39 protein-coding genes (2 of these 39 only partly in view) are annotated in these 57,671 nt (G+C 63.7%); 21 read left to right on the forward strand and 18 right to left on the reverse strand.

The window, feature by feature from the left end; all coding sequences use genetic code 11:
• A protein-coding gene (locus tag B0G80_RS39350) for an iron-containing alcohol dehydrogenase (RefSeq protein WP_116123905.1) crosses the window boundary here: on the reverse strand, positions 1-609 show its 5' portion. 552 nt of this gene lie to the left of the window's left edge; 609 of the gene's 1,161 nt are visible here — the first part of the coding sequence; it begins with the start codon at positions 607-609; the stop codon falls past the left edge of the window.
• Positions 609-917, reverse strand: coding sequence for a putative quinol monooxygenase (locus B0G80_RS39355; protein WP_116122988.1), 309 nt, complete (start codon positions 915-917; stop codon positions 609-611). Before B0G80_RS39355 ends, B0G80_RS39350 begins: the two co-directional genes overlap by 1 nt.
• 500 nt (positions 918-1,417) lie before the next feature.
• Between B0G80_RS39355 and B0G80_RS39365 the strand changes: the two genes are divergently transcribed.
• From B0G80_RS39365 to B0G80_RS39395, 7 genes are all read left to right on the forward strand, one after another.
• Positions 1,418-2,089 (forward strand): RNA polymerase factor sigma-70, encoded by a 672-nt coding sequence (locus B0G80_RS39365; RefSeq protein ID WP_116122989.1) that lies wholly within the window; start codon positions 1,418-1,420, stop codon positions 2,087-2,089.
• 128 nt (positions 2,090-2,217) lie between these two features.
• Positions 2,218-2,457, forward strand: coding sequence for an MbtH family NRPS accessory protein (locus B0G80_RS39370; protein ID WP_106278652.1), 240 nt, complete (start codon positions 2,218-2,220; stop codon positions 2,455-2,457).
• 87 nt (positions 2,458-2,544) lie between these two features.
• Complete coding sequence (locus B0G80_RS39375; RefSeq protein ID WP_116122990.1) at positions 2,545-3,567, forward strand: TauD/TfdA family dioxygenase; 1,023 nt, start codon at positions 2,545-2,547, stop codon at positions 3,565-3,567.
• Positions 3,564-4,430, forward strand: a complete 867-nt coding sequence (locus B0G80_RS39380; RefSeq protein ID WP_116122991.1) for an ABC transporter ATP-binding protein — start codon at positions 3,564-3,566, stop codon at positions 4,428-4,430. The genes B0G80_RS39375 and B0G80_RS39380 overlap by 4 nt, the downstream gene beginning before the upstream one ends.
• Complete coding sequence (fhuB, locus tag B0G80_RS39385) at positions 4,427-6,535, forward strand: Fe(3+)-hydroxamate ABC transporter permease FhuB (RefSeq protein ID WP_116122992.1); 2,109 nt, start codon at positions 4,427-4,429, stop codon at positions 6,533-6,535. Before B0G80_RS39380 ends, fhuB begins: the two co-directional genes overlap by 4 nt.
• The gene (fhuF, locus tag B0G80_RS39390) at positions 6,535-7,350 is read left to right on the forward strand and encodes a siderophore-iron reductase FhuF (protein ID WP_116122993.1); all 816 of its coding nucleotides are present in this window, start codon (positions 6,535-6,537) and stop codon (positions 7,348-7,350) included. The genes fhuB and fhuF overlap by 1 nt, the downstream gene beginning before the upstream one ends.
• A 26-nt stretch (positions 7,351-7,376) precedes the next feature.
• Complete coding sequence (locus tag B0G80_RS39395) at positions 7,377-8,474, forward strand: ABC transporter substrate-binding protein (RefSeq protein ID WP_116122994.1); 1,098 nt, start codon at positions 7,377-7,379, stop codon at positions 8,472-8,474.
• Between the two features lie 118 nt (positions 8,475-8,592).
• Here B0G80_RS39395 and B0G80_RS39400 read toward each other — a convergent pair whose 3' ends face one another.
• Both B0G80_RS39400 and B0G80_RS39405 read right to left on the reverse strand, forming a co-directional pair.
• Entirely contained in the window at positions 8,593-9,033 is a 441-nt protein-coding gene (locus B0G80_RS39400; RefSeq protein ID WP_116122995.1) for a YciI family protein, read from the reverse strand.
• A gap of 235 nt (positions 9,034-9,268) precedes the next feature.
• Positions 9,269-11,035: a cyclic peptide export ABC transporter gene (locus tag B0G80_RS39405; protein ID WP_116122996.1), complete on the reverse strand. Its 1,767-nt coding sequence runs from the start codon at positions 11,033-11,035 to the stop codon at positions 9,269-9,271.
• Between the two features lie 280 nt (positions 11,036-11,315).
• Between B0G80_RS39405 and B0G80_RS39410 the strand changes: the two genes are divergently transcribed.
• The 4 genes from B0G80_RS39410 (at position 11,316) to B0G80_RS39425 (ending at position 28,464) form a co-directional block, all read left to right on the forward strand.
• Entirely contained in the window at positions 11,316-21,005 is a 9,690-nt protein-coding gene (locus B0G80_RS39410) for a non-ribosomal peptide synthetase (RefSeq protein WP_116122997.1), read from the forward strand.
• Between the two features lie 34 nt (positions 21,006-21,039).
• Positions 21,040-26,064, forward strand: coding sequence for a non-ribosomal peptide synthetase (locus B0G80_RS39415; RefSeq protein WP_116122998.1), 5,025 nt, complete (start codon positions 21,040-21,042; stop codon positions 26,062-26,064).
• A 115-nt stretch (positions 26,065-26,179) separates the two neighbouring features.
• The gene (locus tag B0G80_RS39420) at positions 26,180-27,550 is read left to right on the forward strand and encodes a lysine N(6)-hydroxylase/L-ornithine N(5)-oxygenase family protein (protein ID WP_116122999.1); all 1,371 of its coding nucleotides are present in this window, start codon (positions 26,180-26,182) and stop codon (positions 27,548-27,550) included.
• 71 nt (positions 27,551-27,621) lie between these two features.
• Positions 27,622-28,464, forward strand: coding sequence for a N(5)-hydroxyornithine transformylase PvdF (locus tag B0G80_RS39425; RefSeq protein WP_116123000.1), 843 nt, complete (start codon positions 27,622-27,624; stop codon positions 28,462-28,464).
• 71 nt (positions 28,465-28,535) lie between these two features.
• Here B0G80_RS39425 and B0G80_RS39430 read toward each other — a convergent pair whose 3' ends face one another.
• Complete coding sequence (locus tag B0G80_RS39430; RefSeq protein ID WP_408969494.1) at positions 28,536-30,059, reverse strand: MFS transporter; 1,524 nt, start codon at positions 30,057-30,059, stop codon at positions 28,536-28,538.
• A 322-nt stretch (positions 30,060-30,381) separates the two neighbouring features.
• Here B0G80_RS39430 and B0G80_RS39435 point away from each other — a divergent pair, with 322 nt between their 5' ends.
• On the forward strand, positions 30,382-31,320 hold the full coding sequence (locus B0G80_RS39435; protein ID WP_116123002.1) for a LysR family transcriptional regulator: 939 nt from the start codon (positions 30,382-30,384) through the stop codon (positions 31,318-31,320).
• Here the strand turns inward: B0G80_RS39435 and B0G80_RS39440 are convergent.
• Positions 31,317-33,500, reverse strand: coding sequence for a TonB-dependent siderophore receptor (locus tag B0G80_RS39440; RefSeq protein WP_116123003.1), 2,184 nt, complete (start codon positions 33,498-33,500; stop codon positions 31,317-31,319). The two genes, B0G80_RS39435 and B0G80_RS39440, sit on opposite strands and share 4 nt — an antisense overlap.
• 414 nt (positions 33,501-33,914) lie before the next feature.
• Here B0G80_RS39440 and B0G80_RS39445 point away from each other — a divergent pair, with 414 nt between their 5' ends.
• On the forward strand, positions 33,915-36,143 hold the full coding sequence (locus B0G80_RS39445; protein WP_116123004.1) for an NADP-dependent isocitrate dehydrogenase: 2,229 nt from the start codon (positions 33,915-33,917) through the stop codon (positions 36,141-36,143).
• Positions 36,144-36,250: 107 nt separating this feature from the next.
• On the opposite strand, the gene B0G80_RS39450 is transcribed toward B0G80_RS39445, so the two are convergent.
• The 5 genes from B0G80_RS39450 to B0G80_RS39470 form a co-directional block, all read right to left on the reverse strand.
• Positions 36,251-36,481, reverse strand: coding sequence for a hypothetical protein (locus B0G80_RS39450; protein ID WP_106278622.1), 231 nt, complete (start codon positions 36,479-36,481; stop codon positions 36,251-36,253).
• A 392-nt stretch (positions 36,482-36,873) separates the two neighbouring features.
• Positions 36,874-37,692 (reverse strand): alpha/beta fold hydrolase, encoded by an 819-nt coding sequence (locus B0G80_RS39455; protein WP_116123005.1) that lies wholly within the window; start codon positions 37,690-37,692, stop codon positions 36,874-36,876.
• 181 nt (positions 37,693-37,873) lie between these two features.
• Positions 37,874-39,262, reverse strand: a complete 1,389-nt coding sequence (locus tag B0G80_RS39460) for an MFS transporter (RefSeq protein ID WP_116123906.1) — start codon at positions 39,260-39,262, stop codon at positions 37,874-37,876.
• 141 nt (positions 39,263-39,403) lie between these two features.
• On the reverse strand, positions 39,404-41,656 hold the full coding sequence (locus tag B0G80_RS39465; RefSeq protein WP_116123006.1) for an acetate--CoA ligase family protein: 2,253 nt from the start codon (positions 41,654-41,656) through the stop codon (positions 39,404-39,406).
• Between the two features lie 8 nt (positions 41,657-41,664).
• Positions 41,665-42,861, reverse strand: coding sequence for an acyl-CoA dehydrogenase family protein (locus B0G80_RS39470; protein ID WP_116123007.1), 1,197 nt, complete (start codon positions 42,859-42,861; stop codon positions 41,665-41,667).
• Between the two features lie 164 nt (positions 42,862-43,025).
• On the opposite strand from B0G80_RS39470, the gene B0G80_RS39475 reads away from it, so the two are divergent.
• Complete coding sequence (locus B0G80_RS39475) at positions 43,026-43,877, forward strand: IclR family transcriptional regulator (protein ID WP_181920162.1); 852 nt, start codon at positions 43,026-43,028, stop codon at positions 43,875-43,877.
• A 102-nt stretch (positions 43,878-43,979) separates the two neighbouring features.
• Here B0G80_RS39475 and B0G80_RS39480 read toward each other — a convergent pair whose 3' ends face one another.
• The 3 genes from B0G80_RS39480 to B0G80_RS39490 all read right to left on the reverse strand — a co-directional run bounded on the left by B0G80_RS39480 (position 43,980) and on the right by B0G80_RS39490 (position 46,915).
• Positions 43,980-45,305, reverse strand: coding sequence for a DUF3443 domain-containing protein (locus tag B0G80_RS39480; protein ID WP_116123008.1), 1,326 nt, complete (start codon positions 45,303-45,305; stop codon positions 43,980-43,982).
• A gap of 30 nt (positions 45,306-45,335) precedes the next feature.
• Positions 45,336-45,845 (reverse strand): DUF2844 domain-containing protein, encoded by a 510-nt coding sequence (locus tag B0G80_RS39485; protein ID WP_181920163.1) that lies wholly within the window; start codon positions 45,843-45,845, stop codon positions 45,336-45,338.
• 176 nt (positions 45,846-46,021) lie between these two features.
• The gene (locus B0G80_RS39490) at positions 46,022-46,915 is read right to left on the reverse strand and encodes a LysR family transcriptional regulator (protein ID WP_116123009.1); all 894 of its coding nucleotides are present in this window, start codon (positions 46,913-46,915) and stop codon (positions 46,022-46,024) included.
• 100 nt (positions 46,916-47,015) lie between these two features.
• On the opposite strand from B0G80_RS39490, the gene B0G80_RS39495 reads away from it, so the two are divergent.
• From B0G80_RS39495 to B0G80_RS39515, 5 genes are all read left to right on the forward strand, one after another.
• Entirely contained in the window at positions 47,016-48,320 is a 1,305-nt protein-coding gene (locus B0G80_RS39495; protein ID WP_116123010.1) for a CitMHS family transporter, read from the forward strand.
• Positions 48,321-48,349: 29 nt separating this feature from the next.
• Entirely contained in the window at positions 48,350-49,708 is a 1,359-nt protein-coding gene (locus B0G80_RS39500; protein ID WP_116123011.1) for an acyclic terpene utilization AtuA family protein, read from the forward strand.
• 1 nt (position 49,709) lies between these two features.
• Positions 49,710-50,024 (forward strand): hypothetical protein, encoded by a 315-nt coding sequence (locus tag B0G80_RS39505; RefSeq protein ID WP_116123012.1) that lies wholly within the window; start codon positions 49,710-49,712, stop codon positions 50,022-50,024.
• The gene (locus B0G80_RS39510) at positions 50,002-50,256 is read left to right on the forward strand and encodes a hypothetical protein (protein WP_220377515.1); all 255 of its coding nucleotides are present in this window, start codon (positions 50,002-50,004) and stop codon (positions 50,254-50,256) included. The genes B0G80_RS39505 and B0G80_RS39510 overlap by 23 nt, the downstream gene beginning before the upstream one ends.
• A 217-nt stretch (positions 50,257-50,473) precedes the next feature.
• Positions 50,474-51,583, forward strand: coding sequence for an alkene reductase (locus B0G80_RS39515; protein WP_116123013.1), 1,110 nt, complete (start codon positions 50,474-50,476; stop codon positions 51,581-51,583).
• A gap of 132 nt (positions 51,584-51,715) precedes the next feature.
• Here the strand turns inward: B0G80_RS39515 and B0G80_RS39520 are convergent, their stop codons facing one another.
• The 4 genes from B0G80_RS39520 to B0G80_RS39535 form a co-directional block, all read right to left on the reverse strand.
• Positions 51,716-52,738, reverse strand: coding sequence for a LysR family transcriptional regulator (locus tag B0G80_RS39520; protein ID WP_408969134.1), 1,023 nt, complete (start codon positions 52,736-52,738; stop codon positions 51,716-51,718).
• A gap of 68 nt (positions 52,739-52,806) precedes the next feature.
• Positions 52,807-54,348 carry an IS3 family transposase gene (locus B0G80_RS39525; protein ID WP_116116775.1) on the reverse strand — a complete coding sequence of 514 codons (1,542 nt, stop codon included), beginning with the start codon at positions 54,346-54,348 and terminating at the stop codon, positions 52,807-52,809.
• On the reverse strand, positions 54,303-54,515 hold the full coding sequence (locus B0G80_RS48340) for a hypothetical protein (RefSeq protein WP_408969136.1): 213 nt from the start codon (positions 54,513-54,515) through the stop codon (positions 54,303-54,305). The genes B0G80_RS39525 and B0G80_RS48340 overlap by 46 nt, the downstream gene beginning before the upstream one ends.
• An 87-nt stretch (positions 54,516-54,602) precedes the next feature.
• Positions 54,603-55,313 (reverse strand): FadR/GntR family transcriptional regulator, encoded by a 711-nt coding sequence (locus B0G80_RS39535; protein ID WP_116123910.1) that lies wholly within the window; start codon positions 55,311-55,313, stop codon positions 54,603-54,605.
• A 421-nt stretch (positions 55,314-55,734) separates the two neighbouring features.
• Between B0G80_RS39535 and B0G80_RS39540 the strand changes: the two genes are divergently transcribed.
• The gene (locus B0G80_RS39540) at positions 55,735-57,066 is read left to right on the forward strand and encodes an MFS transporter (protein ID WP_116123014.1); all 1,332 of its coding nucleotides are present in this window, start codon (positions 55,735-55,737) and stop codon (positions 57,064-57,066) included.
• A gap of 132 nt (positions 57,067-57,198) precedes the next feature.
• Positions 57,199-57,671: the 5' end (the start) of a glucarate dehydratase gene (gene gudD / locus B0G80_RS39545; RefSeq protein WP_106278608.1), read on the forward strand. Its footprint extends 877 nt past the window's final position; the window shows 473 of its 1,350 coding nt (coding positions 1-473); the start codon lies at positions 57,199-57,201; its stop codon lies beyond the right edge, outside the window.

A 57,671-nucleotide genomic window follows, 5' to 3' on the forward strand; every position in this document is an offset into this window, starting at 1 on the left:
CTCGATGGCATGCACCATCGCATCGACGCCGGTCGCCGCGGTCGCCGCAACAGGCAGGCCAAGCGTGAGCTCGGCGTCGAGAATCGCCAGATCCGCGATCAGCTGCGGCGCGACCACGCCCATCTTCTTCGCTTCGCCCACCGTCACGATCGACACGGCCGTGACTTCGGAACCGGTGCCCGCGGTGGTCGGCATCTGCACGAGCGGCAGACGCGCGCCCCTGATCTTGTTGACGCCGTACATCTCGCTGAGCGCCTGCTGTTGCTGCGGCGCGAGCACAGCGATCAGCTTGGCCACATCCATCGACGAACCGCCGCCGAGCCCCAGCACGATTTCCGCGCCGGCGGTTCGGGCCCGCGATGTCGCTTCGAGCACGATGTGTTCGGGCGGATCGGCGATCACGTCGTCGATCACGGTGGCGTTCCAGCCATGCGCCGCGAGATCGGCGAGCGCCGGGTTCAACAACCCGCTTCTGTGCAGAAAACCATCGGTGACGACGCACACACGCGACAGCGCCGGAAATTGCGCGCGCAACAAAGCGCCGAGGCGGCGCGCGGCACCGAACTCGACGACGAGCGTCGGCACCGTTTGAAACCGGAACGGGTTCATCATGGCGCGTCTCCGGACACTAAATGGCTCTCGACTTCGCGCCGGTCGAGCAGCGGAATGATGGTGCCGAAGCCGAGTCGCTGGAAATGCTCGGTTTCGCGATGATCGGCGAGCCCGTCGGCGTCGCTGTACTTCTCGAGAATCACGAAGTGGTCCGGCTCCAGCGGCGAGCGGAAGAATTCGTAGTAAACGTTCTTCGGCTCTTTCCGGGTTGCGGCGGCGAGTTCCGTAAGGGGCTTCACGATCGCGTCGCCATTGCCGGGCTTGGCGAAAAAATGCGCGATCACCTGCAGGTCAGCATGGGCCATCAGTCACTCCAACAGGGTGAGTACATCGACGTTGCAACGTTCAGGATGCGGATTTCACGACTTGCTGTCGCGGGGTCGAGGCCACGACGGCGCCGTCCTTCATGGGCGCAGACATCAGTTGTACCAGATTCGGATCGCCTTGCTCCAGTGCGTCGACGCTGCGGGGAAATGTGTAGCGTTCCGTCGCGAAGACTTCGATGCATGCGGAGCGTGCCAGGCGTGGGAGCGCAAGAGAGCCCGACGCGATGGCTGGGGACCAGGGCACGTGTTTCCGCTGTCGCGCGGGTGTCTCGATCCGCGCGCTTCGTCGCCAATGATACGGATGCCTACATAATTTCACGCCCGCTAGCCGAGCCGTCAAACGGCCGATGACCGTTATGCATCTGGAATGCATCAGACAAAGCTATTGGAAATTGTAAGGTTATTCTAAATCTTGATTGAGAATGATTCGCGTTTACGTTAGATTGGCGCTCCATCCTTTGAGACAGCGGAGCGAATCTATGGCTGAGGTGCTCGTCCGGCGAGAGCCTTCAACAGCGATGCCGATATCGGTTCTCAACGCCGCAGGCGCCTGTCCACCGGTTTCGCGGCGCCCGCGCAATCACGCGCGTGCGGTCGATTGGAAGAAGGGCACGCTGCTCGACGTGCTGATCGACAACCGGCCGATGCTCGTCAATCTGGCGCGCGGCTTCGTGGGTTGCGCGAGTCTCGCGGAAGATGTGGTGCACGACGTCTTCATCAAACTGGTCGACTTTCCCGATCAGGACGCCGTGCGTCAGCCGGTCGCCTACGTCACGCGCATGGTGCGCAATGCGTCGATCGACGCCTTCCGCCGCCAGAGCCTCGAAAACACCTATCACGCCGACGAAGACGACGGCCTGCACGTGCCATCGCCGGAACCTTCGCCGGAGGCGGCGCTGCTCGTGCGCGACACGCTGCGGCACGTCTACAACGCGCTGGAGCAATTGCCGCCGCGCAGCCGCGCCGCCTTCGAAATGGTGCGCCTGCGCGAGGAAACGCTGCAAAACACCGCGCGCGCCCTCGACGTCTCGCAGACGCTGGTGCATTTCATGGTGCGCGACGCCGAGAAGCATTGCGCCGATTGCCTCGACGCCTGCAATCGCGGCGTGGCCGGCCCCGCGTTCTGCAGCGGCCGCGCGCGCCGGCGGTAAAAAAGCGCGCGCATCAAACGTCAACTGATTAGAAGCGGCGCGTGAGCGAATGCCCGCGTCGCAATGCCGGGACATGCCAGTGGGCGGTCCGGGCGTTTCCTGACCTTTCATCGACTGAGCCTTTCATCATGACGCAAGCACAGCAGACTTCCAGCGCCGCAGCCGGCGAGGCGGACGACCTCGTCTACACCGTCGTCATCAACGACGAAGAGCAGTACTCGATCTGGCCGACCTTCCGCGACGTGCCGGCCGGCTGGCGCGAAGTGGGCGTGCGCGGCCAGAAGGCCGAATGCCTCGCGCACATCGAGGCCGTGTGGACCGACATGCGTCCAGCCAGCTTGCGCAGACACATGGACGCAACGGCCTGAAGAACGCGACGGCCTAAAGCACGCGCAGTGCCATTGAGCGGATCGGCTGTGTCCCAACCGCGCCGCTTCAGCAAAAGGATTCAGAGTATGACCATGCTTTCCATGCCGCTGCCCACGCTCGCCGATTTATCGATCGAGCCGGGCTTGCCGACTGTCGTCTCGCCGCGCGCGGGCGCCGAGATGTCTTTGGAGGAAGCGGCGCCGCTTCTACGTTCGATCGTAGACGACACGCTCGAGCGCGCGGGCGGCGTGCTGTTCACGGGTTTTCGCGTGGCCTCGATCGACGCGTTTCAAAGTTTCGCGGGTTCGTTCGGGCATCCGCTGATCGGTTATGAGTTCGCTTCGACGCCGCGCAGCCAGGTGAAAGGCGCGGTCTATACCTCGACGGAATATCCGCCGCATCGCTCGATTCCTTTGCATAACGAGCAGTCGTACACGCGCGAATGGCCGCTGCGTATCTGGTTCCAGTGCGCGCTCGCCGCGCGCAGCGGTGGCGCAACGCCGATCGCCGATAGCCGTGCGGTCTATCGCGCGCTCGATCCGGCGCTGGTCGAGCGCTTTGCGAAGCGTGAACTGCTCTACGTACGCAACTTCGGGCAAGGGCTCGATCTGCCGTGGGAGCAGGCGTTCGGTTCGGACGACCCGCGCACCGTCGAGCAGATTTGCCGCGCACGCGGCATCGAATGTGAATGGCGCGACAGCGAAGACGGCGAACTGCTGCTGCGAACGCGCGAGCGCTGCCAGGCGGTGGCGCGCCATCCGCGCACCGGCGAGCGTGTCTGGTTCAATCAGGCGAATCTGTTCCATCTTTCGTCGCTCGACGAAGACATGCAGGAGGCGTTGATCGATTCGGTCGGCCTCGACAACGTACCGCGCAACGTCTATTACGGCGACGGCGAACCGCTCGAAGCCGACGCGCTCGCGGAAATTCGCGGCGTGCTCGATCAGCAACGGATCGTGTTCCCGTGGCTAACCGGCGACGTGCTGATGCTCGACAACATGCTGACCGCACACGCACGCGATCCGTTCGAAGGCCCGCGCAAAGTCGTGGTCGCGATGGCGCGAAGCTACAGCGAAGCCGAAGGCGAAAAGCGGACGGCCGCGCAATGACGAAATCGCAGGGCGCGGCGCTTGCGGCGCATTCGCTGACGGTCGGCTACCGCGATCACGTCGTGCTCCACGGTCTGAATCTGAACATCGCGGCCGGCCGCGTCACGGCGTTGTGCGGACCGAACGGCTGCGGCAAAAGCACGCTGCTGCGCACGCTTGCCGGCTTGCAACCGGCACTGTCCGGCAGCGTCGATGTGAACGGTGTGCCGCTCGCTTCGCATCGGCGCCGCGTGTTGGCGCGCACGCTCACCATGCTCGCGCAGTTCAATCAGATCCCCTTCGGCCTCACCGTGCGCGAGTTGGTCGCGTATGGCCGCTACGCGCACGGCGGCTGGCTGCGCGGACTCTCGCGCGCCGACCACGCGGCGATCGACGAAGCGCTCGTGACCAGCGGTCTCGCCGACGACGCCGCACGCGACGTTTCCGCACTCTCGGGCGGCGAACGGCAACGCGCGTGGGTCGCAATGGCGCTCGCGCAACAGGCGCCGATCGTGCTGCTCGACGAACCGACCACGTATCTCGACATCCATCATCAACTGGATATTCTGCGTGAATTGCGGCGCCTGAATCGCGAGCGCGGCTTGACGATCGTGTGGGTGCTTCACGACCTGAATCAGGCGGCGGCCTATAGCGACGAAATCGTGTTGATGCGCGCCGGCCGTATCGTCGCACAAGGCTCACCTGATGCAATGCTCGACCCGCGTCACTTGAACGAGACCTTCGGCGTGCCGATGCTCAAGATCGCGCACCCGCAAACGGGCGCGCCGATGTGCGTACCGGCCTATGAAGGCGACTTCATGGACAACCACGCGGACGCCGCTTCCCTCCGTGAGGAAGCGATGAGCAAGGACGTCGCCGCATGACGACGCTTGCCGCACGCAAACGCCTGCGCCATAGCACGCCGGCGATGGACAGCTATCGCGCGCCTGTCAAAAGCCGCGTCACGACAATCGGCGCAGCACTCGTCGCGTTGATCGTCATCGTGGCGGTGATGCGGCTTGCGCCCGGTTTCCGCACATGGCTGGCCGCGCCCGCGGGCAGCGATGCCGCGCAACTTGCCGGCATTCTGCTGTTCGACCTGAACGTGCCGCGCATTCTGGCGGCCCTCGTGGCGGGCGGCTGCCTCGCGGTGGCCGGCACTTTGTTTCAATCGCTCACGCGCAATCCTTTGGCTTCGCCGGATCTGCTCGGCATCACCGGCGGTGCGCAACTCGGCTTGCTTGCCGCGATGCTGGTGCCGTCGCTCGCGGGCGTGGCGTCCGTGCCGCTGCTGTTCGTGTGTGGTCTCGGCGCGGCCGCGTGCGTGGCCGCGGCGGCAGGCGGCTGGCGCGCCACGCCGTTGCGGCTCGTGCTCGCCGGCAGCGTCTGCATGCTGCTGTTCTCCGCGTTGACCACGCTGATTCTCGCGTTCTTCGAGCAGAGCATCGTCGGCGTGTCGTTGTGGGCGAGCGGCAGTCTTTATCAACCCGGCGCGGCGGGGCTCAAGATCGCCGCGTCCTGGCTCGTGCTGCCGCTGATCGCGTTGCCCTTCGTGATTCGTCCACTCGACCCGCTCGCCTTGGGTGACGACGCCGCAGCGGCAGCCGGCGTTCGCGTGGATGCCACTCGTCTCGCGGCGATGATTGTCGCGGTGGGCTTCGCGAGCGTCGCGGTCAGCGTTGCGGGGCCGCTTTCGTATGTCGGCCTGATCGCGCCGAACCTGCTGCGTCAAATGCGTGGCGCGAAAGCGTCGCGGCTGGCGGCGCTCGTGCCCTTGTCCGCGCTGGTCGGCGGCGCACTGGTGCTCGTCACCGATAGCGCCGTCCAGGCGCTCGATCTCGACGCGACGCTTTCGACCGGTGTGGCGATTGCCTTCGTCGGCAGCCCGTTGATGCTCGCGATGATCCGCAGCGGCGCCGCGTGGTCGGGCGCGTTGCACGCTGGTCAGGAGCGCGCGGTCGCGCGAGCGGGCACACGCTTCGTGCGCGCGATCGATGCGTGGCCGTGGCCGCTGACAGCATGCGTATTGGTGCTGCTCGGCGTCGTGCTCGTCTGTGCGGGCGCATCGTTCGGTCCCACGACGATCGGTGTGCAGCGCTGGCTCGCCGCGTTCGATCACCGCGACGAACTCGCGCGGATGTTGCTCGACCTGCGCTTGCCGCGCCTCATCTGCGCATTGCTCGCGGGCGCGCTGCTCGCCGCGAGCGGGGTGTTGATGCAAAGCATCGTGCGCAATCCGCTTGCCGGACCGGAGGTTCTAGGCGTGACACAGGGTGCGGGCCTCGCGACGCTCGCCGCGCTCGTGATGTGGCCGCTTGCCGCCCATTCGACGCTGGCCGCCGCTTCGCTCGCGGGTGGCGGCATCACGCTGGCCCTGACGCTGCTGCTGAATCGCCGGCATCGCTATGCGCCGCTCGCGGTCGCGCTGACGGGCATCGTCATCGGCACGCTGTGGACGACGCTCTCGCAATGGCTCATCACGCAGCAAAGCGTGCAGCCCGCGCGCTTCGTCGTGTGGCTGGTGGGCGGCACGTACGGGCGCAGTTGGGGCGAAGTGACGACGTTGCTGCCGTGGTGCGTGCTGGCCGCGCCGGTGTTCGCACTGCTCGCGCGGCCGCTCGATCTGCTTGCCTTGGGCGACGACCAGGCCGCCTCGCTGGGCTTGCCGATCGGCGTGTTGCGTCCGCTGGTGCTGACCGTGGCGATGCTTGCCACGTGCGCCGCCGTGGCCGCGGTGGGACCGGTGGGCTTTATCGGCTTGATGGCGCCGCATCTGGCATCGATGCTCGGCGCGCGGGCTCATCGCACGCGCTTGTGGCTCGCGGCGGCGTGCGGGGCGCTGGTGCTGGTCGTAGCCGATATCGCGGCGCGTACGCTGCTGGCGCCGCGCGAAATTCCCGCCGGCGTGCTGACTGCGCTGATCGGCGCCCCTTATCTGCTTGCGCTGCTGATCGTGGAGGCTCGGCGCGAGAAGCGGGGCAAACGGTGATGCGGCAACGCGACGACGATCAGCGCGCGCAGTGCTTCGCGCAATTCGCGCCGGAGTCGATCGCGCATTATCTCGAGCACGTGTGGCTCGGCACGCCGAACGCGATCGAGGAAGCCGCACTCGCCGGCGACGCAACCGCGTCGCTGAGCGTGATTCGCGTCAGCGAGTTGGCCGGGCATCGCGCCGAATTGCTCGATGCAATGGTCACGCTCTACGGCGGCGAGCGCGAAACGCATGCACGTGCGTTGTTGTCGCAATGGACCAAGTACTACTTCGGTTTTGCGGCGACGGCCGGATTCGTTGCGGCAGCGTTGCTGCGCCGGCCGCTTGCGATGTCGCCGGATAAAACGCATGTCGTGTTGCGGGATGGCCTTCCCATCGCAGCGTATTTCGCGCCCGACGCATTGCAGCCGGTTGAGTGCGATCCGGCACGCCGTTTTGCGCCGCTGGTCGATCATCTGGATTCGGTGATCGAGACGCTGTGCGCAATGACAAAAATCGCGCCGCGCGTGTTGTGGAGCAACGCCGGCAATCTGCTGGACTACCTGTTCGAACAATGCGCGCCGCAATTCGATCTGACGGGCGACATCGCGTGGCTCTTCGGTCCGATCGCTGCCGATGGCGAGACCAATCCGCTGCGTCTGCCCGTGCGCCCGGCAAAACCGCGCGCCGCGAGTCTGCCGAATCCGTTCAGCGCACGACGCGTGTGCTGCGTACGTTATGAAATTCCTGGAGAGACGCAATTGTGTGGACGCTGCCCCCTGCTATTGATGATGAGCGATGCGGAAATCGCATTGCAGGCCGCTTCGCATTGACGGTGATTAAGCTAACGACGCCCTCGATGCCAAGGTCGCGCCGCGAGAAGAAAGCTCGGCGTTTCAGGCAGCTTTGCACGCATGCGGTAATGGCGGCCACGCTGTTTTCCAACGCGTATGCATTTGCACAAGGTAGTAGCGGCGCAGCGGCCACTGCAGGCACAAGCAGCCCGACTTACCCAAACACAGCACAAGCGCAGCAGCAAACCTGCAAGCCGCTCGCCGACAACCCGATCGTCTCGCAAGCCAGCCCTTCGTTGCCTGCACAGCCGAAGCGCATCGTCGTCCTCGAATTCATGTTCGCCGAAGACCTGGCAGCCGTCGGTATCACGCCGGTCGGCATGGCCGATCCCGAGTATTACCCGGTGTGGATCGGATACGACAATGCGCGTCTTGCGTCGGTGCCCGATATCGGCACGCGTCAGGAGCCGAGTCTCGAGGCGATTGCGGCGGTCAAGCCCGATCTGATCCTTGGCGTCGGATTGCGCCATGCGCCGATTTTTGCGGCGTTAGAACGCATTGCGCCGACCGTGCTGTTCAAATACGGTCCGAACTTCACCGAAGACGGCTCGCGCGTCACGCAACTCGATTGGGGCCGCAAGATTCTGCGCACCATCGGCTGTCTGACGGGACGCGAGGAGGCGGCGCGCGCCGTCGAAGCCAAGGTCGATGCAGGATTCGCCCGCGACGCGCAGCGCCTCGCCGAAGCGGGCCGTAGCGGCGAACAGGTAGCGTGGTTGCAGGAACTGGGCTTGCCCGATCGCTACTGGGCGTTCACCGGCAACAGCACGGCAGCGGGTGTCGCGCATGCGCTCGGGCTCAATTTGTGGCCCGCTGAGGCGACGCGCGAAGGCACCGCGTACGTGAGTTCGGAAGATCTGTTGAAGAAGCCGAAGCTGACCGTGCTGTTCGTCAGTGCGACTGAAACGGATGTCCCGCTCGCCACCAAACTCGATTCGCCGATCTGGCGTTTCGTGCCGGCTCGCAGCGCGGGACGCGTCGGGCTTGTCGAGCGGAATATCTGGGGTTTTGGTGGACCGATGTCGGCGCTGCGGCTCGCCGACACGATGACAGATACGTTGCTGTCGTTGCCGGCGCCGGCTGTCAGGAAGCAGGAGCACTAATTCGACGAAGAGCCGGTTCGTGCAGAGGCCAGGCGTAGGAATCCAGCTAGCCTCCAACACGGTCCTGCGACTCCATCCGGTAGTCGGTCCGCAATCCAATCTGCTCAGACACGAATCATCAACGGCGCTGTTTACCTTGGTTGGATTCGATCTGTTGTCGCAGCCGCGCCTCGCTTTCCTGAAGTTCGGGCGTGAACGCATCTCCGAAGTCAGCAGCCTCGTAGAAGGGACGAATTTCGATTTCCGAGTCGCTCGGCATCGGGTTCGGGCAGCGGCGCACCCATTCGATTGCTTCTTCCATGGACTGCACTTGCCAGATCCAGAAGCCGGCGACTAACTCCTTGGTTTCGGCGAACGGACCGTCGACAACGCTTCGGTCCTTGCCGGAAAACTTCACCCGCACGCCCTTCGAACTGGGCTTCAGACCGTCGCAATCGACGAGGATACCGGCCTTGACCAGTTCATCGTTGAATCGGCCCATCGCCGCGAAATCTTCCTTGCTGGGCAGTTGACCCGTTTCGGATTCGGGGGTTGCCTTGACCATGACCATCACGCGCATTTTGTTTCTCCTGTCAGAAAGGTCGGTCACCTGTTTCGTCGGAAGACATGCATTCGGTGACTTCAACACTACGACGATCGAATGCGCAAGGATTCGACAGGCCAATGCAATGAAGATATAAAAAATGCGTGGAGCAAGCCGCGAAGGCGGGCGATGCGTCCCTATTCGTTACGCGAGATGCGTAAGCCCGCTGGGCGCCAGACCACCAGCGCCCAACGAGCCATCCTTCAGATCATCACCCCATCGTACCGTTGGCCACCGCCGGGTTTTGCACCGCTTGTGCCGAACCATGCGTCTCGCTGACGATACTGCCGTTCTCCAGCTTCAACACACGGTCCGCGAGATGGAAGTAGCGGTCGTCGTGGCTGATCACCAGCACGGTCTTGCCGCGCGAACGCAACTCCGGCAGTAGTTGCTCGTAGAACACCGCTTTGAACTGCGGGTCCTGATCGGCGGCCCATTCGTCGAACAGATAGAACGGCCGGTCTTCCAGATACGCGACCACCAGCGCAAGGCGTTTGCGCTGACCGGTGGAGAGCGCCCGCGTGGAGAACGCGCCGTTCACGACCTGCACCTTGTGATCGAGCGCGAGCTTCGCGACCAGGGCGTTGGCGCGGGCATCCGCCTGCGCGCGTGAGGCATCGTTCGGATCGACGATGCCAAGCAGCGCGTCGAACAGATGGAAATCGTTGAACACAGCCGTAAAGCGCTGACGATACGCGGCGCGCTCAGCAAAGCCGACCCGCTTGCCGTCCAGTTCGATCGTGCCGTCTTCGGGTTCGTAGAGACCGGTCAGCACTTTCGCGAGCGTCGTCTTGCCGCTGCCGTTGCCACCGACGATGAACACCAACTCACCCGGCCTGAAGGTCAGATTGACCGGCCCGACCCGGAACATCCGCTCGTCGCGCTCATGAAAGTACGAGTGCGTGACGTTGCTGAGCGTGAGCGTGCGATACGGTGCGTGCGAAGCATTTTCGTCGGGCGGTGGCGAGGTGCGCAGCGCGCCGAATTCGCCCATCACTTTTTCGATGCGATCGAGCGAAACGCGCGCCGCATTCAAAGTCGGCACGTTGTTGAGCAGGCCGTCCAGCGGCAGCAGCATGAACAGGAACACCACCACGTAGCCCGATGCCGACGGTGCATCGGCGTGCACGCCAAGTGCCGGCCAGAATGCCGCGACGCCCAGGAACACATAAAACAGGAACACGATCCAGCCGACCCCGACCGCATACGCGCTGAATGCGCGACGCCGGTGATCTCGCACTTCGTCGATGGCCGAGCCGAGTTGGCCGTCCACGAATTGACGCGAACGCGCCTGATGCAGCTTGAGTTCCTTCGCGCCGGTGAAGAGCGCGCCGAGATAGCCGAACAGCTTGTCCTGCGAGCGGCCCGCGGCTTCGAGCGAGGCAATCGCGCGCTTGTCGCCGGCGTGATAGCCGAACGAGCCGACCAGGATCGCGGCGACCGCGAGCAGACAAACCGGCCACGACAGCCACGCCAGATAACCGAGGCAGCCGAACACGATCGAGCCGTGCATCACCAGATTCGGCAGCGCGAAGAACAGCATCGACACGTTGGTGGCGTCGTCGGTCAGCACGGATTGCACGGGCGCCGCGCCGATCCGTTCGACATCGCGCAACTCGGCCTCGGCGACGCGCCGCGCGACGTGCTCACGCAATTGCGCCATCGTGTCCTGCGAGAGGCGTGCGAACAGCACGCCCGTGATCACGCGCGTGACGAGCGCGACGACCGCGCACACCGCGAAACGCATGGCGAGCGACATATCGGCGGCGCCTGCTTGCGACAGTGCGCGGCTCAAGGTCGCCACGAGCAGCACGCTCGCGACGCCATTCAGCACGCAGGCGGTCAGCGCAATCGCGAAGGCACCGCGAGAGCGTTTGAGCAGCGCCACGATCAGGCGCATGGCGGGCTTGCCCGCGGAGTGGGAGGGGGGTGAAGCAGACGAGGGTGGCGCGTCGTAGCGCTCGTTGGCAGCGGTCATCGGCAATGTGTCGCAGTGGGTCGCAATGGATCGGTGAAGGGCGGCGCATGCGGGCGTGCGGCCATCCAGCGGGGCGCAAAGACACGCCCCTCGCCTGATAGACGAATGGGCGAAGCAAACATTTACCGCGCGCGTTCATCTGCCACATCAAAAAGATGCAGTCCAAATAAAAACAGCACAGGCGGTAAAGATTTGCGATTGCGGATCGTCACACCAATGAAGCGGCCCATTGCGGCCTGCGACTTGGCCTATACGGTCAGTTCTAACGGATTTCATGCCCATGACGAGCTTCCCGATTGCGTTGCACCACCAGATCCGCGCGCTGGCGCGCATCGATCCCGATGCGCCCGCGCTGGCGTCCTTTACGCCGCATACCGTGCGGCTGACGCGCGGCGAACTGGATAGTCGCGCGGCGCGCCTTGCCGCGCAACTGCGCGCGGCGGGTGTGACGACTGAAGTGCGCGTGGGCGTTTGCGTCGCGCGGTCGTGCGATCTGTTCGTCGCGTTGCTCGCTGTATTGAAGGCGGGCGGCGTATTCGTCGCGCTGGATCCGCGTCATCCGGCGGCACGCCTCGATTGGGTTGCGCGGGACGCGGGGCTGATGCACGGTATCGTCGACGGTTCCGCCGATGCGGCGATGCGCGCGCGCTTCGCGCAATGCTTCGACGTCGCAAGCGCTGCTGCGACAGATGCGGCGGCACCGCGTTTCGATGGCAATGAAGAAGAAGCGCCGGTGCATCCGCGCGCGGCGGCCTACATGATCTATACATCGGGTTCGACGGGCACGCCGAAAGCCGTGGCTGTCGAACACGGACCGCTCGCCGCGCACGGCGAAGCGCTGGCCGACTCGTTGCCGATCGGTGCAAATGACCGCGTGCTGCATTTCGCATCGGTCAATTTCGACGTTTCCATCGAGGCATGGTTAGTACCGCTAGTCGTCGGCGGCAGCGTGGTGATCAGCGATCCGCCGCCGTTCGCGCCGGAAACCACGCATGCGTTCATGCTGCGCGAAGGCATCACCAATACGACACTGCCGCCCGCTTATGTGCGCGAGTTCGCGAACGTTTGCGAGCGTCTCGGCGTGCCGCCTTCGTTGCGCACGCTGCTGTTCGGTGGCGAGGCAATGTCACAAGACAGTTTCGACGAGATTCGCCGCGTCTTCCCTGCGGTGCGTCTGGTCAACGGCTACGGGCCGACCGAAGCGGTGATTTCGCCGATGCTGTGGCCCGTCGATCCCGGCGTGACACCGGCACTCGAAGATGGCAATGGCTTTGCGTCGCTGCCGATCGGTTGGCCGATTGGGCGGCGCGTGGCGCGCATCGACGGCTCGGCGCAACGGGGTGAAAGCGGTGAGTTGTTGCTGGGCGGCGTGTGTCTCGCGCGTGGCTACCATGGTCGCGCGGCACTCACCGCTGAACGTTTTCTGCCGGACGCGAGCGGCGAACCGGGCGAGCGCATTTACCGCACCGGCGACCTCGCCCGTGAACGAATGGACGGCTCGTTCGATTATCTCGGCCGCATCGACGATCAGGTTCAGGTGCGCGGCGTGCGCGTCGAACCGGGGGAAATCGCGGCTTGTCTGCTGACGCATCCGGCAGTGGCCGATGCGGGTGTGCTCGCCGAGACGGCTGGCGGCCGAACGCAACTGATCGCCTGCGTCGTGCTGCAAGACGAACTCGACGATGCCGCGCTGCAAGCGCATCTCGCCGCGCATCTGCCGCAGGCGTGGATGCCGCATCGTTTGGTGCGCTTCGAGCGCCTGCCGTACACGTTGAACGGCAAGCTCGATCGCGCGGCATTGCGTGACTTCATTGCCACGATGCCGGCCGTTGTCGATGTGAATCACGTCGCGCCTCGAACCGCCACGGAAATGCGACTCGCCGCGCTTTGGCAAACCTTGCTGAGCGACCCGGCGCCGATCGGTTGCGGCGACCGCTTCTTCGCACGCGGCGGCGATTCCCTCGCGGCGATGCAATTGCAGGCGGCGATCCGTATCGAATGGCGCGTGAATCTGCGGCTCGACGCGTTGTTCGACGATCAACCGCTCGAAGCACTGGCGCGTTTGATAGACCACAGCGAGACTGAAACCTCGGTGGGTTCGCACGCCATCACCGTGGTGCCGACCAACGACGCGCCGTTCGTCGACCGTGCCGCATCGTTCGCGCAGCAGCGCTTCTGGGTGCTCGCACAAACGCAGGACGCCGGCGCGGCATATCACGTCGCCGTGCAATGGGACGTGCAGGGTGTGCTGGAGATCGGCACGCTGCAGCGCGCGCTCGATTGTCTGATCGCGCGTCATCAGGCGTGGCGAACCACGCTGGTGGAGTCCGACGACGGTATCGTCGTGCAGCGCATTCATGCACGCTTGCCGGTGCCGGTCGCGCAAATCGATTTGCGTGCCTGCGACGAGGCCGAGCGCACGTCGCGATTGGTGGCGTTGACCGAACAGCAAGTCGGCGCGGCTTTCGATCTGTCTGAAGGTCCACTCGTGCGAGCCGCGCTGGTCACGCTCACCGACAACACACAGCGCTTCCTGCTGACCACGCATCATTCGATCAGCGACGGCTGGAGTTCACGCTGCGCTTTCGACGAACTGCGAGCCGCCTACGCGGCGTTCGCAACGGGAAGCGAGCCGCAATTGCCCGCGTTGCCTGTCCAATACGCCGACTACGCGCAATGGCAACGCGACTGGCTCGCAGCCGGCGAAGGCGAACGGCAACTAGCGTACTGGCGCGACGCATTGCGCGATGCACCCGAAACGCTAGCCTTGCCGCTCGACCGGCCACGCTCGCCGGAACACGACTATCGCGGTGGCCGTGTCGCGCTGCGTTTGCCCGTCGCGCTTTCCGAGGCCGTGCGCGAAACGGCGCGACGCGCGCAGGCATCGCCATTCACTGTGCTGCTCGCCGCCTTCGACGCCTGGCTTTACCGATTGACCGGCACGAGCGATATAGTCGTGGCCGCGCCGATCGCGCATCGGCAACGCGCGGAGACCGCGCCGTTGGTGGGTCTTTTCCTCAACACGCTTGCGCTGCGCGCGCGTGTCGCGCCGGATCGATCGTTCGCCGCGCTGCTCGACAGCGTGCGCCGTTCCGCGTTCGACGCGTTCGCGCATCAGGATGTGCCGTTCGATCAGGTGCTCGACGCCGTCAAGCCGCCGGTGCGGCGCGGCGACGCGTGGCTCACGGTGAAGTTCGCGCAGCAGTTCGATCTGGAACTGTCGGCTGAATTGCCGGGCGCTTCCGTGCGCATGTCGCCGGGTCTGGATCTCGCCGCCCGCTTCGACTACGCACTCGATTTCACGGACGATCCGCGCGGCATCGAGCTGGTCGTCGCCTATGCGCTCGACGGCATCGAGGAAGCGACCGCCCGCGCGTGGCTGCACAGCTATGCCGCGCTCGTCGCCGACGCCGTGCGTGATCCGCAGCGCGCGATTGCCGAACTGGATTGCGCGGATGGCGCTGAATATCGCGCCACGCGGCGTGGCCGTGAATTCCAGCCGGCGGCTGACAACGTGATTGCGTTATTCGCGCGGCATGCACGTGAAACGCCGGATCGCGTGGCGCTTGTGGATGCCGAGACGCAACTCACGTACGCCGAAGTCGATGCGGCGTCCGACCGTATCGCATCTGCTTTGCGGCAACGTGGGGTCGGCGTGGAGCAGCCGGTGGCCGTCTGTATCGAGCGGTCGGTGCGCTTTGCGGTTGCGCTGATCGGCGTGATGAAGTCCGGTGCTTACGTCGTGCCGCTAGATCCTGCCGCGCCGCATGAGCGTCTGACCGCTTCCGTCGAGGCGTGCGGCGCGCAATGGATTCTCACAGCGGCTCAAACGCAAGCTGAGACGTCAGTAGGCGCAGCGACCGCGCTCGACTTCGATACGCTCACCCAAGCTTCATCGCCAGCAAGCGTGGACGACACGATCGCGCACACGTCACCGCTAACGAACCAGGCCGCCTACCTGATCTTCACCTCCGGCTCGACGGGCACGCCGAAAGGTGTCGTCATCTCACATGGCGCACTGGCCGACTATGTCGAAAGCATGCTCGACGAACTCGCATTCGCCGCCGACGCCTCCATGGCAATGGTCTCCACCGTCGCCGCCGACCTCGGCCATACGACGCTATTCGGCGCGCTCTGTTCGGGCCGCACGCTGCATCTATTGCCCGCGCAATGCGCATTCGATCCCGATCGATTCGCCCACGAAATGCGCACGCGCCATGTCGGCATTCTCAAGATCGTGCCGAGCCACCTGCATGCGCTGCTCGACGCGCAGCATCCGGCCGACGTGCTGCCCGCGCATGCGCTGGTGACGGGCGGCGAAACGCTGCCGTGGTCGCTGGTGGAGCGGATCGCGGCACTGAAGCCGGCCTGCCGCGTGATCAATCATTATGGCCCGACCGAAGCGACGGTAGGCGCATTGACGTACGACACGTCCGCGCCCGCGCAAACCGGGTTGCGTGCGCTGAGCGCGCGCAACGCACAAGCGGTGCCGCTTGGTCTGCCGCTGCCGAACGCTTACGCTTGCGTGTTCGACGGTCAGGGCGCGAACGTACCGCCGGGCGCGATCGGCGAGTTGTATCTCGGCGGACCGGGTTTGGCGCGCGGCTATCTGAATCGCGCCGCGGCGACCGCTGAGCGCTTCGTGCCGAATCCGTTCGCGCCGGGCGAGCGTCTCTATCGAACGGGTGATCGCGTAAGGTTGCGCGCCGATCGCCGGCTGGATTTTCTGGGCCGCCTCGACGATCAGGTCAAGATTCGCGGCTACCGCGTCGAGCCTGGCGAAGTCAGTGCGGCCCTACGCGCGCTCGACGGCATCGCTCAGGCTGAAACGCTTGCCGTGGAGCATGAAGGGCGTTTGCGTCTGGCATCATTCGTCGCCTTGACGAGTGGTGCCCGTTTCGACGAAGCCGCATTGCGCGCGGCGTTGAGCGCGCGCTTGCCGGACTACATGGTGCCGGCCGTGTTGCAGCATGTCGCCGCACTGCCAGTAACCGCGAACGGCAAGGTGGATCGTGCGGCATTGCGGGCCCTGGCGGCTGCACCGGCGCCGTCGGTGGCCGCGGGCGATGCGCCGCAAAACGCAACGGAAGAAGCGCTCGCCGCAGTGTGGAAGGATGTACTCAAAGCCCAGCGCGTGGGCCGCGACGACAACTTCTTCGAGTTGGGCGGCGATTCAATTCTGGTGTTGCAGGTGATCGCCCGTTCGCGCAAGCGCGGTGTGCGCTTCACACCGAAACAACTGTTCGACGCGCCAACATTAGCGCAACTCGCACGTGTCGCAACGACAGTGGATGTCACCGCGCAGGCTGCGCCGGCTGTGTCGACGTCAAAGGCCGCACCCGCCAAAGGCGAGCTCTCCGCTACGCTCACGCCCGCGCAACTGCGTTTCTTCGCGCTGGATATTCCGCGGCGTGGTCACTGGAACCAGTCCATCGAACTCGACACGCAAGCACCGTTCGACTTCGACGCTTTCGCGCGCGCGTTCGAAACGCTGCTGACGCATCATGAAATTTTCCGTCAGCGTTTCACGCCTGTCGGCACCCAAGGCGAATGGCGTCTCGAACTCGCCGAGCGCGCATTCGTAACACTGCCGCTTGCCGCGAGTTCCGCATGCGACGAAGCCGACGCGTTAGCCCAATTCGACGCCTTGCAAAGCACGCTCGATCTGACGCGTGGTCCGCTCGTCTGCGCGCTGGCCGCGCTGCTGCCAGACGGCACGACTAAGCTCTATCTGGCGATCCACCACATCATCGTGGACGGCGTAACGTGGCGTGTGTTGCTCGACGACCTGGATGCCGCCTATCGCGCCGCTTGCGAGCGTCGCAGCGTGCGTCTCGCGTCGACGGGGACGAGTGCGCAGGAATGGGCGGCACGGCTCGCACGTGCAGCGCTCGACATGACTCACTCGCCGTTTGCCGCCGAACTGCCGTATTGGGCCGCGCTCGCCGCGCCCTACGACGATCTGCCGCTCGACCGTCCGCAAGCGAGGGCGACCAACGCCGACGCGCAATCCGTGATCCAGACTATCGGCGCCGATCTGACACGCGCCGCATTGACGGAAGCGAATGCCGCATACCGCACGCAGATGATCGAGTTGCTGATCGCGGCGCTGGCGCAGTCGCTCGACATGCCCGTGTGCCGTATCGAACTTGAAGGCCACGGCCGCGAGGCTTTGTTCGACGATGTCGATGTGAGTCGCACACCGGGCTGGCTCACGAGTCACTATCCGGTGCAGTTCACGCTTGAAAGCACGCCTGCCGCCACGCTCTGCGCGGTCAAGGACACGCTGCGCGCGGTGCCGAACAAAGGTCTCGGTTTCGGCGTGCTGCGCCACTACGGCGACCCGGCCACGCGCGCGACGCTTGCCGCCGTGCCGCGTCCGCATGTGACCTTCAACTATCTCGGCCAGTTCGACGCGCCGCGCGAGGCGGCGCTCGTGCCGCGTTTCGGCGGCGCGGGCTGCGAACGCGATCCGGCGGGACCGATCGGCAACGCGTTGGCGATTCACGCCTATATCGACGGCGACGCCACGCGCACGCTCAAAATCCATTGGGTCTACGGTGCAACGCAATTCGAGCGCGCTACCGTGGAAGCCATCGCGCAGCGCTTTGAAAGCGCGCTCGCGGCATTGACAGCGGCATGCGCGGCGCGTCTCGCGCAACGCGGCGGCGGCGCGACGCCCGGCGACTATCCGCTCGCACGCGCGGGCGGCTTGACGCAGGCCGCGCTGGAGCGCGTGCCGCTCGACTTGCGCAGCGTCGACGATATCTATCCACTTTCGCCGATGCAGCACGGCATTCTGTTCCACTCGCTGTTCGCGCCCGAGCAATCCACCTATGTGAACCAACTGGTCGCGACCTTGATCGAGCCGGACGTGGTGCGTCTGCGCGCTGCATTCGAAGCCGCCGTGCCGCGCCACGACATTCTGCGCACCAGCTTCACGCCGGACGAAGCGACGCCGATGCAGATCGTCCATCGTCAGGCGCGTATGCCGGTGGGGATTCTTGATTGGCGCGAGCGCGGTGCGCAAGCGCATGATGCATTCGAAAGCTGGCTCAGCGCCGACCGTGCGCGCGGTTTCGATCTGACGTCGCCGCCGCTGATGCGTGTCGCGCTGGTCCGCATGACGGACGACGCCTGGCGCCTCGTCTGGACACGTCACCATTTGCTGCTCGACGGCTGGAGCACGGCGCGTTTCTTCGCCGACGTGCTGCGCGACTATATCGGACCGCCGCGTCCGCAACCGTTCGCGGCGCCCGCGAAAACGCGCTATCGCGACTTCATCGCGTGGCTGGCCGCACGCGACGCCGACAGCGAGCGCGCCTTCTGGCTGCAACGTCTCGCATTGCTCGACGAACCGACGCGGGTTGCCGAGCGCGAGTCTGCGGGCGGCCGCGAACCGCAGAATCTCACTCGGCGTGAAACGATCGACGCGGCGACCACGGCGCGTCTCACCGACACCGCGCGCCGTCTGAAGGTCACGGTCAACACGATGGTGCAAGGCGCGTGGGCACTCGCGCTGCAACGGATGACGCATCACACGGCCGTCGCGTTCGGCGCGACCGTCGCCGGTCGTCCAGACGCGTTGCCGGACGTCGATACCGTGCTGGGGCTTTTCATCACCACGCTGCCGGTGATTACGGCACCGTTGCCGCAACGCCGGGCATCGGCGTGGCTGCACGATTTGCAGCGCGACAACGCCGCAGCCGCGGAGCATGCGCATACGCCGCTTTACGAAATCCAGCAATGGGCGGGACAGGGTGGCGGCGCGCTGTTCGACACACTGGTCGTGTTCGAAAACTATCCCGTGGATGAAGCATGGCAAGGACGCGACGAGCGCGCGCTCAAACTGCGTGAATTGCGCAATATCGAAGCGACCGACTTCGCGCTCACGCTGGTGATCGAAGCGGGCGCGACGCTCACGATCGACTACGGTTATGACGCCGCGCTACTCGACGAAACGCGTGTTGCCGCGTTGCATCGCGCATTTGCCGCGTGCCTTGCGGGCCTGATCGCCAATCCGGACGCGCCGCTCGGCACGATTTCGATTTCCACCGCCGACGATCTGGCCGCGCTGGCGCGTTTCAACTCGACCGCGCAAGTGTGGCCGGACACACAACAGCAGGCGCTGCATCGCCAGTTCGAACAGAAGGCATTGGCGCTGGCCGACGCGATTGCGCTTGAATATGTCGACGCGCAAGGGCGCGCGCAGCAGATGACCTACGGCGAACTCGATGCGAGCGCCGATCGCGTCGCCGCCTCGCTCGTCGAAGCCGGCGTGCGTGCGGACACGGCGGTGGCGCTGTGCGTCGAGCGTTCGTTCGAGATGGTCGTGGCGCTGATCGGCGTGCTCAAAGCGGGCGCCGCGTATCTGCCAATCGATCCGGACTATCCGGCGGACCGCATCGCCTATCTGCTCGACGACGCGAAGCCCGCTGTCGTGCTGACGCAACCGCATCTGCTGGAAGCTGTCATGGCAGCGGTGGGCGATAACGGCGTGAAGATCCTCACCGTCGACACGCTGCGCGGCGCCGACTTCACGCTCAGCGCTCCCGTGCCAGTCGCGTCCGATCAACTTGCCTACCTGATCTACACGTCCGGTTCCACAGGCAAGCCCAAGGGCGCGGGCAATACGCATCGCGCGCTGGCGAACCGCATTGCATGGATGCAGGACGCGTATCGCCTCGATGCCAACGACGTCGTGTTGCACAAGACGCCGTTCGGTTTCGACGTGTCGGTATGGGAGTTCGTGTGGCCGCTCGCCGTCGGCGCGAAGCTCGCCATCGCGGCGCCCGGCGACCATCGCGATCCGGCGCGCCTCGTCGCGGCGATCGAAACACATCGCGTCACGACGCTGCATTTCGTGCCGTCGATGCTCGCGGCCTTTGCCGCTCATCTGGAAGACTTTCATGCGGCGGCGCGCTGCGCGAGCATCGAGCGAATCGTCGCCAGCGGCGAAGCGCTCGCGCCGGAACTGGTGGCGCGGGTCGCCAAACAATTGCCGCACGCGCGGCTCTATAACCTCTATGGCCCGACGGAAGCCGCCATCGACGTTTCGCATTGGACGTGCGAGGCGCGCGATGCGGACGCGGCGTGCGTGCCGATCGGCCACCCGATTGCCAACCTGCAATTGCACGTGCTGGACGCGGCGTTGCAACCGCTGCCGCAAGGCGCGATCGGCGAACTGTACCTGGGCGGCGTGGGACTGGCGCGCGGCTACCTCGGCCGCGCTGCGTTGACGGCGGAGCGCTTCGTTCCCGATCCGTTCTCGCACGGCGCGCGGCTCTATCGAACCGGCGACCAGGCGCGTCGCCGCGCGGATGGCGCGCTCGACTATCTCGGCCGCATGGATACGCAGGTGAAATTGCGCGGCCAGCGGATCGAGCCCGGCGAAATCGAAGCGCTGCTGCGCGCGACGCCGGGCGTGCACGATGCCGTGGTGATCGTGCGTGACGAGCAATTGATCGGCTACGTGGCGTGCGGCGCGGACAACGCACTCGATACGCAGGCGCTGCTCGACGATTTGCGTGCGCGACTGCCGTCGTACATGGTGCCTTCGTATCTGATCGCGATGGATGCGCTGCCGGTCACACCGAACGGCAAATGCGACCGTCCCGCATTGCCGGCTCCTGTGCGCGGCACCGCCTCAGAAAACGCCGTCTGCGTGGCCGCCACGGAGACGGAGCGTGAACTTGCCGAGATCTGGAAGCGCGTGCTGCGCGTCGACACGATTGCCCGCGACGACGACTTCTTCGCGCTGGGCGGCCACTCGCTGCTCGCGACGCAAGCCAACGCGCAGGCGAATCTGCACTGGACGCTGATCCTGCCGCTACGCACCCTGTTCGACGAACGCACCTTGCAACGCTGCGCCGCCGCGATCGACCGCGCGCTCGCCGAGCGCGACGCGCACGGCGCAGGCGATACCGCGAGCGCGATCGATGCGCTCCTCGACGAATTCGAATTGCAATGAGCCAACACGTCGGCCCATACTGAGACCACTTAGCATGACCACTGCCAAACCGGATCTGCTGTCCCTCGCGTCACGCTTCGCGCTGTTGCCGGATGCGCAGCGCAAGGCCTTTCTCACGAAGCTCGACGCCGCCGGTATCGACTTTCGCGTGCTGCCGATTCCGCCGCGCGCCGAGCGCACCGCGAGCGTGCCGGCTTCGTTCGCGCAAACGCGTCTGTGGCTGCATGCGCGAATGATCGACGAACCGGCCGCGTATCACGTCCCCGAACGGCTGCGACTCGACGGCGCGCTCGACGCCAACGCGCTGCGTCTTTCGTGCGATGCGTTGATCGCGCGTCACGAAGCGCTGCGTACGACTTTCGCCGAAAGCGGCGACGGCGTGTTGCAGACGGTGCATGCGCCCTCGCGCTGCCCGTGGCACGCGAGCGATGTGAGCGCGTGGCCCGCGGATCAGCGCGAGGCGCGTGCCGCCGACATCGCAAGAACCGATGAAGCGAAGTCATTCGATCTATCGCTCGGTCCGGCGATGCGCGCGCACCTGATCCGTCTCGATGCGAATACACATTGGCTCGCGTTGACGACACATCACATCGTCTCCGACGGCTGGTCTTCGGATGTGATATTGGCGGAGCTGGCATCGTTCTATCGCGCGTATGCGAAGAGCGAGGCGGTGTCGCTCGCGCCGTTGCCGATCCAGTACGCCGACTTCGCGTTGTGGCAGCGCCGCTGGCTCGACGCGGGCGAACGCGAACGACAGTTGTCGTTCTGGTGCGAACGGCTGGATGCGAACCGTGACGTGCTGATGTTGCCGGGCGCCGCGCCGCGTCCGGCGCAGCGCAGCGCACGTGGCGCGCGGCATCGTTTCGTTCTCGATGTCGCGCTCGTGCAGCAAGTGAAGACATTGGCCAATGCGCAGCGCGCGACGCCGTTCGCCGTACTGCTGGCGGCATTGAGTGCGTTGCTCGCGCGCTCGTCGGGTGAAACGCAGATTCAGATCGGCGTGCCCGCGGCCAATCGCGAGCGTGGCGAAGTGGCCGGTCTCGTCGGCTTCTTCGTGAACACGCTTACGCTTGCCACGCCGGTTCCCGCGACGCAGCCGTTCGCCGCGTTGGTCGACGCAACACAGCAAGTGCTGATCGACGCTCAGTCGCATCAGGACGTGCCGTTCGAACAGGTGGTCGAAGCGCTTGGCGTGGTGCGCAGCGCGAGTCATCATCCGCTGTTTCAGGTGATGGCCGCATATGGCGCGCGGCGCCGTCTGCCGTCGCTCGCGGAAGTGCGCATGACGGAGTTGCCCTCCGGTGCGCCGTTCGCCAAGTTCGATTTGACGCTGAGCTTCGAGGAACGGAACGACGGTTCGATCGATGCGTACTTCATCTACGCGCTCGATCTGTTCGACGCCGATGCGATAGAGCGCCTCGCCGCGCGATTCATTGAGTTGCTGTCGAATGCGACGGCGGCATCCGCCACCGCGATTGGCGATCTGCAATGGCTGCCGGAAGCGGAACGCGCGCAACTCGATGCATGGAATAGCACTGCGCTCCCTTCTGAAACAGTATTCAGACCGGTGCATCAGCGCGTGGCCGACCACGCCAGAGCGCGGCCGGATGCGCGTGGCGTCGCGGATATGAACCGCTCGCTCACGCGCGGTGAAGTGGATGCGCGAGCCGCGCGCCTGGCGCAACGCCTCGTCGCGGCAGGCGTGAGTGCGGAGATGCGGGTTGGCGTTGCGCTGAGCCGCTCGGTGGATCTGCTGGTCGGTCTGATCGCGGCGCTGAAATCGGGCGGCGCGTTCGTTCCGCTCGATCCGAGCCATCCGCGTGAGCGTCTTGCACAGATTCTCGACGATGCGCAGATCACGCACGTCATCACGGAACGCGGGAGTCTCGCTGCGTTGCCGGCGTCGGACCGTTTGCGATTGTGGCTGATCGACGAGGAACCGCATGCTGACGAGCCCTCGACAGCGGACGTCGAGTTGCCGCGCGTGTCGCCGCATCAGGCGGCGTATGTGATTTATACGTCCGGTTCGACGGGCAAGCCGAAGGGCGTGGTGGTCGATCACGGTTCGTTCGCGCTGCATTGCGCGGCGATCGCGGAGCGCTACGGCGCGGGCGAGCGTGACGTGTTCCTGCTGTTCCAGTCGGTCAATTTCGACGGCGCGCATGAAGGCTGGTTCTCGCAATACATGTCCGGCGCGGCCGTGGCCATCACCGCGGACACATTGTGGCCGCCCGCGCAAACCTGCCGGATGATGGTGTGCGAAGGCGTGACCATGACCTACGTGCCGCCCGGTTGCGCGACCCAACTCGCCGAATGGGCGCTCGCGCACGGTGCGCCGCCGAGTTTGCGTTCGCTGACGGTGGGCGGTGAAGCCACCTCGCGCGAAGCGTTCGCGCTGATGCGCAGGGCGTTTCCGAACGCGCGCATCGTCAACGGATACGGGCCGACCGAAACCGTCATCACACCGATGCTGTGGATGTTCTACCCAACCGACGACACCGCGAAGCTCGCGGACAGCGCCTATTTGCCGATCGGCACGCTGGTCGGCGCGCGCTCGGCGCACGTGCTCGATGCACGCTTGAATCCGCTGCCGGTCGGCGTGATCGGCGAGTTGTATCTGGGCGGCGAGGGCGTGGGTGTCGCGCGCGGCTATCTCGACCGGCCGGCGCTCACGGCCGAGCGCTTCGTGCCGGATCCGTTCGGTCCACCGGGCGCACGGCTCTATCGTACGGGCGACCTCGTCAAGCGGCGCGCGGACGGCGTGTTCGACTTTATCGGCCGCGTCGATCATCAGGTGAAGCTGCGCGGCTTGCGGATCGAACTCGGTGAGATCGAAGCGCAACTCGCCGCGCACGACGATGTGCGTGAAGCCGTGGCGATCGTGCATGGCAAGGGCGCGCAAGCGGCGCTAGTGGCGTATGTGGAATTGAGCGCCGAGGCGCGTGAGCGCAGCACGCGCGCGGATGCGGCGGAGCTCGACGCGCATCTGCGTCACACGTTGCCGGATTACATGGTGCCTGCGCATATCGTCGTGCTCGACGCGTTGCCGCGCAATGCCAACAGCAAGGTGGACCGCGCGGCATTGCCCGAGCCGCAGCGAGTCGCGCGGGCATATCAGGCGCCTGCGGCGGGACTCGAAAGCGCGCTTGCGCAGATTTTCCGCGAAGTGCTGGGCGTGGAGCGCGTTGGCCGCGCCGATCATTTCTTCGAACTCGGCGGGCATTCGCTGGCCGCGGTCCGTGTGGCGACGCGCGTGGCCGAGCGCCTCGCGCGTGATGTGCCGGTGCGTACGCTCTTCGAAGCACCGACGCTTGCGCAATACGCACAACGGGTGCTGGCTTCGGCACGCAGCGAAGCGCTGGCCGATGCGGGCAATGACGCTTCGAGTGGCGCTTCGAATTCACAACCGATAGCGGACGCGAACGGCATTCTGCCGCTTTCTTCCGCGCAATTGAGCTTGTGGTTCCTGTGGCGCTCGCAACCGGAGAGCGCGGCGTACAACATTCCTGTCGCGCTGCGTTTGCGTGGCGCGCTCGATGTCGATGCGCTGCGCGAAGCGTTTGCTCAAGCGGCCGCGCGACATCCGGCGCTGCGTGTGCGGCTGGTTGAACGCGATGGGCAGTTGCCGGGTCAACGTGTGGCCGAGCCGGTGCCGTTCGATTTGCGCGTTGTCGATCTATCTGGCGATCGGTCGGACACGGCCCGCGAGAGCGCCGCTGTCGCGCTCACCGATGAAGACGCGCTGACGCCATTCCATCTGCTCGACAATGCGCCGCTCTGGCGTGTGCGCCTATTGCGTCTCGCGGAGCGCGAGCATGTGTTGTCGCTGGTCGTGCATCACATCGTGTCGGACGGTCAATCGATCGATCTATGGCTCGATGACGTGCGCGCCACATATGTCGCGATCGTGCGCGGCGCGTCGCCGAGAGCTCCGTTATTGGGAACGGCTGAGAATCGAGAGCTGGTATTGCCGGTCGCCGCGCCGCGAGCGCGTCTGTCGTTCTGGCGCGATGCATTGGCCGACGTACCGTCGCAGGTGCTGCCGTCGCCGTCGTCGGGCCGTGCCGTGTCGCCCACCTGGAGTTGCGGCCGTCTCGCGTTCGAATTCAGCCCGGCGCTCGTGCGCCGCGCCCGCTCGATGGCGCTCGAAGTCCACGCCACCTTGCCCATGCTGCTGCATGCCGCGCTGAACGTGGCCTTCTATCGCGCGACGGGCGCTACCGATCAACCGGTCGGCGTTCTCGCATCGACGCGCGAACTGACCGGCGAGGCCGCACGCCGCGCGCTCGGACTCTTCGTCAATGCGGTCGTCGTGCGCACGCGGCTCGCGAAAACCGACACACCCACGACGCTGCTCGCCGAAGTCCGTGACGCCGCACTCGCCGCTTATGCGCACGCAGACACGCCGTTCGCCGACGTGGTCGCGGCGTTGCGCGCTCCTCGTACCGAAGCGGCCAATCCTTTGTTCTCGGTGATGTTCAACTACCTGCGCCCGGCGGGAACAGCTGAACGCGACTGGGCCGGCCTTACGCTCGACGATTTCAACGACGTGCGGCACCGCGTGGTGTTCGAACTGGAACTGGATGTGGTCGAGCACACCGACGGGCGCTTGACCGGCGCCTTCTCGTACGCGAACGAGCTGGTGGACGGCCGCTTCGTCGAGATACTGACCGCCGACTATCTGGACGTGGTGCAACAGTTCGTCGATGCGCCGCATGAGCAACTGGGTGCTTCAGCCGCGCGCTTTGCACTGGAGTCCGTTAGCGCTGTGGCCGGCACGCAGGCGAGCGCGACATCTCACGACGAAGCATCGCAACACGCGCAGGCGCTCGAACGCGTCTGGAGCGACCTCTTCGAAGGCAACACGCCCGCGCATCACGACGACCTGTTCGAAGCGGGCGCGAGTTCGTTCGATGTGGTTCGCTTCGTCGATGCCGCGCGGGCCGCCGGCCATGCGTTGGAAATCGCCGACGTGTTCACCGCGCCGACCTTTGCACAGCTTGGGGCACGGCTCGTTGCACGGGGATCGAGCGTCGTCGAGTTACGGGACGATGCATGAGGCCGGCAAGAAAGCCGGCAAAAGCCGCAGTCGATAAAAACCGCATCAATCACGAAAGATTTTTCACCGGCCCGCGCATGCGGCGCGCCGGCTTCCACCGATAAGGACCTGCGACATGCACAGAGACACCGTATTTGATCTGATCGGAATCGGCTTCGGACCGTCGAATCTCGCGCTTGCCGTGCGCCTAGCCGAAGAGGCCGGCGTGCCGGATCTCGCGCATTGTTTCATCGAGCGTCAGCCGGGATTCGGCTGGCATCGCGGCATGCTGCTCGACGATTGCCGGATGCAGATCTCCTTCCTCAAGGATCTTGTGACAATGCGCGATCCGAAAAGCCGCTTCACGTTCATCAATTATCTGTTCGAGCGTGGACGTTTAGCAGATTTCGTCAATCTGAAGAACTTCTATCCTACGCGTGTGGAGTTCCACGATTACCTGAGTTGGGTCGCGGCGTCGTTCGACAATCGCGTGAACTACGGGCAAACCGTAACCGGCATCGAAGCGGTCAAGAGTGCAGCCAACACGAACGACGTCGAAGCGCTGCGGGTCTTCTCGCGCGACAGCGAAGGCCGCGAGTGGCAGCGTGTGACGCGGGCGCTGTCGGTCGGCATCGGCGGCGGTCCGCAGGTGCCGGAAGCCTTTGCCGCGCTCGGCACGCACAACATCGTGCATTCGTCGCAGTACCTGACGTCCATCGACCGCGCGGTCGGACCCGCGGACGGCGCGCGAAAACGCGTGGCGGTGATCGGCGCGGGACAGAGCGCGGCCGAGGTGTTCGTCGACCTGACGCGCCGCTTCCCGCACGTCGATGCGAGCCTCATCATCCGCTCGAGCGCGCTGAAACCCGCCGACGACAGCCCGTTCGTCAACGAGATCTTCAGCCCGGCCTTTACCGATATCGTCTACGCGCAGCCACGCGACGGCCGCCGTTCGCTGATCGAGCGCTTTCGCGACACCAACTACGCGGTGGTCGATCGTCCGCTGATCGAGCAGATCTACGAAATGCTTTATCTGCAGAACGTGTCCGCTGATCCGCGGCACCGGCTGCTCGCGAACACCGGCATCGAAACGGCGGTGCGCACGGCGGGCGGCCAGATCGAACTCACATTGCGTGATCGTCTGAGCGGCCACGCGCGCGCCGAGCAGTTCGACGCGCTGGTGCTCGCGACGGGCTATCGCCGCGACACGCATTTCGAGCTGCTGGATGGCCTCGCGCCGCATCTCGGCGATGCACTTGCGCAAGGCAACGTCGAACGCGATTATCGGCTCGCCACGCCGGCGAGTTTCAAACCGCGCGTTTATCTGCAGGGCTGCTGCGAAGACAGTCACGGGCTGTCCGACACGCTGCTGTCGGTGCTCGCGCTGCGCTCCGACGAAATCGCCGCGTCGCTCGCGCACCACGCATCGCAGGACCGGTCGGCCGGCCGGACACAACAGGCACAAGAAAACGCGACGAACGTGGGCCGCATGGCCTTCGCTCTTTAATAAAAGACGGCCGCTTCAGCCGTAGAAAAACCTGGTCCTGGCGTGCCACGACTCACACATAGGAAACCACTATGCCGAAGAAAAAACTCGTTTATATCTGGTCGCTGAGAAACGCAGCCGCCGACAAGGCCGGGCAAGACGTCGCGTACAAGAGCGGCACGCGCTACATGAAGTCGGTGCTGGAGTCGCTCGTCGAGGCGCTCAACGACACCGAACTAGGCGATCAGTATTCACTCGAAAAAGTCATTTACGACGATGACGCCGGGTCCAGCGTGGATCGCGAGAAACTGAAGGAATACGGCTTCGCTTACGAACCGGGCAAGCGCTGGTTCTATCCGCCGAATCTGCGTGTGCAAGGCAAGCCGGTCAACGATCTGCTGCTCGCCATTCCATCGACGTACCGGCGTGAGCCGCTCGATGCGCCGGGACGACCGGCAGGCAAGAGCGCTTTTGAAAAGCATCTGCTCGATACGCTGGTGGAGTTGAAGGCCGATATCGTTGTGCTCGACGGGTTGTTGATCATTCTCGACGAACTGGTTCGGCCGGGCGCGCCCTTCTATCGCAAGATCGTAAACATTCATCCGGGCGTGACGCGCACCGAATCGCCGTACGAGCGGCGCGGCGCCTATGCGACGCTCGATGCGCTCTACGGCGCGCGCGGCCAGAAGGTCGTCAACTGGAAGACGATGGAGACCGTGCCGGTCGAACCGCTCTATCTGACCGGCGCATCGTTTCACTATGTCGACAACGGTATCGATTCGGGCGAGGTGATTCACGACGTGCTGGATACCGAAATCGATAAGGACGATACGATCCTCGAACTGCGCTGGAACAATTTCAACCGCAGTCTTTTCCCGGCTTTGAATGAAGGGCTCGCGATGATGGCGGGCCAAAAGGTGCAAGTGGAGGCGTGAGCGGTGAAGCGGCGTGTAAGCGCCGCTCCGAACTTATTTGCTTGCGCATGGCGCCGTCGATGAAGCGCTAACTAACACGCGTCGCATCGGGCTGGTTGTGGCTGCTGCTTCGCCGGCACGGGCTTCTCGCTTTTTAGTCTTCTCGACGCGCTGCCCGAAATCACGAAACTTAGCGCGGCAAGCACCCACACGCCGACTCCGCCGTAGACCATCACCCAGCCGAAGCCCCGCATCAACGCGGCATGCACGACGCTGCCCGACGGGTCGATTTGCGCCAACGCGGGCATCCCCATTCTGACCGCTTCGACATCGCCCGCCGCAATCTTCTCGGCGAGTCTGCCGAGCGGCGCGGTGTCGAGCGTCGTCGGCAATCGCGTCTTCAGGTTAAAGAGAATCCCGCCGACCAGGATTGCGCCCATCAACGCGATGTTGATCGCGAGCGTAATCATCCGCGCACTCATATCGATGCCCGACGCCATGCCGGCGCGTTCCGCGGGAACCGCAGCGGTCGTCGTATTGGTGACGGGCGTATTGGTGAGACCGAGGCCCGCGCCCGCGATCATGCAACCCGGCAACAGGGTCCATGCGTTGGCATGCGCGGCGCCGCTGCCGTAACGCATCAGCATGAAGCCGAGGCCGATCGTAAACAGTCCGGCGGGTATGGCGATGCCCGAGCCGTAACGCAGTGCGAGACGTTCGCCAAGCGGCGGAAACAGCAGCGTCGGCAGCGTATAGGCGAGCAACGCGAGTCCTGCGCTCACGCTGTCATAGCCGAGGCCGATCTGGAAGTAGATCGGCAGATAGATCATGAACGGCCAGAAGCTGAAATTCATGCCCGCCGAGCCCATCAGTGCGCCGGAAAACTGCGGAATCCTGAATACGGAAAAGTCGAACATGGGCCGCGCATTGAGTTTCTCGGCAAACAGAAAAGCCACGAAAGCGACCAGCGTCGCCGCGATGATGAAGAGCGCACGCGGATTGCTGAAGCCAAGCGCCGGAACCTGCGTGATGAAATACACGAGCCCGAACACCGCCAGCGACAACGTGACGATGCCGGCAACGTCGAGCGTATGCGCATGTGGGTCACGCGATTCCTGCACGCCGCTGAAAACGAGCGTCAAGGTCACGACAGCGAGTAGCGCGTGCACCCAGAAGACCCATTGCCAACTCGACAACGCCACGATCCCCCCGCCGATGATCGGCCCAAAGCCGAGTCCGATACCGAAGATGATGCCCCACGCGCTGAATGCGCGAGCGCGTTCGGGGCCTTCGTTGAACTGATGCGATAGCACGGCCACCTGGCAGATCAGCATGGCGCCGCCGCTCGCGCCTTGCAGCAGGCGCGCGACGATCAGCGTCGGCACGCTTTGCGCGAGTCCGCAGATCAACGAGGTGATGCCGAACAACGCGATGCCGATCACGAAGATGCGTCGGCGGCCGAACCGGTCCGCCAGTGTGCCGGTCGCCATCAACACGGTGGTCACCGCGAGCGTGTAGGCGTTCATGATCCACTGCATGCCTTTGAAGTCGCCGTGCAGCACGCGTTCGAGCGTCGGCAGGATCACCGGCACGCTGGAGATTTCGAGGCCGAACATCAGCGACGCAAGGCATACCGCGCCCAAAGCCAAAGTGTTTTTGCGGAGCGAGAGGAAAGCGGCGCGTTGTGGGGTCTCGTCGCTCGCAACGCTTCGTGCACGATGTGCTTCGCGCGAGATCGGTTGATGTCGAACTGCTGCGTTCGCGCTGGGCCGTTCTTCACGCCGTGGCGGCGCGATCGGGTCTTGTGACATGGATATTCACCTCGCTAGTCGATGGGCTCGCCCACCATGGACTGTGTAATATAGGGGGAATTCAGGTCCCGATTGACGCATAAAAATCCCGGAAATGCGTCTCCGTGGGAACCAATAGGGCGAACAGATGAGCGACATCCTCGACGGTGTGACGACGTTCGTACGCGTGGTGGAAACAGGCAGTTTTGCGCTCGCGGCGGAGCGGATGAACCTGACGCGCTCGGCGGTCGGCAAAGTGATCGTGCGGCTGGAGAAGCGCCTCGGCGTGCGCCTGCTCAATCGCACGACGCGCAGCCAGAGCCTCACGGAAGACGGCCAGGCTTACTACGACCGCTGCGTGCGTGCGCTGGCCGAACTCGAAGCCGCCGAAGCCGATCTCGATTCTGGCCGACGCGAGCCTCAAGGCCGCTTGCGCGTGAGCGTGCCGCAGGCTTTCGGTCACTACTGCGTGGCGCCCGTGCTGCTCGGACTTGCGCGCAAGCATCCGCAATTGAAGATCGACATTTCGATTACCGACCGCTTCGTCGACGTGATCGAAGAGGGTTTCGATCTCGTGGTGCGCGTGGGCCCGCTCGCCGACAGCGTGAGCCTCGCCGCGCGCAAGCTCGGCATGCAGCATGCGAGTATCGGCGCCGCGCCGGCTTATCTGGCGCGTCATGGCACGCCGCGCAACGTGGACGAATTACGCGGCCATGCGGTGATCGCCTACTTGCGGGCAGGATCGGCGCAGCCGTGGGATGTGGTCGACGTCGACGGGCAAATTCGCCGCGCGCAGGTTCAGCCGCAACTCGGTTTCGACGACATGAAGGGGATTGTCGATGCCGCTCTCGCCGGCTTCGGCCTCGCTTGGCTGCCGAGTTGGCTATTGGCCCGTTATGAGAAAACAGGCGAGCTGGTGACGGTGATGAAAAATTGTTTCCGGCCTGCTCAGGAGATTCACCTGGTGTGGCCGAAGAGTCGCTATCTGCCGCTGAAAACGCGCTGTGCGATCGATGCGCTGGTTGCGGAGATTCCCGCCATGATCGGGGCGCCCGCCAGGGGCGCCCCTCGTTCAAGCGATGCTTAGAACTGCAGCGTTGCGCTGGCTACGGCAGTGCGCGTCGGCGAGGGCGCCACGTAGTAGCCCCACGCCGTCGTCCAGTAACGGCGGTTGAACAGGTTGTTGATGCCCGCACGGAACGTCACGTCCTTGCCCGCGATCTTCGTTTCATAGCGGCCGCTCAGATCGAACGTGGTGTATGCCGGCACGAACTGCGTGTTCTGCGCATCGACGGCCTGGTTGCCGACGTACTTGCCACCGAACGCCAGCGTCAGCGGACGCAGATACGACGGGTTGTACTCGATGCGGCCCGTCACGGTGAAGCGCGGCGCGCCGTAGATGCGCTTGCCTTCCACGGTCGGGTCGTTCACGTCCATGGCCTTCGTATCGAGCCACATCACGCCGCCCAGCACGCGCCATTCGCTCGTGACCGCAAGCCAGCCGCTCGCGTCGAGGCCTTGATAGCGTTTGGTGCCGTCCTGCACGAAGATATTGTCGACGTTCGTGTAGTTGTAACCCTGATCGACGCGGAACAGCGCGAGGTTGGCGCCCCACTTGGCGTGATCGGTCTTGAAGCCGACTTCGTACTGCTTGCTGCGCAGCGGGCCGAAGGTGTCCGGGTAGTTGAGGTTGGTGTTCGAAGCCGCGCCGCCTTGTTCCAGCGACTCCACGTAGCTCGCATACAGCGTCGAGTACGGATCGGTCTTGAACATCAGCGCGAAGGTCGGCGTGACCGGATCCGCCTGATACTGCGACGACACCGCGCCGCTCGGGTCGTACACGTGCTGCTGATATTGCGTGTAGCGCACGCCGACCAGCGCCGACAGACGCGACGTGAGTTGCACGGTATCGCTCGCGTACACGGCGGCTTGCGTGGTGCGCTGCTGACGGTACAGGTTCGAGCCGATGCTGACTTCGTCGTTGGTCAGCAAGGTGCTGGCGTACAGATTGCCGTTGCCGAGGAAGTAGCCGTCGTTCCAACCCGTGCTGTTGCTGTACTCACTGGTTTGCGTCAGGAAGCCCGCGCCCACCACCACGTCATGCTTGATGCTGCCCGTGTTGAAATGGCCTTGCACCATGCCGTCGACGTTCTGATAGAAGTAGCGCGTCATGGCCGCGTAGAGCGTGTTCGAGTAGTTGCCTGCAGGGTCGGTGACGAACAGCAAGCTATCCGAATTCGTGCGGTTCTCCTTGGCGAAGCGATACTTGATGCTCGCATGCCAGTTTTCGGAGATGCGGTAATCCAGGCCCGTGCCGAACGAGGCCATCTCGGTCTCGTAGTAGTTCTGCGGTTGCGTGAGCGCGTGGGTGACTTTGCTCGCGTCGGGAATGCCGCCGGCGTCGCCGCCGAACATCAGGCCGAACAGCGTGCCGTTGGTTCTGCGCTTCTGGTAGAACGCGTCGGCGCTCCAGGTCAGATCCGGCGTGATGCGGAAGTCGAATGCGAGCGACGCGACCTGGCGGCGCACGTGGCCGTGGTCTTCGGCGGTGTTGCCGTTTTCGTTGGCGAGGTTCAGGCGATAGCCGAAACGGTCGTCATTGCCGAAGCGGCCGCCCAGGTCGATCGCCTCGCTGAACACGCCGGCCGACTTGTAGCCGACCGAGACGCTGCGGTACGGCGTGTCGGTGGGGCGCTTCAACACGTAGTTGACGATGCCGCCCGGCGAGCCGAAGCCGTACATGAAGCCCGACAGGCCCTTGAGCAACTCGACCTGCTCGAACGATTCGAGCGAGAGGTCGGTATCCCACGAAGGGAAACTCTGGCCGTCCACCTTGACGCTGTTCAGCGTGTCGATCGGCATGCCGCGCACGGTGAACATGGAGTTTTCGCTGATCGCGTTCTCGCTCGTCACCGAGACCGCCGGATCGTACTTGTACAGATCATTGGCGGTCGTCGCGAACAGGTCCTGCGCTTCGTCGCTCGTCACGACGTGGGTCGAGAACGGCGTGTCCACCTGCTTGCGCGAACCCAGCGCGCCCGCGCTGATTGTGTCCGCCTGCGCCACGGTAGTGTCTTTCGACGCCGAGACGCTCACGGCCGGCAGCGTCGCGCCGGCGTCGCTGGCCGCGACCTGCGCCCAGCCCGAAGTCGATAGCGTGGAAAGCGTCAAACCGACGCTGGCCAGAAGCCCCGCGCTCAGCAGCGAGGGAGTGCGGCGTTGGCCGCGCACAAACGCCGGTCGGCCGGCGACAAAGAATATCTGCATGTTGTTCGAATTGGACAGAGTGACGCCTGTCACGCACCTGGAAAAGTGCGAAACGGCCTCAGCGACAGCGAGTGGTTGGAGTAATCGAAATGTAAGAACGAAGGTGCGTTTAAATGGTAATGCATCTGATTCGCATTAACAATATTTTTGTTGCGAGTTCTGAGTCATCTATAAGACATCTGTCATAAGACGATGCTAAATCGGCCCAAAGCCTTGTCTGGCGGGGCTCGACCCTCTTGATGGCGTTTCCGGGATATGTTTGTTTAGCAGCGAGTAGAGGAAAACACGCATATACTCACGGCTTGGCCGTAGAAAGTAGTGCCATGCGTCGCGCCGCAATGTTGTTTTGCCGCAACGTGCTGGTCGGCACCGCCGAACGCTCTGTCTAACACTTCACCTAGCAAAGCACCGAACATGTCCACACCGCCGAAGATCATCTACACCCTGACTGACGAAGCGCCTGCTCTGGCGACCTACTCGCTGCTGCCGATCGTGAAGGCGTTCACGCGCTCGTCCGACGTGATCGTCGAAACGCGCGATATTTCGCTTGCCGGCCGGATCATCGCTGCATTCCCCGATTACCTGAGCGCGGAACAGAAGGGTCCCGACGATCTGGCGGAGCTGGGTGGACTCAGCACGCGTCCGGAAGCGAACGTCATCAAGCTGCCGAACATCAGCGCGTCGGTGCCGCAACTGAAGGCCGCGATCAGCGAACTGCGCGATCAGGGTTACAAGCTTCCGGCGTATCCGGACGTGGCGAATACCGACGCCGAAAAAGACGTCAAGGCGCGCTACGACAAGATCAAGGGCAGCGCCGTCAACCCGGTGCTGCGCGAAGGCAATTCGGACCGCCGCGCACCGCTGTCGGTCAAGAACTACGCACGCAAGCATCCGCACAAGATGGGCGCATGGAGCGCGGACTCGAAGTCGCACGTCGCGCACATGAGCGGTGGCGATTTCTACGGCAGCGAGAAGTCGGCGCTGATCGGCGCAGCCGGTTCGGTGAAGATCGAACTGACGGCAGCGGACGGCTCGAAGACGGTGCTGAAGGAAAAGACGGCCGTGCAAGCGGGCGAGATCATCGACGCTTCGGTGCTGTCGAAGAACGCGCTGCGCAGCTTCATCGAAGCGGAAATCGCGGACGCGAAGGCGAAGGGCGTGCTGTTCTCGGTGCACCTGAAGGCCACCATGATGAAGGTGTCGGATCCGATCATCTTCGGTCACGTGGTGTCGGTGTTCTACAAAGACGTGCTGAGCAAGCACGCCGACGCGCTGGCGCAAGCCGGCTTCAACCCGAACAACGGCATCGGCGATCTGTACGCGCGCCTGAAAGACCTGCCGGCTGAAACGGTTGCCGCGATCGAAGCCGACATCAAGGCGCAATACGAACAGCGTCCGCAACTGGCCATGGTCAATTCGGACAAGGGCATTACCAGCCTGCACGTGCCGAGCGACGTGATCGTCGACGCGTCCATGCCGGCCATGATCCGCGAGTCGGGCAAGATGTGGGGCGCGGACGGCGCGCTGCACGACGCCAAGGCCGTGATTCCGGACCGCTGCTACGCGGACGTGTATCAGGCGGTGATCGAAGACTGCAAGAAGCACGGCGCGTTCGATCCGGTCACGATGGGCACGGTGCCCAACGTCGGCCTGATGGCGCAAGCGGCTGAAGAATACGGCTCACACGACAAGACGTTCCAGATCCCGGCAAACGGCGTGGTTCGCGTGACGGACGCGGCCGGCACGGTGCTGATCGAACACCAGGTGGAAGCAGGCGACATCTGGCGCATGTGCCAGACCAAGGACGCGCCGGTTCAGGACTGGGTCAAGCTCGCGGTCAATCGCGCCCGCGCCACCAACACGCCGGCCGTGTTCTGGCTCGACGCGGCTCGCGCGCACGACGCTCAGATCATCAAGAAGGTCGAGCAATACCTGAAGAACCACGACACCACCGGTCTGGACATTCGCGTCATGACGCCGGTCGAGGCGACCAGGTTCTCGATCGAGCGTATTCGCGCCGGCAAGGACACGATCTCGGTCACCGGCAACGTGCTGCGCGACTACCTGACCGACCTGTTCCCGATCATGGAACTGGGCACGAGCGCGAAGATGCTGTCCATCGTCCCGCTGATGGCCGGTGGCGGCATGTTCGAAACCGGCGCGGGCGGTTCGGCGCCGAAGCACGTTCAGCAACTGGTCGAAGAAGGTTTCCTGCGTTGGGACTCGCTGGGTGAATTCCTGGCGTTGGCCGCGTCGCTCGAACATCTGAGCAGCGCGTATCACAACCCGAAGGCGCAGGTTCTGGCCAAGACACTGGATCAGGCAACCGGCAAGTTCCTCGACAACGACAAGTCGCCGGCGCGCAAGGTTGGCGGTATCGACAACCGTGGCAGCCACTTCTACCTCGCGCTGTACTGGGCGGAAGCACTGGCCGCGCAAACCGAAGACGCGGCGCTGCAGGCGCAGTTCGCCGGCGTGGCGAAGGCATTGGCTGAGAACGAGGCGAAGATCGTCGAAGAACTGGCTGCGGCACAAGGCAAGCCGGTGGATATCGGCGGTTACTATCGTCCGAATGTCGAACTGACGAGCAAGGCCATGCGTCCGAGCGCCACGCTCAACAAGATCGTGGACGCGATTGCTTAAGGCATTGAGGCCGTAGGCTGCACAGAAGCAAGCGGTAAACATGACGATGGCGCTTTCGAGCGCCATCGTCGTTTCTACGCCAACGTGGACAATGGCCATGCCGGCCATCACACGTGAACGATTTCCCAATCGCTGAGTTTCTCTGGAATCTCGAGCGTCGACGTGTCGTCGGCTTCCGAGAGATGCGGGCAGATCAAGCCGCGCGCGAGGTCGTCCGCCGCCTGTTGCGGGCTGGCAAATTCACCGAGCGTTTCATTGCCGTAGGTGGCCTCCCAACCGTCCTGGCCCGGCAAAATATAGAAAGCACCCTGATTCGAACCGAAGCGAAAGCCTTTCATTTTTAGTCTCCCAAGTACCATTTAAAAACCGCGGTGCCGTGGCGGCTTCGTTTCAGAGGTTGGGATTCTTCAGACAGTGTTTTGTCTCTTCCCGCTCCGCTCGACTACTGAAGCGCCGGCTCTTGTAAAAGAGTCTACGTCAGCATGCAGCGGCGCAAGTGGCTGTTAGACGCTTCGTTCAATCAAAAATTGTCGTTTATAAATAACGGCTTATCACTTTGGTTTCACGATATGCAACGTGGGGCGACATTGCGAAATGCCGAATTTGTGCCACGCACCACGATTTTTTACGAAGCGCGCGATCGTTCCGCATCGTGAAATATTGAGGGTTTTGAGCGACGCTTGCGCCGAAGCGCCGCAGCCAGGAGACGCGGCGAGCGCCGCCGTCCTGTTCAACGTGCAATCCGGCGCAGGAAATCCAGCACCACGCGATTGAATTGCGCGGGCCTTTGCAGCGGCGCGAAATGGCTCACGCCGGGCAGCAGGATCAACTCCGCGCCCGGAATGCTGCGGGCGAGATAGTCGGCGTGTTCCGGCTTGATGAACTCGTCATGCTCGCTCTGCACGATCGCGACCGGCACGCGAATCTTTGCCAGATCGTCGGCGGAATAGTTGGGCTCGGTTTTCATCATCGCGCTGACCGCGCCGACAAATGCCTCGAAGTCGTCCGGCGTCGCCGATAGCTGCGCGTAGTCTTTGGCATGACGGCTGAAGCAGCGCTCGATCGCGGGCGTGGGTACAAACGGCCTGGTGCCGCTCGGATCCATATTGCAGCCGAAGAAGAACACGCCCGCTACGCGCTCGGGGGCCGTGGCGCCCAATACCATCGCGACGCAGGCGCCGTCGCTCCAGCCCACCAGCGCGGCGCGTTCGAGTTGCAGCGCATCCATGACGGCCAGCACGTCGGACGCCATCAGTTCGTAGCGGTAGGGCCGCGCGTCGCGGGTGCTGCGGCCGTGGCCGCGGCTGTCGACGACCACCACGCGATGCCCCGCGTCGAGCAGCGCCGGAACCTGGTAGCCCCAATTGCCGCTGTGTCCGAGACCGCCGTGAAGCAGGATCACCGACGCGCCGACGCCATAGGACGCGTACCAAATGCCCGCGCCTTCGTGCTCGACGTAGCCTTGGTCGCTCGGGACCGGCAGCGGCGCGGCGCCGTGGGCTTCGAAGTGTTCGAGGTCGTCGTCGTGCGGGTGGGTGGAGGGTTCCATTGCCGTTGTCTCCGCTGTGTCGACCGGAGTTGGCGCTTTTGGCGCGCTACTCCGGTCCTTGCAACATGCTGCGTCGTGATTCGCTAGGTTGCCAGCGTTGCCATCAGAAGATCAACAGACCTACGACATTTTGCATTCGGGCGGTGTGGGCACATCTTCCTTCGTCCCCACATGGCTCTTTCTAGTGACGCGTCTGTCCGAGCCCGGTCTGTGCCGCCGGATTGCCGCCAGTCGCGCCCACTGCGAGCTTTCTGCGCGGCGCGGGGAACACCACCAGCATCAACACGACGCCCGCGAGCAAAACAACAGCCAGTCCGATCAATCCATATTGCGCGCTGCCGGTCTGCGTCTTGACCCAGCCGACGAACGCCGGACTCACGAACCCGCCGGTGCCGCCGAGACTCGTGATCATCGCAATACCGCCCGCCGCCGACGAGCGCGGCAGGAAGGTCTGCGGAATCGTCCAGAACACCACGAACGACCCATACGACGCCGCTGCGGCAAGCGCCAGCAGCCCGACGCCGAGCGTGACGTTATGGCCGGCAGCGGGCAACAAGGCAAACGCCAGCGCGGTCACGCAGGCGCTCACCGCGACGTGCCAGCGCCGCTCCATGGTCCGGTCCGAGTTGGCGCCCACCACATAGGTCCCAAGCGCCGCCGCGATGAACACCAGCGCCGACAACAGGCCCACGTCCAGCACGTTGGCGACGCCCAGATCGCGGATGATGGTGGGCGCCCAGAAACCGATCGCGTTGAACGGCATCATCACCGCGAAGTAGACGAGCGCCGCGAGATAAACGCGCGGGTTGGCGAGCGCGCCGCGCAGTCCGTCGAGATGGCCGGTCTGTTTCGCCTTTTCGTCGGCGGCGAGTTCACGTGAGACCAGCGCTTTCTCATGCTCGTCGAGCCAGTTCACATCGTCCGGCTTGTCGCCGAGCAGGAGGAAGGCGACGATGCCGAGCGTCACCGCCGGCACGCCTTCGAGCAGGAACAGCCACTGCCAGCCGGGTAAGCCGCCCACGCCGGCCAGCCGCGTCATGATGAACCCCGACATCGGGCCGCCGACAATCCCGGCCACCGCCGTCGCCATCATCAGGAAGGCGGTGACGCGAGCGCGCCGCGCGCCCGGAAACCAGCAGCTCAGATAGAAAATGATGCCGGGGAAGAAGCCCGCTTCAGTCACGCCGAGCAGGAAGCGCATGGCGTAGAACTGCGTCGGCGTGCGCACGAACATCATCAGACTCGACACCAGCCCCCACGCGAACATGATGCGTAAAAGCGTGCGGCGTGCGCCGATACGCTGCATCCACAGATTGCTCGGCACTTCAAAGAGCACGTAGCCGATGAAGAAAAGCCCCGCGCCCAGACCATATGTCGACTCCGAAAAACCGAGGTCGTGCATGAACTGAAGCTTGGCGAAGCTGATGTTGACGCGGTCGATATAGCTGATCACGTAGCAGAGAAACAGCAACGGAATCAGCCGGAAAAAGATCTTGCGATAAGTGCGTTCGACGTCGACGGACGTGTTGTCGCCGGATGTCGATGCGTCTGAATGCGAATAGCCGTGCATGATGGTCTCGCGCGAAAAATGCCAACTGCGGTGAGCGTCGCCGTGTCTGTCGTTACGTGCTGTCACATGTCTCGCAATAGCGTTGCGCGTCATGCGGCGGCCCGGCGGCGCCCGATCTCAAAGCGGCCCGGCGCCGCTGCACTATCCGTCCACCACGGCCGGCGCGCAATGCTCGCTTTCGTGCATGACGCCGGTGCGGTCCGCAGCGTCGTTCGAGTCAGCAGCGCGCGGCAGCAGGCGCGCCAAAGCGTCGCCGGCGCGCACGCCTTTGCCCGCGGGCAGCACGAAGAGCGGATTGATATCCAGTTCACGCAGGCTTGCCTGCTGATCGAGCGCCATCGTGGATAGCGCGACGATGGTCTCCACGAGCGCCCCGATATCGCCGGGCGGCTTGCCGCGCGCACCGTCGAGCATCGCGAACGAGCGCAACTCGCGAATCATCGCGTGAGCGTCCGCATGGGTGACCGGTGCGAGCCGGAAGCTCACGTCCTTCAGCACTTCGGCATAGATACCGCCGAGCCCGCACATGACCGCCGGTCCGAACGACGCGTCGTTTTCGATACCGACGATCATCTCGATCGCATCGCGGATTTCCTCCTGCACCAGCACGCCCTCGATCCTCGCGTGCGGCACATGACGGTGCGCGTTCCCGACGATTTCGTCGAAGGCGGCGGCCAGCGTCGCTTCATCGCGGATACCGACCCGCACGGCACCGGCTTCGGTCTTATGCGCGATGTCCGGCGACTGCACCTTGATGACAAGTGGAAAACCGATTGCCCGCTCCAGCACGCATGCTTCGTCACGATTCTGCGCGAGCCCGCTTTTCGGGACATTGATGCCGTAGTCGCGCAGCAGCGCTTGCGAAGCGTGTTCGGTCAGATTCAGGTCGCCATGCTTGCCCTGACTATCGACCAGCAACGCATGCGCGTGCTCGACGTCGTAGCGACGCAAAGCTCGCGGCATCGGATCGCGCGCCTCTGCCCGCGCGCGACGCGCCTGCGCATAATCGGACAACGCGGCGAAAGCGCGTCCGCAACGCACCGGCGTCGCGTACAGAGGCACACCGTGCGCCTCGATCGTCTCGTACGCTTCGCGGGCCATGTCGCGGCGCGCATTCCATGCGAGCATCAGCGGCTTGTCGATGCTGCCGTAGACGCGCACGATCGCCGTGGCCATCGCCTGCGCGACTTCGCCGCTCGCTGCCGCGGCCATGATCGCGATGGCGTCGATATTCGAATCGTCGGCGATGATCTGCAAGGCATCCGCGAAAATTTTCGGCTCCGCGAGGATGCCCGCGGTCAGGTCGATTGGATTGTTCAGCGAGGCGAACGCGGGCACGATCGGCTTCAGGCGCTCGAGCGTCGCTGCCGACAACGCGGGCACCGACATGCCGCGCTCAGCGCAGGCGTCGGTGATGAGAATGCCGGCGCCGCCAGAGAGCGTGACGACCGCGATCCGCTTGCCGCGCGGCAGGCGTCCGGCTTCGAACGCGCGGGCGTAGTCGCCGAGGTCGGCGACGTCGCTCACTTCGATCACCCCCGTCTGACGGAAGGCCGTGCGATACAGCGCCGAGGCGCCGCCCAGATTCGCCGTATGCGACGCGGCCGCCTTGGCGCCGTCGGCGGTGTTGCCGACCTTCCAGGCGAGCAGTGGTTTGCCCGCGTCGAGCGCGCGGTTCGCCACGCCGACCAGCCGTCCCGCGTCTTTCAGACCTTCGATGTACGTCGCGATCAGCGAGGTGTGCGGATCGGAGATGCACGCGTCGACGAGATCGAGCAGGCTGACATCGGCCTCGTTGCCAGTCGTGATGAAGTGCCGCAAGCCGATGCCCAGTTCGTCGGCCATGAGAAGCAGCGCGCAACCGAAGCCGCCGCTTTGCGAAATCAGCGACAGGCCGCCGCGCCGATAAGCGACGCCGAAGGGCGCGCCGAATCCGGCGTAGACATTTGCGCCCGTACTGACGAAACCCTGGCAGTTCGGTCCGATCACGCGAATGCCGTGAGCCTTCGCGATGTCCGCGCATTCACGCTGCAGCGCGGCACCCGCTTCGCCGGCTTCGGCGAAACCCGAGCTATAGACGATGGCAAAGCCCACACCTTTTTCGCCGCACTGACGCAGCATGTCCGGAACGCGGCGCGCGGCGACGAGGATCAGCGCGAGATCGGGCGTGGACGGCAAAGCGGCGATGCTGTCATGGCACGCGACGCCGTCGATCTGCGCATATTTTGGATTCACCGGATAGAGCGTGCCCTGGTAACCGTGCTGCATAAGAAAGCGCATCGGCTGGCCGCTGATCGACTTCGGATCGTTCGACGCGCCAATGATCGCAATGGAGCACGGCTCGACAAGTCGGCCGATATCGAGCGCGCCGGCGTCATGGGTTGCTGGGTTCATGGCGGTCCTCATGCTGCACACGCGGCGTCGGCGCGAACTTTCGCCTGATCTCGCTCGGCGGCGCGCCGCAGCGTGATCTTCGCGATGTTCAATTGATGAATCTGCGTGGTGCCTTCATAGATGCGAAAGGCGCGGACGTCGCGGTAAAACCTTTCGACCGCGTTGCCCGCCAGATAGCCGCGTCCCCCGAGCATCTGCACCGCGCGATCCGCGACGCGGCCGCACATTTCCGAGGCGAACATCTTGCACATCGACGCCTCCAGCGCGACATCCTCGCCGGCATCGCGCTTGCGCGCGGTTTCGAGGATCATCGAGCGCGCGGCGTAAATTTCAGTCTGACATTCGGCGATCAGCGCCTGCACGAGCTGGAATTCGGCCACGGGCTTGCCGAACTGCTCGCGCCGCGAGGTGTAGGCGACCGCTTCTTCGAGCATGCGCATGGCCGGTCCTGTGCATAGTGCGGCGAGGTGGATGCGCTGTTTGTTCAGCACCTTCATCGCGGTGCGGAAACCCATGCCTTCCTTGCCGCCGATCAGATTGACTGCCGGCACGCGGCATCCTTCGAACACGACGTCGCCGACCGGCGAGCCCGCCTGGCCCATCTTGTCGTAAGGCGCACTGGTGGAAAGACCCGGCGTGCCACGCTCGACGAGAAACGCGGAAATGCCGCCCGCGCCTGGCGTGGCCGGCTCGGTTCGCGCCATCACGGTGAAGAGATCGGCAATCGGTGCATTGGTGATGAAGCACTTGCTGCCGTCGAGAATGTAATGATCTCCGTCGCGCCGCGCCGTGGTGCGCAATGCCGTGGCATCCGAGCCTGCATCGGCCTCGGTCAGCGCGAAAGCGCCAGTGAATTCGCCGGACGCGAGCCGCGGCAGATAGCGCTGTTTCTGCGTGTCCGTGCCGTCGGCGACCAGTGCTTCTGAACCGATGCCGGTGTTGGTGCCCACCCGAGCGCGAAATGCCACCGACGCCTGCGAAAGCTCAAACGCGCCGCGCACCAACTGCTCGGTCGACAGCCCGGCGCCGCCGAAATCGCGCGGAATGCTCCAGCCGAAATAGCCGAGCTCGCGCATGCGTTGAACGAGGTCGGCCGGTACGGCGTCCGCCTGTTCGATCTCGTTTTCACGCGGGATTGCTTCGTCGCGGACGAACTTTGCGACGCCCGCGAGCATCGCGTCGAAGTGTGAGGAATGGCTGGTCATGCTTGTCTCCGTCATGTGAGTCGCTTATCTAGGTCGATTTGTGACTTCACTATCGAAGATTTACCGGCAGCCGGAGCGATTTGTTCGACTATGCAGAACAGAGTTTGGATATGCAGAACGCGGAGCGCAGAATAGGCCATCACGGAGAAGAGAGAGCAACAGCGATGGCAGCCAACAGCAAGCAGCCCGACGCGGCGGCGCTCACCGGCGACTACCTGGATTCGAAAGCGCGCTACGTGCCGAACGAATTCGACGGCGACCGCCAGTTCGCCACCACGCTGGCGCGCGGCCTCGACATCCTGCATTGCTTCACGCCGCGCGAATCGCAACTCGGCAATGCCGAATTGGCGGCGCGCACCGGCATGACCAAGGCGACGATTTCACGCTTTACCTACACGCTCACGCGGCTCGGCTATTTGCGCGTCAATCGGATGAATAACAAGTTTCAGCTCGGCTCGGCCGTGTTGTCGCTGGGTTATCCGTTGCTTGCGAGCATGAGCGTGCGCCAGATCGCGCGGCCGTCGATGAAGGAGCTGGCGGATCAGATTCGCGGTTCAGTTTCGCTCGGCATGCGTGACCGGCTCAACGTCGTGTATCTGGAAAGCAGCCGCAGTAGTACGCCGCTTGGAATGCCGGCGGATATCGGGCTGAGCTATCCGATCGTGCGAACGGCGATGGGCCGCGCGCTGCTTGCGGCGCTGCCCGCTGAGCGGCGCGAGGCGCTGTGCAATGAAATCGCGGTGAAGTCGCCGCATGAATGGAGCACCTTCCGGGAGCGCGTACTGAGCGCAATCGACTATTTCTACGAGCGGGGCTTTTGCGTGTCCTACGGCGACCTGCGTCGCGAGATCCATGCCGTCGCCGTGCCGATGAAGCCGTCAGCCGATGGCGAGATTCTCGTTTTCAATTGCGGCGTGCCTTCTTATCTGCTGAAGGATAATCAACTGGAAGGCGATATCGGGCCGCGGCTCGTTTCGATGGTGCGCAGTGTGGAAGGGGCGATGGGAATTTACTGAAAAGGACGAAACCCGGCACGCAGGCCGGGTTTCATTTTTATCGCCGCGCTGTTGTCACCGCATGGCGGATCGAGCGTCATTCACAGGCGGGACGACCGTCACTTAACTCGAAACATAAGCCACATACGGGCCCGTCCCGCCCCCCGACGAAGCACGCCCCGAAATCCCGTAATACACATGACGGCCATAAAAGAACGGCAGACCGAAGTCGAACTGCCGGGTCATGTAGATCCCGAGATTGTTGAACGCGCTATTCCCCGACGATGTCAGCGTCGCGGCGTTCGCGATATTGAAGCCGAGCGTCACGGTCGCCGGATTGGTCCCTGCCAGCGTCGAAGTACGACCCACGGTCGCAGCCGGGATGTAGTACCCGGACGACGTGTCGCGAGCGATCGTCGTGTCCGGAAAGAACAGCACCGTCGAGCCCGAATCGAAGAACGTCTGCGTGAACGTGGTGCCGCCATAAGAGGACGTGAAGTCGCCATTCAGATCCGTTCGGAGAATCGGCGCGCCCGTGCCGTTCAGCACGTTATTGGCCTGCGTATCGATGCCGAACACGAGCGTGCCTTGAGCCGTCGGGCTGCCGCTATCCAACACCTGCGCCATCTCCAGAATCACACCGTTGTTGTCTTGCGGGAAGCGCGCGACCGGATTGCTGATCTGTTTTGCGACGGGCACCGAGGTGGCATTGCCGGCATCGGTGTAATAGAACTGCGAGATCGCAGTCAGCGCACATTGCGAGCCGCAGTCCGTCGGGCTCACGCCGATGCCGAGAATGCCGTTCGCGCCGAGATCGGCCGCGCTCGCCAATTGACGGCCGACCTGACATTCAGACGGTGCGGCAATGGTCAGCGCGGGATCGCCAATCACGTGGATCGGCACCGACGGGGCAACCTCGCTAGACAGCCCGATGTCCGCCAGATGCACCGAGCCCCATGCGTAGCCGCTGCCGAACAACGCGCATTCGGCGAGCGGCAGGCCGCTCGATTGATCCGTTTCGGCGGTGAGCGCACTGAACGTGGCGTTCGGGATCGCCGAGCGCACCAGTCGCAGCCCGAACGACGCCGTATCGACGATCACGTTCGGAATCGTCGTGCAACTCGTGGCTGCGTTGGAACCGGGGGCGCAGATCTTGACGCTGACCATGGGCTGATTATGAATGCCCGTTGCGCTGACCGTGACCGACATTGTGTTGCCGGCATTGGCTGGCGTGGGCACGGCGGACGCGTCGACGGCGAGCACGTTGGGTGTCGAGTCGGTGACGAGGGGATTGGACGTCGTGTTGCCCGGGCCCACCGGCGCACTGGCGGCAACTGGTGCATTGGCCGTTGCGTTGTTGCTGGAGCCGCCACCCCCGCCGCAGCCGGCGAGACTGAGTGCCAATCCGAGCCCGAGCCCCGCGGCAATAATCCTTGCGATTTTGCGCACTGTTGTTCTCTCTCTAATGATTTTAATGAGTTACTTGATATCGTCAGCGCTCACGCCTTGCGGCAGCGCTTGCGGTAAATAGGCGCGTCCCACGAAAGCGCCCATATGGCCGCCGGTCTCCACGACCAGCGCCGACTGATGAACGGCGGCGGGTCCGTAGCCGCCGCCTTGCGTGGCGTGGGCGTCCGTGAGTGCCTGGACATAAGTCGGGAAATAAGTGGCGAGCAGCGTTTTGAGCGGCGGCATGGTCGGGCCTTCCCAGCTCAAGGCGAACACCGTATTGCCCGCGCTGATGTACTCGCTTACGACGGTGCCCGAGGGCAGCGTGGTCTGGCTCACCGTGTAATTCGCCGAGGCCGCATTGCCACTGGCGGCGAAGCGCGCCACTGCCGCGTTATTCTGGCCGGCCGCCCCTGCGCTTGTGCTGCTGGCCGTGACCGGATAGGTCGGTGCGCCGCCCAGTGCCGCATACGCCGGAGCGGTCAGCGCTGTCAGAGCGAACGAAGCCGCGGTCGCCGCGAGTATTCGAAATTGACTCATTATCGGTTTTCGTTTTCAAAGTTTTTGGAGTTTTGGAAACACGCGCGAGCGGTCTTTAATCCCCCGAACTCGCGCGAAACCGATATTAGCGCGGGAGTGTTAAATTAAATCAGACGATTAACGGCGATAATCGTGCTCTGTTTGAAAATGAAAGCTAACGCGCATTCGGCTGCTGTTCATTTCTCGCTGAGTTTCTCGATCAGCATCGAAACGAAGGTCTCCGTGACGGGCGGCAATGTCCGGCCGCGCTTTTTGATCAGCGCGATAGGGCGAGTGAATGCGGGGTCGTCGACCGCGCGTACGATCAACTCGGGCTCAGCCCTGACTTCGCGTGCCGACTCCGGCAGGATCGTTACGCCGAGGCCGGCGCGCACCATCGCCACCGCGCTCATCATGTAGGTCGGCTCGCACGCGATCTCCGGCGTGCAGCGGGCGTTCGCGAAAGCGCTATCGACCACCGCCCGCACACTCGTGCCTTGCGCGGTCAACACGAGCGGCGCGGCGGCGAGATCGGCCAATGTGATGCGCCGCCGCCGGGCAAGCGCATGCCGCTTCGGGAACACGGCAACCAGCCGGTCGATGCCCGCATGCAGCACCTCGAAAGCGGCATCGTCGAGCTGGCCGCCGGTCAGCCCGATGTCGACCTCTTCGTTGCGCACCAACGTGTTGACCATGCTCGCGACCACGTCGCGCACATGAAAGCTCACGCGCGGCACGGCCTTCTTGATGTCCTGCACGAGTTCGGGCAAGACGCTGGCCGCGAACGTCGGCAAACAGGCGATCCGTACCGTACCGCTTGCGCCAACGCCCAGGGCGCGCGCGTCGATCAACACATGCTCCATGTCATGCAGCGACTTCTGTAGCAGCGGCAGCAGTTCACGGCCGGTCGGTGTGAGCGCGACATTGCGGCTGTTGCGGTCGAACAGGCGCATGCCGACCGTTTCTTCGAGCCGGCGAATCTGGACGGTCAGCGCCGGTTGCGACAGATGCAGCCGCGTCGCCGCGCGCGTGAAGCTGCCCGTTTGCGCGACGGCGATAAACGCGCGGATGTCCCGAAGATTCAGATCCATGATGGTTTGTAATTGCTGCGATCAAATCATTTCAATTGATTTATAGCCGCTTCGAACTTACGCTGGATCGCAGTAAAAAACAATCTTTGGAGACAAGCACATGCTGCCATTACTGGGGCTCGCAACCATTGTCGTGCTGCTCGGCGCGATTCTGTCGAAACGCATGTCGCCGCTGGTGGCGCTCATCATCGTGCCGATTGCGGCGTCGCTTATCGGCGGCTTCGGGTTTCAGACCAGCAAGTTCGTGATCGAAGGGCTCAAGAATCTAGCGCCGGTCGTCGGTATGTTCGTGTTCGCGATTCTGTACTTCGGCACCATCACTGACGCGGGCACGCTCGATCCGATCATCGACCGCATTCTGCGCGCCGTCGGCACGCGGCCCACGCGTATCGTGATGGGCACTACGCTGCTGGCGCTGCTGATCCATCTGGACGGCTCCGGCGCCGTCTGCTTTCTGGTCACGATTCCGGCCATGCTGCCGCTCTACGATCGCCTGAAGATGGACCGGCGCGTGCTGGCCGCAGCGGTTTCAATGGCGGCCGGCATCAACTTTTTGCCGTGGACAGGGCCGATGATTCGCGCTTCCGCCTCGCTGCATCTGCCGATCTCGGCGCTGTTTAATCCGCTGATTCCGGTGCAGGCGATCGGCCTCGTATTCGTGTTCGGCATGGCGTTCTGGCTCGGCCGGCGCGAGGAAAAGCGGCTTGGTCTCACGGCCGCGAGCGGGTCGGTGCCCATGCCTAAACGGGAACTGACGTCCGAAGAACAGGCTCTGCGCCGGCCGAAAAACTTCTGGTTCAACATCGTGCTGACGCTGGTCGTGCTCGGCACGATGGTCGTGATGGGCGAGAAGATTCCACCGGCGATCATGTTCATGGTCGGCCTGTGCGTCGCGCTAATGGTCAACTATCCGAACGTGGACATGCAGCGCAAACGGATCGACGCGCATGCCCGCGCGGCCTTGATGATGGCGGGCATTTTGCTGGCGGCCGGCGTGTTCACCGGCGTGATGCAAGGCAGCGGCATGCTGAAGGCGATGGCGCAAGCGGCGGTCGGTTTCGTGCCGCCCGCGATGGCCGGTCATATTCCCATCGCGCTTGGCTTGCTGTCGATGCCGCTCAGCATGTTGTTCGATCCTGATTCGTTCTACTTCGGCGTGCTGCCTGTGATCGCGGAAGTGGCCGGCCAGCTCGGCGTGCCTGCGGTGCACGTCGGCCAGGCCGCCTTGCTCGGCCAGATGACCACCGGCTTTCCGGTTAGCCCGCTGACACCGGCCACGTTTCTCGTGGTCGGCCTGTGCGGCATCGATCTCGCCGACCATCAGAAATTCACGTTCCCCTTGCTGTTCGGCGCGTCGATCGTCATGACGATTGCCTGCGTCGTGCTGGGGATATTCCCACTGTGAGCATCACTGAACGAACGGATGTGACCAGCATGACAGCCACTCAATTTCAACGGACCGTGCGTATCGGCGCGGGCGCGGGTTATTCCGGCGATCGCATCGAACCGGCGGTCGAACTGGCGGAACACGGCGCGCTCGATTACCTCGTCTTCGAGTGCCTCGCGGAGCGGACGATCGCGATCGCGCAACAGGCGCGCAGCAAGGACCCCGAGCTCGGCTACGACCCGTTGCTCGAAACGCGCATGAAGGCGGTGTTGCCGGCCGCGTTGCGCAACGGCGTGCGGATCATTTCGAACATGGGTGCCGCGAATCCGCTCGCGGCGGCGCGCAAGACCGCGGAAATCGCGCGCTCGCTCGGTCTCGGCGACGTGAAGATTGCCGCCGTCACCGGTGACGACGTGCTCGACGTGGTGAGTCAGGGCGATTTCAGTTTCGTGGAATCCGGAGAACGTGTCGCGGACTACAAGGAGCGGCTCGTGTCCGCGAACGCGTATCTCGGCGCGAGCGCGATCGTCGATGCGCTCGCGGCCGGTGCGCAGATCGTGTTGACCGGACGCGTGGCCGATCCTTCGCTGTTCGTCGCGCCGCTGATTCACGAATTCGGCTGGCGTATGGACGACTGGCAGACGCTCGGCCAGGCGACGGTGATCGGCCATCTGCTCGAATGCGCGGGGCAAATCACCGGCGGCTATTTCGCGGACCCGGGCTTCAAGGATGTTCCTGACCTCGCGAGACTCGGCTTTCCGATTGCCGAAGTCGGGCAGGACGGCGCCGTGGTCATCACCAAACTCGCGCAAGCCGGCGGACGCGTCACTGAAGCGACGTGCAAGGAACAACTGCTGTACGAGATTCACGATCCGCAGCGCTATCTGCAACCGGACGTGGTCGCGGATTTCTCCCAGGTTCGCGTCGCGCAGGAAGCGCCGGATCGCGTTCGCGTGAGCGGCGGGCGAGGCACGCCGCGTACGGATACGCTGAAAGTGTCGGTTGCTTATTTCGATGGCTATATCGGCGAAGGTCAAATTTCCTATGGCGGTCCGGGCGCGTTGGCGCGTGCGCGGCTCGCACTTGATATCGTGCGGGAACGGCTCGTGTTGACCGGCGTGGAGACGCGTGAATTGCGCTTCGATCTGATCGGCGTGAACGCATTGCATGGCGAAACCGCAGCTGCCGGTTACGCCGAGCCGTACGAGGTACGAGCGCGAGTGGCGGGGCGCACGGCCTCGCTCGCTCAGGCCGTGCAACTCGGTAACGAGGTGGAGACGCTTTACACCAACGGTCCGGCAGGCGGAGGCGGCGTCACGAAGTCGGCGCGCGAAGTCGTCGCGGTGCAATCGGTTTTGCTGTCGCGCGAGCATGTGACGCCGGCATTCTCGATGCTGGAGGCGTGAGATGAAATTACGTGAACTGGCTCATTCGCGCACCGGCGACAAAGGCAATACGTTGAACATCTCGGTGATCTGTTACGACGCGAAGCATTACGAACATCTACGCGCGGTACTGACGCCGGAACGCGTGAAGGCGCACCTGCGCGATGTCGTGCAGGGCGACGTGGTGCGCCATGAACTGCCCACCATTGCAGCGTTTAACTTCGTGCTCGGCAATGCGCTCGGCGGCGGTGTAACGCGTTCGCTCGCACTCGATGCGCACGGCAAGTCGCTCAGTTCGGCGTTGATGGATCTCGATGTCGAAGCGCCTGCCTCGTAGTGCGCTGATACGTTTGCGACTGCCTCAGGCGTCCGCTTCTTCCCAGGGCGGCACCGCCTCGATCGCGCTCGGCTCGCTTGCGAGCGGCACGGTGGTCGATTACTTCAGCATCGCCTCGACGATGCACTTCGGCGGCTTGCTCACGGTGCTCAGCCTGCTCGTAATCACGACGTTCGGCACACGTCACGCGAGCCTGAAGCACATGCTCGACAAGCACCCGGCGCGCTGTTGAAACACAGTTGCCGCGCCATCGAAACAATCGGTAACGGGTGTGCAGTCCAGCAGGCACAAGGGTTTCGGCGCATTGCGGACTGCAGGCTCCCAAGTCTTCGGAGCCGCGGCCCGTTTTTCTCGATGATCCGCGCCTATAGATTGTCAATCAACGCCAGACAGCGTTCGCAACGCTCGGCGGCAATCATTCACCGGATCACATCGAGAGAGAAAACATCATGAGCAAGCTCTTTACGTCGGTCAAAGTAGGACCTTATGAATTCGCGCACCGCGTGGTGCTCGCACCGCTGACCCGCATGCGTGCCGAAGACGGCGTGCGCCCTGGCCGCCTGATGGCCGAGTATTACGCGCAGCGCACGACAGCCGGCGCGTTGCTGATCGGCGAAGCGACCATTGCCGCCGTTGAAGGCAACGGCTACCTCGGCGCGCCCGGCCTTTACGACGACAGCCAGATCGCCGGCTGGCGCGAAGTCACCGACGCGGTGCACGCGAAGGGCGGCAAGATCTTCCTGCAGCTCTATCACGCGGGACGTCAGTCGAACGCTGAGTTGCAGCCGCAAGGGCGGCGTCCGGTGGGCCCGTCGGAAGTACTGCATGGCGGCGTCGCTTACATCACGGCCGGCTGGATTCCCAACACGCCGAATCGCGCACTGGAGATCGACGAGATCGCCGGCATTGTGGAGAGTTTCCGCGCGGCGGCTGAACGTGGCGTGAAGGCGGGCTTCGACGGTGTCGAATTGCATGCGGCGAACGGCTATCTGTTCGACCAGTTCCTGCAGGACGGCAGCAACAAGCGCACGGATATCTACGGCGGTTCGTTCGAAAATCGCGCGCGCCTTTTGATGGAAGCGACCCGCGCCGTGATTTCCGTGTGGGGCAGCGACAAAGTTGCCGTGCGTCTCGGGCCGAGCGGTTCGTGGGGCGATATGTCGGACAGCGATCCGGTCGGCCTTTTCAGCTACGTCGCGGCCGGACTGGCGAAGCTCGATCTCGCGTATCTGCATCTGATCGAGCCGCGCATCGCCGGCAATGTCGAAGATGAGAGCCGCAATCCGGATCCGGTCGCCGCGCAGACGATCCGCAAGCACTATGCGGGGACGATCATCGCCGCGGGTGGTTTCAAGCGCGATTCGGCGGAAGCGATCCTCGTCGACGGCGACGCCGACCTCGTCGCATTCGGTCGCGACTTTATCGCCAACCCGGATCTGCCGGAACGCTTGCGCCGTAATCTGCCGCTCAATGCGTACGATCGGCCGACGTTCTTCGGCGGCACGGAAGTGGGCTATACGGACTATCCGTTTTATGAGGAAGAGGCCGTGAGCGCATAAGCTCGCTGAAGGCGCGAAGCAGGATGTCTTGTAGAAGCCGGTGTGCTCAGTATATTGCTGAATACGCCGGCTTTTTCGCGCGGGGCGGTACGCGTTTGAAAGCGCCCGGGCGCCGACAGGCTTCATTCACATTCAAGCGCGGCCAGCGCCACGCGCTCGCGCCGCCGCTGCGGAAACCGGAAACAGATGCTCGCTCAGATAATCGACGAAGACTCGCGCTTTAGGCGAGATTTGACGGCCGGAAGGCCACAGCGCGCGAAACACAGTCGGGGTATCCGTGTACGTTTGCAGCACGGCAACCAGCGTGCCTCCCGCGAGCTGCGCGCGTATCGTGAAGTCCGGCACGCAGGCTAGCCCCAGGTCCTGTTCGGCAAGCATGGTCAAGGGCTCGACGGCGGTGGCGATGGCCGTGGTCGGAAGGTCGATGTTCAGCAACTCGCCGTCGCGCATCAACGGCCAGCGCCGCAGTTTGTTGGTAGTGGGGAAACGATGTTGCAGGCACGCGTGCTCGCGCAGTTGCCCGGGCTCGCTGGGTATGCCGCGCTGCGCGAAGTAGGCGGGCGATCCGACGATCACATGCCGGTACGTGCCCATCGTGCGCGTGACGAGCGTGGAGTCGATCGCGTCGCCGGTGCGGGTCACGACATCGAAACCTTCTTCGATCACATCGACCATGCGGTCCGAGAAGTCGATATCGAGCACGATGTCCGGGTACGTCTTCATGAAAGCCGCGATCACCGGCATCATCAACGTGCTGACCATCGGCATGCTGACGCGCAGCAGTCCGCGCGGCGCGGCATTGGCGAGCGCCAGTTCGATCTCGGCCGCCTCGATTTCTCCGATGATGCGCTGGCAGCGCGTCAGAAAGGTCGCGCCCTCGGGCGTCAGCGCAATGCTGCGTGTGCTGCGGTGAAAGAGGCGCACGCCGAGGCGTCCTTCGAGCCGCGAGATCGCCTTGCCCACCGCCGACGGCGAAATGCCCAACTGGCGTCCCGCTTCAGTGAAGCTGCGGGTTTCGGCGGCGCGCACGAACACGTTGAGCGAGCCGAAGCGATCCATCGCGCCGGGCGAAGCGCCGCTCTCGCCGTTCACGGTCTGCGCGGGTACGCGCACCGTGGCTGCGGCAAGACGATCTGGCTGATCGGGCTGCGTCATGGGAAGCTCCTTGTCAGGCCCGCTGAAAAAACGCTGGAAAGGGGGTGCGGCTAAATACTTGGACTGGTTTATGCTGCGATTCCCAGGCTCTCCCGGTATTCGAGCGGGCTGAGAGCGCCTAGCGAGACCTTGATCCGCTTCGCGTTATACCAGCGTATGTAGGAGTCAAGTACCTCAATGAATTGCTCGACGGTCGTAGTCCGCCAATCACGGGAATGGAACCACTCCGTTTTGAGCCGCCCGAAGAAGCCTTCGCAGGCCGCGTTATCGGGTGAGCATCCTTTGCGTGACATCGAGCGAACTAGTTTGGCATCACGTATGCGTGCGAGCCATCCAGGCCAGCGATAGTGCGCCCCGCGATCAGAGTGGACCACAGGCCGTTTATTACTGTTGGCTACCGTCTTGATGCCCTCATCAAGCATGGTATTTACAAGTTCGGCATCCGGCCGCGTGCCGATTGTCCAGCTCACCACCAGTCCATCGAAGCAGTCGATCAACGGAGACAGATACACCTTGCCGGCCGGGATCTGGAATTCGGTAATGTCGGTGAGCCACTTCTCGTTCGGGGCTCCTGCGCGGAAGTCACGATTGATGATGTTCTCCGGCGCAGGGCTTATTTCTCCGCCGTAGGAGCGGTAGCGACGTCGTCTTGCTGTGGCAGCGGTCAGCCCATCCTGCCTCATCAAACGTCGCACCACTTTCTCCGAGATAACGACCTTCTGCCTGCCCAGTGCAGCGCGTATCCGGCGATAGCCATAACACCGGTGATTGACTTCAAAGATGTCTGCGATGACTCGGCGAGCGCCAGCATACTTGTCGGCCACGAGCAGACGCGCACGATGATAGAAGTAGGAACTGCGAGCTAGCCCCAATACGGCTAAAAGCTCTGACAACGTGTAGGTGTTTTTCAGGACATCAACCAGCATCGTCTTCTCCCGGTTGCTCAGGAGTTGCGGGACGATGCCCATTCCTTTTTTTATCAGTTCGTTCGCCTTCTTCAGGATGTCGTGCTCGAGCTGCAGTTGCCGGACGTCGCGTCGAAGCGATTCGACCTGCTGTTCCAGTTTCGCACGCTCACTGTCAGGCGCTGGCTTCTTCTGGCGTTTCATGGATGCTGGGGCTTCACGACCGAGTAGCTGGTTCTTCCAATTGTAAAGCGTCGGCCTGCTCACGCCTGCTTTCTGCGCAAGCAGGCGCGCGCTTTCCTCTCTGGTGCACAGTTCGATGACTGCCGCCTGCTTCACCGCCGGCGATTTCGGAATGCTGCCAGTTGCTCTGCCGACAATGCGTTTTCCGATTTCGGGATGCAGTTCTTCGATCCAGGCGGCGAGCGTCCCGCGACTGGGATATCCCAACGCCCTCAAGGTTGCAGCAGCACAACGGCCCTGGCCTAAGTAATGATCGACGGCCACCTTCTTCCGTTCGGCCGAATATACCGGCCTGGAACGAACATAGCCGGTCCGCAAATCATGACATCGCTCGTATTCGAGATGCCACGATTTCAGAGAATTCTTGGTCGGATAACCCAGCTGTCGGATGGTCGCCCCGACGCGCTTACCCAACTTCAAATAAAGCCGGACCGCTCGCATGCGGTCTTCGTACGAGTACATGAACTACCTCCAGGTAGTCCAAGTTTTCGTCCGCAGCTCCAAAACAGCACTTCCTTCAGATTGACGACCGGCGCCGGATCGCGCTGCGCTTTGGCGAGCAGAAACGCGCCTTGCATCGACGACACGATGAACGTGGCGAGTTGCTTGCAATTCGTATCGGCTCGCACCTTGCCGTCCGGTTGGTATTTAAACCAGTACGATTGTATTTTTCATGAGGATGAAAGGCGGCAGAGAGCCGCCGGCTTAAAGGCGAATCAGCCGCTCGCCTGGCTCAACTCGTGCGCGCGGCGTAGCCGTTCGCGGCTATTGCTCAGGTGCATGCGCATGGCGGCGCGTGCGTCGTCCGGGTCTTGCCGTTCTATCGCGCGATAGATCATCTGATGCTCGCTGAGCACGTTGCGCAAATGCTCGATATGGTCGAGTTCCGCGATCTCCGCTGAGCCCAGACGCGTGCGAGGACTCACCGCGCGGCCAAGCTGGCTGAGCACGTCGAAGAAATAGCGATTGCCGCTCGCGCGTGCGATCTGCAAATGAAACTCGATGTCGTGCGCGAGCGTATCCGTGCTGCCGCGCTCGAGTTCGGACTCGAAACGCTCCAGCGCGGCGCGCATCTGCTTGAGATGCTGATCGGTGCGGCGTGCCGCGGCGAGTGCGGCGGAGGCGGCCTCGACATCGATGCGGAATTCGATGATCGCCATCACGTCCAGCATGCTGGAGAGATCGGCGGCGGGCAACTGCATGGTTTTTTCCGTGGCCGGCTCCAGCACGAAGGTGCCGATGCCGTGACGCGTTTCGACCACCTTGGCCGCCTGCAGGCGCGAAATCGCCTCACGCACCACGGAACGGCTCACCGAGAGCTGCTTCATCATCGCGACTTCGGTGGGAATACGGTCGCCCGGCCTCAGGGCGCCGCGGCGGATTTCATCGGAAAGGGTGGCCACCACCTTCTCAGTTAGGCTGCTCATTTCTGTGGCTGGTTGATTGTTCGGCTGGAAATGCGCACGTTGCGCGTGCGAGTCGCGACGTGTGACGCTCGGTATAGCCATCATAGCGTTTGTCCGGACGAGAACGATTTGATTCTCGCGTTGACGATGGTTTGCGGGGACGAGGTTCCACTGCGGCGTGCGCACCAGACAGCACGCTAATCTCAAAGGAGGTCGGACGTCCTATTTAATGTTATCTCCTTTTCTGCTCAAGGCCACGTTCCGCTTGGGAGCGGCCTAAACGGCGTGATTGCAGGGTAAACACGGCATTGGAAAGCATGAGGCAATCACGGTAGACTGTCGTCAGACAACGTATCACGCGTTTGGCGCGCGACTCAGCGCTCCTGAACGCGCCGTGTTGCGCTCGATCAGGCCGCCTGAGCGGCCGAAACTGGAGACAATCTTGACGTCTGCTCTCACCACCGCCGCCGATCCGCTCGAATCAGCGGTCTCCAAGGTCAAGCGGCACGTGCTGCCGCTGTTTCTGATCATGTTCATCGCGAACTACATTGACCGCGTGAACATCGGCTTCGTCAATTCGCACATGCAGACCGATCTCGGTATCGGCGCCGCGGCTTACGGCCTCGGCAGCGGTCTGTTCTTTATCGGCTATGCGCTGTTCGAGGTGCCGTCGAACGTGTTGATGCAGAAGTACGGCGCGCGCGCGTGGCTCACCCGCATCATGGGCACGTGGGGGCTGGTCGCGGCGGCGATGGCGTTCGTCTGGAACGACACCTCGTTCTATGTGTTGCGCTTTCTGCTCGGCGTTGCCGAAGCCGGCTTCTTTCCCGGCGTGGTCTTTTACTTCACGCAATGGCTGCCGCAGAAAGAACGCGGCAAGGCGGTAGCGGTTTTTCTTGGCGGCTCCGCGCTTGCTTCAGTGTTGTCCGGTCCGATCACCGGCAGCCTGCTGTCCATTCGCGGCTTCGGTTTGCACGGCTGGCAATGGATGTTTCTCGTCGAAGGCGGTTTTTCGATCGTATTGTGCGCGGTGAGTTGGACGCTGCTGAAGTCGCGAATTCGCGATGCCTCGTGGCTCACGGCCGAAGAGCAGCATGTGTTGCAAACTTCGATCGCGGCGGAGCAGGCCGAGCGCGAGGCGCATGGCGGCGCGCATCTGCCGGCCTTGAAACTGCTCAAGGATCCGCAGATTCTGCTGTTCTGCTTCCTGTATTTCGCGATTCAATTGACCATCTACGCGGCCACCTTCTGGCTGCCGACGATCATCCGCAAAATAGGCGGCCTGTCCGACTTCGAAGTCGGCATGCTCAACGCGATTCCGTGGCTTATCGCCATGTTCGCGATGTACTGTTTCGCGTTGTTGTCGGCGAAATGGCGCTTCCAGCAAGCGTGGCTCGCCGTGGCGCTCGTCATCGCAGCGTGTGGGCTGTTCGCTTCGACTTCAGGTGATCCGGTGCTGTCCTTCGTGGCGATCTGTTTCTCGGCGATCGGCTTCAAGGCGGCGGCTTCGCTGTTCTGGCCGATCCCGCAGGGTTATCTGGACGCCCGCGTGGCCGCGGCGGTGATCGCGCTGATCAACTCGGTGGGCAATCTCGGCGGGTTCTTCGCGCCGGCGGCATTCGGTTATCTGCAGCAGCACACCGGTTCGATTACCGGCGGCCTGTACGGCCTCGCGGTGGCTTCGTTGATCGCGGCGGCGGCCGGTTTCCTCGCGCGCAACCGGCGCGTGAATCACGCCGCGCTGCCGGAATCGCTCCAGCATAAAACTCACTGACTACACTGATTGACAGAGCCGCCCAGTATGCGTCACGTCATTGCCAGTTTCCGTCCGGTGCCGCTATCGAGCGCGCTCGCAAAGCGCCTCGATTTCCGCCGCCCGGCTCACTAACTCATCGGGTCCAACCTCATGTCCACGAAACCTTCCGAATCGAACGCTACGCCGGTCGTCACTGAACTGCGTGTCGTGCCCGTTGCCGGGCGCGACAGCATGTTGCTCAATCTGAGCGGCGCGCACGGCCCGTTCTTCACGCGCAATATCGTCATTCTGCGCGACAGCGCGGGGCACACCGGTGTCGGTGAAGTGCCGGGCGGCGAGAGTATCCGCAAGACTATCGACGACGCGCGTCCACTCGTCGTCGGTCAGTCGATCGGCAATCTGCAAGCGGTCCTGAACAAGGCGCGCACGCAATTCGCCGACCGCGACGCCGGCGGCCGCGGTTTGCAGACCTTCGATCTGCGTACCACCATTCACGCGGTGACCGCGCTCGAAGCCGCGCTGCTCGATCTGCTCGGTCAGCATCTCGGCGTGCCCGTCGCCGCATTGCTCGGCGAAGGCCAGCAACGAGACGAAGTGGAAATGCTCGGCTATCTGTTCTATAT

Source organism: Paraburkholderia sp. BL6669N2, assembly GCF_003387275.1.
GTDB lineage: Bacteria > Pseudomonadota > Gammaproteobacteria > Burkholderiales > Burkholderiaceae > Paraburkholderia.

Excerpts from the sequence above, each read along its gene's own strand:
- B0G80_RS39375 (WP_116122990.1), top strand. The coding sequence starts at position 2,545 with ATGACCATGCTTTCCATGCCGCTGCCCACGCTCGCCGATTTATCGATC.
- B0G80_RS39535 (WP_116123910.1), bottom strand. The coding sequence starts at position 55,313 with ATGAGCAGCCTAACTGAGAAGGTGGTGGCCACCCTTTCCGATGAAATC.
- B0G80_RS39455 (WP_116123005.1), bottom strand. The coding sequence starts at position 37,692 with ATGGAACCCTCCACCCACCCGCACGACGACGACCTCGAACACTTCGAA.
- B0G80_RS39405 (WP_116122996.1), bottom strand. The coding sequence starts at position 11,035 with ATGACCGCTGCCAACGAGCGCTACGACGCGCCACCCTCGTCTGCTTCA.
- B0G80_RS39380 (WP_116122991.1), top strand. The coding sequence starts at position 3,564 with ATGACGAAATCGCAGGGCGCGGCGCTTGCGGCGCATTCGCTGACGGTC.
- B0G80_RS39420 (WP_116122999.1), top strand. The coding sequence starts at position 26,180 with ATGCACAGAGACACCGTATTTGATCTGATCGGAATCGGCTTCGGACCG.
- B0G80_RS39445 (WP_116123004.1), top strand. The coding sequence starts at position 33,915 with ATGTCCACACCGCCGAAGATCATCTACACCCTGACTGACGAAGCGCCT.
- B0G80_RS39450 (WP_106278622.1), bottom strand. The coding sequence starts at position 36,481 with ATGAAAGGCTTTCGCTTCGGTTCGAATCAGGGTGCTTTCTATATTTTG.
- B0G80_RS39495 (WP_116123010.1), top strand. The coding sequence starts at position 47,016 with ATGCTGCCATTACTGGGGCTCGCAACCATTGTCGTGCTGCTCGGCGCG.
- B0G80_RS39505 (WP_116123012.1), top strand. The coding sequence starts at position 49,710 with ATGAAATTACGTGAACTGGCTCATTCGCGCACCGGCGACAAAGGCAAT.
- B0G80_RS39475 (WP_181920162.1), top strand. The coding sequence starts at position 43,026 with ATGGCAGCCAACAGCAAGCAGCCCGACGCGGCGGCGCTCACCGGCGAC.
- B0G80_RS39435 (WP_116123002.1), top strand. The coding sequence starts at position 30,382 with ATGAGCGACATCCTCGACGGTGTGACGACGTTCGTACGCGTGGTGGAA.
- B0G80_RS39470 (WP_116123007.1), bottom strand. The coding sequence starts at position 42,861 with ATGACCAGCCATTCCTCACACTTCGACGCGATGCTCGCGGGCGTCGCA.
- B0G80_RS39415 (WP_116122998.1), top strand. The coding sequence starts at position 21,040 with ATGACCACTGCCAAACCGGATCTGCTGTCCCTCGCGTCACGCTTCGCG.
- B0G80_RS39465 (WP_116123006.1), bottom strand. The coding sequence starts at position 41,656 with ATGAACCCAGCAACCCATGACGCCGGCGCGCTCGATATCGGCCGACTT.
- B0G80_RS39370 (WP_106278652.1), top strand. The coding sequence starts at position 2,218 with ATGACGCAAGCACAGCAGACTTCCAGCGCCGCAGCCGGCGAGGCGGAC.
- B0G80_RS39430 (WP_408969494.1), bottom strand. The coding sequence starts at position 30,059 with ATGTTCGGCCTCGAAATCTCCAGCGTGCCGGTGATCCTGCCGACGCTC.
- B0G80_RS39460 (WP_116123906.1), bottom strand. The coding sequence starts at position 39,262 with ATGCACGGCTATTCGCATTCAGACGCATCGACATCCGGCGACAACACG.
- B0G80_RS39500 (WP_116123011.1), top strand. The coding sequence starts at position 48,350 with ATGACAGCCACTCAATTTCAACGGACCGTGCGTATCGGCGCGGGCGCG.
- B0G80_RS39395 (WP_116122994.1), top strand. The coding sequence starts at position 7,377 with ATGCCAAGGTCGCGCCGCGAGAAGAAAGCTCGGCGTTTCAGGCAGCTT.
- B0G80_RS39520 (WP_408969134.1), bottom strand. The coding sequence starts at position 52,738 with ATGACGCAGCCCGATCAGCCAGATCGTCTTGCCGCAGCCACGGTGCGC.
- B0G80_RS39490 (WP_116123009.1), bottom strand. The coding sequence starts at position 46,915 with ATGGATCTGAATCTTCGGGACATCCGCGCGTTTATCGCCGTCGCGCAA.
- B0G80_RS39355 (WP_116122988.1), bottom strand. The coding sequence starts at position 917 with ATGGCCCATGCTGACCTGCAGGTGATCGCGCATTTTTTCGCCAAGCCC.
- B0G80_RS39365 (WP_116122989.1), top strand. The coding sequence starts at position 1,418 with ATGGCTGAGGTGCTCGTCCGGCGAGAGCCTTCAACAGCGATGCCGATA.
- fhuB (WP_116122992.1), top strand. The coding sequence starts at position 4,427 with ATGACGACGCTTGCCGCACGCAAACGCCTGCGCCATAGCACGCCGGCG.
- fhuF (WP_116122993.1), top strand. The coding sequence starts at position 6,535 with ATGCGGCAACGCGACGACGATCAGCGCGCGCAGTGCTTCGCGCAATTC.
- B0G80_RS39510 (WP_220377515.1), top strand. The coding sequence starts at position 50,002 with ATGTCGAAGCGCCTGCCTCGTAGTGCGCTGATACGTTTGCGACTGCCT.
- B0G80_RS39485 (WP_181920163.1), bottom strand. The coding sequence starts at position 45,845 with ATGAGTCAATTTCGAATACTCGCGGCGACCGCGGCTTCGTTCGCTCTG.
- B0G80_RS39410 (WP_116122997.1), top strand. The coding sequence starts at position 11,316 with ATGACGAGCTTCCCGATTGCGTTGCACCACCAGATCCGCGCGCTGGCG.
- B0G80_RS39425 (WP_116123000.1), top strand. The coding sequence starts at position 27,622 with ATGCCGAAGAAAAAACTCGTTTATATCTGGTCGCTGAGAAACGCAGCC.
- B0G80_RS39525 (WP_116116775.1), bottom strand. The coding sequence starts at position 54,348 with ATGTACTCGTACGAAGACCGCATGCGAGCGGTCCGGCTTTATTTGAAG.
- B0G80_RS39440 (WP_116123003.1), bottom strand. The coding sequence starts at position 33,500 with ATGCAGATATTCTTTGTCGCCGGCCGACCGGCGTTTGTGCGCGGCCAA.
- B0G80_RS39400 (WP_116122995.1), bottom strand. The coding sequence starts at position 9,033 with ATGCGCGTGATGGTCATGGTCAAGGCAACCCCCGAATCCGAAACGGGT.
- B0G80_RS39515 (WP_116123013.1), top strand. The coding sequence starts at position 50,474 with ATGAGCAAGCTCTTTACGTCGGTCAAAGTAGGACCTTATGAATTCGCG.